Annotated in this window: 42 protein-coding genes, 1 pseudogene and 1 riboswitch; of the genes and pseudogenes, 27 read left to right on the forward strand and 16 right to left on the reverse strand. The window is 56.2% G+C overall.

Annotated elements, in window-relative coordinates; all coding sequences use genetic code 11:
- The 4 genes from WCG50_RS04835 to WCG50_RS04850 form a co-directional block, all read right to left on the reverse strand.
- The coding region (locus tag WCG50_RS04835; RefSeq protein WP_336898441.1) for a U32 family peptidase at window positions 1-808 on the reverse strand (808 nt) is incomplete at its 3' end.
- Window positions 809-871: 63 nt separating this feature from the next.
- The gene (locus WCG50_RS04840) at window positions 872-1,993 is read right to left on the reverse strand and encodes a J domain-containing protein (RefSeq protein ID WP_336898442.1); all 1,122 of its coding nucleotides are present in this window, start codon (window positions 1,991-1,993) and stop codon (window positions 872-874) included.
- Window positions 1,994-2,001: 8 nt separating this feature from the next.
- A complete protein-coding gene (aroC, locus tag WCG50_RS04845; RefSeq protein ID WP_336898443.1) occupies window positions 2,002-3,096 on the reverse strand; it encodes a chorismate synthase in 1,095 nt (364 codons plus the stop codon).
- Between the two features lie 50 nt (window positions 3,097-3,146).
- A complete protein-coding gene (locus WCG50_RS04850; protein ID WP_336898444.1) occupies window positions 3,147-3,614 on the reverse strand; it encodes a CBS domain-containing protein in 468 nt (155 codons plus the stop codon).
- A gap of 150 nt (window positions 3,615-3,764) precedes the next feature.
- Between WCG50_RS04850 and WCG50_RS04855 the strand changes: the two genes are divergently transcribed.
- From WCG50_RS04855 to WCG50_RS04865, 3 genes are all read left to right on the forward strand, one after another.
- Window positions 3,765-5,060, forward strand: coding sequence for an O-acetylhomoserine aminocarboxypropyltransferase (locus WCG50_RS04855; protein WP_336898445.1), 1,296 nt, complete (start codon window positions 3,765-3,767; stop codon window positions 5,058-5,060).
- Between the two features lie 110 nt (window positions 5,061-5,170).
- Window positions 5,171-5,977 carry an alpha/beta hydrolase gene (locus WCG50_RS04860; protein WP_336898446.1) on the forward strand — a complete coding sequence of 269 codons (807 nt, stop codon included), beginning with the start codon at window positions 5,171-5,173 and terminating at the stop codon, window positions 5,975-5,977.
- A 75-nt stretch (window positions 5,978-6,052) separates the two neighbouring features.
- Window positions 6,053-6,379 (forward strand): DUF2934 domain-containing protein, encoded by a 327-nt coding sequence (locus tag WCG50_RS04865; protein WP_336898447.1) that lies wholly within the window; start codon window positions 6,053-6,055, stop codon window positions 6,377-6,379.
- A 26-nt stretch (window positions 6,380-6,405) separates the two neighbouring features.
- Here WCG50_RS04865 and WCG50_RS04870 read toward each other — a convergent pair whose 3' ends face one another.
- Window positions 6,406-7,644 (reverse strand): YhjD/YihY/BrkB family envelope integrity protein, encoded by a 1,239-nt coding sequence (locus tag WCG50_RS04870; protein WP_336898449.1) that lies wholly within the window; start codon window positions 7,642-7,644, stop codon window positions 6,406-6,408.
- Window positions 7,645-7,665: 21 nt separating this feature from the next.
- Between WCG50_RS04870 and WCG50_RS04875 the strand changes: the two genes are divergently transcribed.
- Genes WCG50_RS04875 through WCG50_RS04900 form a run of 6 tightly spaced genes read left to right on the forward strand, consistent with a single transcriptional unit; the run spans window position 7,666 to window position 12,499 of the window.
- On the forward strand, window positions 7,666-8,061 hold the full coding sequence (locus tag WCG50_RS04875) for a DUF2069 domain-containing protein (RefSeq protein WP_336898450.1): 396 nt from the start codon (window positions 7,666-7,668) through the stop codon (window positions 8,059-8,061).
- A gap of 4 nt (window positions 8,062-8,065) precedes the next feature.
- A complete protein-coding gene (locus WCG50_RS04880) occupies window positions 8,066-9,499 on the forward strand; it encodes an FAD-binding oxidoreductase (RefSeq protein WP_336898451.1) in 1,434 nt (477 codons plus the stop codon).
- A 21-nt stretch (window positions 9,500-9,520) separates the two neighbouring features.
- Window positions 9,521-10,354, forward strand: coding sequence for a thymidylate synthase (locus tag WCG50_RS04885; RefSeq protein ID WP_336898452.1), 834 nt, complete (start codon window positions 9,521-9,523; stop codon window positions 10,352-10,354).
- The gene (locus tag WCG50_RS04890) at window positions 10,355-10,849 is read left to right on the forward strand and encodes a dihydrofolate reductase (RefSeq protein ID WP_336898453.1); all 495 of its coding nucleotides are present in this window, start codon (window positions 10,355-10,357) and stop codon (window positions 10,847-10,849) included.
- 1 nt (window position 10,850) lies between these two features.
- Window positions 10,851-11,441: a DUF4337 domain-containing protein gene (locus WCG50_RS04895; protein ID WP_336898454.1), complete on the forward strand. Its 591-nt coding sequence runs from the start codon at window positions 10,851-10,853 to the stop codon at window positions 11,439-11,441.
- Window positions 11,442-11,479: 38 nt separating this feature from the next.
- Window positions 11,480-12,499 (forward strand): NAD-binding protein, encoded by a 1,020-nt coding sequence (locus tag WCG50_RS04900; RefSeq protein ID WP_336898455.1) that lies wholly within the window; start codon window positions 11,480-11,482, stop codon window positions 12,497-12,499.
- Between the two features lie 17 nt (window positions 12,500-12,516).
- Here the strand turns inward: WCG50_RS04900 and WCG50_RS04905 are convergent, their stop codons facing one another.
- Entirely contained in the window at window positions 12,517-13,665 is a 1,149-nt protein-coding gene (locus WCG50_RS04905; RefSeq protein WP_336898456.1) for an HD domain-containing phosphohydrolase, read from the reverse strand.
- Between the two features lie 124 nt (window positions 13,666-13,789).
- On the opposite strand from WCG50_RS04905, the gene xth reads away from it, so the two are divergent.
- Window positions 13,790-14,569, forward strand: a complete 780-nt coding sequence (gene xth, locus WCG50_RS04910) for an exodeoxyribonuclease III (protein WP_336898457.1) — start codon at window positions 13,790-13,792, stop codon at window positions 14,567-14,569.
- A 51-nt stretch (window positions 14,570-14,620) separates the two neighbouring features.
- Here the strand turns inward: xth and ntrC are convergent, their stop codons facing one another.
- The 9 genes from ntrC to WCG50_RS04955 all read right to left on the reverse strand — a co-directional run bounded on the left by ntrC (window position 14,621) and on the right by WCG50_RS04955 (window position 24,131).
- Window positions 14,621-16,147 (reverse strand): nitrogen regulation protein NR(I), encoded by a 1,527-nt coding sequence (ntrC, locus tag WCG50_RS04915; RefSeq protein WP_336898458.1) that lies wholly within the window; start codon window positions 16,145-16,147, stop codon window positions 14,621-14,623.
- Window positions 16,148-16,231: 84 nt separating this feature from the next.
- The gene (glnL, locus tag WCG50_RS04920) at window positions 16,232-17,305 is read right to left on the reverse strand and encodes a nitrogen regulation protein NR(II) (RefSeq protein ID WP_336898483.1); all 1,074 of its coding nucleotides are present in this window, start codon (window positions 17,303-17,305) and stop codon (window positions 16,232-16,234) included.
- Window positions 17,306-17,343: 38 nt separating this feature from the next.
- Window positions 17,344-17,844: a hypothetical protein gene (locus WCG50_RS04925; protein WP_336898459.1), complete on the reverse strand. Its 501-nt coding sequence runs from the start codon at window positions 17,842-17,844 to the stop codon at window positions 17,344-17,346.
- Window positions 17,845-17,984: 140 nt separating this feature from the next.
- Window positions 17,985-19,400, reverse strand: coding sequence for a type I glutamate--ammonia ligase (glnA, locus tag WCG50_RS04930; protein WP_336898460.1), 1,416 nt, complete (start codon window positions 19,398-19,400; stop codon window positions 17,985-17,987).
- 208 nt (window positions 19,401-19,608) lie between these two features.
- A complete protein-coding gene (locus tag WCG50_RS04935; RefSeq protein ID WP_336898461.1) occupies window positions 19,609-20,460 on the reverse strand; it encodes a molybdopterin-binding protein in 852 nt (283 codons plus the stop codon).
- A complete protein-coding gene (locus WCG50_RS04940) occupies window positions 20,426-21,337 on the reverse strand; it encodes an EI24 domain-containing protein (RefSeq protein ID WP_336898462.1) in 912 nt (303 codons plus the stop codon). The genes WCG50_RS04935 and WCG50_RS04940 overlap by 35 nt, the downstream gene beginning before the upstream one ends.
- Window positions 21,338-21,391: 54 nt before the next feature.
- Entirely contained in the window at window positions 21,392-22,348 is a 957-nt protein-coding gene (locus WCG50_RS04945) for a sterol desaturase family protein (protein WP_336898463.1), read from the reverse strand.
- 3 nt (window positions 22,349-22,351) lie between these two features.
- Window positions 22,352-23,140 carry a polysaccharide deacetylase family protein gene (locus tag WCG50_RS04950; protein ID WP_336898464.1) on the reverse strand — a complete coding sequence of 263 codons (789 nt, stop codon included), beginning with the start codon at window positions 23,138-23,140 and terminating at the stop codon, window positions 22,352-22,354.
- A 10-nt stretch (window positions 23,141-23,150) separates the two neighbouring features.
- Window positions 23,151-24,131 carry a YncE family protein gene (locus WCG50_RS04955; RefSeq protein ID WP_336898465.1) on the reverse strand — a complete coding sequence of 327 codons (981 nt, stop codon included), beginning with the start codon at window positions 24,129-24,131 and terminating at the stop codon, window positions 23,151-23,153.
- A gap of 699 nt (window positions 24,132-24,830) precedes the next feature.
- Between WCG50_RS04955 and WCG50_RS04960 the strand changes: the two genes are divergently transcribed.
- The 3 genes from WCG50_RS04960 to nrdR all read left to right on the forward strand — a co-directional run bounded on the left by WCG50_RS04960 (window position 24,831) and on the right by nrdR (window position 27,624).
- On the forward strand, window positions 24,831-25,640 hold the full coding sequence (locus tag WCG50_RS04960) for a lytic transglycosylase domain-containing protein (RefSeq protein ID WP_336898466.1): 810 nt from the start codon (window positions 24,831-24,833) through the stop codon (window positions 25,638-25,640).
- A 52-nt stretch (window positions 25,641-25,692) separates the two neighbouring features.
- Window positions 25,693-25,822: riboswitch (ZMP/ZTP riboswitch) on the forward strand.
- A 45-nt stretch (window positions 25,823-25,867) separates the two neighbouring features.
- A complete protein-coding gene (gene glyA / locus WCG50_RS04965) occupies window positions 25,868-27,112 on the forward strand; it encodes a serine hydroxymethyltransferase (protein WP_336898467.1) in 1,245 nt (414 codons plus the stop codon).
- Window positions 27,113-27,174: 62 nt separating this feature from the next.
- Complete coding sequence (gene nrdR, locus WCG50_RS04970; RefSeq protein ID WP_336898468.1) at window positions 27,175-27,624, forward strand: transcriptional regulator NrdR; 450 nt, start codon at window positions 27,175-27,177, stop codon at window positions 27,622-27,624.
- 95 nt (window positions 27,625-27,719) lie between these two features.
- On the opposite strand, the pseudogene WCG50_RS04975 reads toward nrdR, so the two are convergent.
- A pseudogene (locus tag WCG50_RS04975) lies at window positions 27,720-28,879 on the reverse strand (IS256 family transposase).
- Window positions 28,880-29,035: 156 nt separating this feature from the next.
- Between WCG50_RS04975 and WCG50_RS04980 the strand changes: the two are divergent.
- The 14 genes from WCG50_RS04980 to WCG50_RS05045 all read left to right on the forward strand — a co-directional run.
- Window positions 29,036-29,596 (forward strand): GspH/FimT family protein, encoded by a 561-nt coding sequence (locus WCG50_RS04980; RefSeq protein ID WP_336898469.1) that lies wholly within the window; start codon window positions 29,036-29,038, stop codon window positions 29,594-29,596.
- Entirely contained in the window at window positions 29,587-30,195 is a 609-nt protein-coding gene (gene pilV / locus WCG50_RS04985) for a type IV pilus modification protein PilV (protein WP_336898470.1), read from the forward strand. Before WCG50_RS04980 ends, pilV begins: the two co-directional genes overlap by 10 nt.
- Before the next feature lie 10 nt (window positions 30,196-30,205).
- Window positions 30,206-31,210: a PilW family protein gene (locus WCG50_RS04990; RefSeq protein ID WP_336898471.1), complete on the forward strand. Its 1,005-nt coding sequence runs from the start codon at window positions 30,206-30,208 to the stop codon at window positions 31,208-31,210.
- A gap of 21 nt (window positions 31,211-31,231) precedes the next feature.
- Window positions 31,232-31,855, forward strand: coding sequence for a PilX N-terminal domain-containing pilus assembly protein (locus WCG50_RS04995; protein ID WP_336898472.1), 624 nt, complete (start codon window positions 31,232-31,234; stop codon window positions 31,853-31,855).
- Window positions 31,856-31,989: 134 nt separating this feature from the next.
- The gene (locus WCG50_RS05000; protein WP_336898473.1) at window positions 31,990-35,292 is read left to right on the forward strand and encodes a PilC/PilY family type IV pilus protein; all 3,303 of its coding nucleotides are present in this window, start codon (window positions 31,990-31,992) and stop codon (window positions 35,290-35,292) included.
- Window positions 35,293-35,323: 31 nt separating this feature from the next.
- Window positions 35,324-35,701: a hypothetical protein gene (locus tag WCG50_RS05005; RefSeq protein WP_336898474.1), complete on the forward strand. Its 378-nt coding sequence runs from the start codon at window positions 35,324-35,326 to the stop codon at window positions 35,699-35,701.
- Between the two features lie 24 nt (window positions 35,702-35,725).
- On the forward strand, window positions 35,726-36,223 hold the full coding sequence (locus WCG50_RS05010) for a type IV pilin protein (RefSeq protein ID WP_336898475.1): 498 nt from the start codon (window positions 35,726-35,728) through the stop codon (window positions 36,221-36,223).
- 203 nt (window positions 36,224-36,426) lie between these two features.
- Complete coding sequence (locus WCG50_RS05015) at window positions 36,427-38,604, forward strand: O-antigen ligase family protein (protein WP_336898476.1); 2,178 nt, start codon at window positions 36,427-36,429, stop codon at window positions 38,602-38,604.
- 71 nt (window positions 38,605-38,675) lie between these two features.
- Window positions 38,676-39,806, forward strand: a complete 1,131-nt coding sequence (gene ribD, locus WCG50_RS05020) for a bifunctional diaminohydroxyphosphoribosylaminopyrimidine deaminase/5-amino-6-(5-phosphoribosylamino)uracil reductase RibD (RefSeq protein ID WP_336898477.1) — start codon at window positions 38,676-38,678, stop codon at window positions 39,804-39,806.
- Between the two features lie 57 nt (window positions 39,807-39,863).
- Window positions 39,864-40,508 (forward strand): riboflavin synthase, encoded by a 645-nt coding sequence (locus WCG50_RS05025; RefSeq protein WP_336898478.1) that lies wholly within the window; start codon window positions 39,864-39,866, stop codon window positions 40,506-40,508.
- A gap of 54 nt (window positions 40,509-40,562) precedes the next feature.
- Complete coding sequence (gene ribBA, locus WCG50_RS05030; protein WP_336898479.1) at window positions 40,563-41,678, forward strand: bifunctional 3,4-dihydroxy-2-butanone-4-phosphate synthase/GTP cyclohydrolase II; 1,116 nt, start codon at window positions 40,563-40,565, stop codon at window positions 41,676-41,678.
- A gap of 73 nt (window positions 41,679-41,751) precedes the next feature.
- Window positions 41,752-42,225: a 6,7-dimethyl-8-ribityllumazine synthase gene (gene ribH, locus WCG50_RS05035; protein WP_336898480.1), complete on the forward strand. Its 474-nt coding sequence runs from the start codon at window positions 41,752-41,754 to the stop codon at window positions 42,223-42,225.
- Window positions 42,225-42,758 (forward strand): transcription antitermination factor NusB, encoded by a 534-nt coding sequence (nusB, locus tag WCG50_RS05040; RefSeq protein ID WP_336898481.1) that lies wholly within the window; start codon window positions 42,225-42,227, stop codon window positions 42,756-42,758. Before ribH ends, nusB begins: the two co-directional genes overlap by 1 nt.
- Window positions 42,755-43,409 (forward strand): aminotransferase class I/II-fold pyridoxal phosphate-dependent enzyme (locus tag WCG50_RS05045; RefSeq protein ID WP_336898482.1); only part of this gene is annotated, 655 nt, incomplete at its 3' end. The genes nusB and WCG50_RS05045, both read left to right, overlap by 4 nt.

Raw genomic sequence — 43,409 nt, forward strand, 5'->3', positions numbered from 1 at the left:
CGTGTTCGATGGCACGCAAGTCTTTGGAGTTCATCACATAGGTGCCGTGCTCGTCCTCTTCAATCGGCATGTAACTACCTGGGCGCTGACTTTCTTCAATCACATAGACCTCAGAGCGCGCTTGCTGCTCCCGCTGGGCGGCCTCTTGCGGCGCCAGAATGTCGCCCGAAGCATCGACCACACCCGGCAGGGTTTTGTAATCCCAGCGACACGAGTTAGTGCAACTGCCCTGGTTCGCGTCGCGGTGGTTGAAGTAGCCCGACAGCAGGCAGCGGCCCGAGTAGGCGATGCACAGCGCGCCGTGCACGAACACTTCGAGCTCGGTGTCCGGGCATTCTTGCCTGATTTGCGCGACCTGGTCGAGCGAGAGTTCGCGCGACAGGATTACGCGGGCCACACCGACGCTTTTCCAGAACTTGACGGCGGCAGAGTTGACGGTGTTGGCCTGCACCGAGAGGTGGATTTCCATCTCGGGCCAGGTCTCGCGCACCATCATGATGAGGCCGGGGTCAGACATGATCATGGCGTCGGGCTTCAAGGCAATAACCGGCGCCATGTTTTGCACGTAGCTCTTGATCTTGTTGTCGTGCGGAAAGATGTTGGACACCAGGTAAAACTTGTTGCCTAACTCGTGCGCCCGGTCCACGCCCTGCTTGAGCACGTCGATGTTGCCAAAGTCGTTGTTGCGTACCCGCAGTGAGTAGCGCGGCTGGCCGGCATAAACTGCCGTGGCACCAAAGGCCATGGCAGTTTCCAGCATGGTGAGCGAGCCGGCGGGGGCCAGCAATTCGGGGGTTTTAAAGGTCATGCCCAGTTCCAAAAAAGTAAATAAACGCACCGGCGAAGCTGCGGTGTGCCGTGAGGCGATGCGCTAGAAGTAGAAATCGTCGTCTTCATCTCTTAGCATGGCTTTGGCCTGGCGGCGGTAGGCTTTGAGCCAGACCTTCAGCGCAGGAAGCTCTTTGAACATTTTCAAATCTTGCTTGAGTCCTTGCACGTGGCGCTTGAGGTCGGCGATATCGCGGTTCAAAAGCGGCATCACACTGGCCGGGGTCAGCGTTTGAAATGTGAACTGATTGAACTGCGACCGCAGAGGCATTTCCACATACTCAATTTCCTGCTCCAACTCGGCCAGTTGCTCTTTCAGAATTTTATTGAAATGTTTGACCCGGTCTTCCGACATGCCCGCAATGCTGTGGGCATCAATGTGTTCCAACTCCAGTTGCAGTTCCAGCAACTGCAACAGGTCTTTTTTGTCGTAGGCCTGATTGACGCGCTGCATCAGTGTGGTTTTACGTTGGCGCTCTTCCAGATCAGGTTCGCGGTCAGGATGCAGCGCACTGACCAGCTTGCGGTACACCTCGCGAATCGACAAACTGGTCTGGTCGTCTTCGGCCTTTTTCTGCGCTTCACGGGCCAGTTGTTTGGCCGTCTTTTTGCGCTGCGGGCGTGCAGACTCATCCATCTCCAACGCCTCTTGCGCCATCTGCGCCTGAATTTTCGCCAGCAATTCCTCGGGAGAATTCACATCGGATGTATCGCCCAAATCAACCCCGAACATATCCCCCATGGACTGTTTCATATCCTCTAACTCGGCGGCCGCCTCGGCGTCGAAGTCGTCATCGCTGTGCTTGTTGTAAATCGCCTTGAGGGCTTCGTCCCCGGTCTCGGCCACCAGAAGCTCGACCAGGCTGCAGATAATTTCCTGAAGCGCCCGGCGCTCGACCTTGGTCAGTCCTTTTTGGTCCATGGCCTGATCCAGCCCGTGCACCATGTCTGCTTGGCATTTCTTGAAGGACTGCATGACCGGCATGTAGTCGTTGGCCACCTTTTGCTGGTAAGTCTGCATCACCGCCTGCCATTGCACCAACTGCGCGCGCCGGGCCTCGATCTTGGCGACCAGGCTATTGAACGCCTGCTGCGCTTTGGACAAGGTGGGCTTGTTACTTTGCGGCGCGATGCGCAGCGTTTGGCTGGCAGGTTTTTTGGACATTTCTTAAATCAGATCGACGCGTTGATGGGAGACAGACCCACGGTTACATCGCCGCACTGGGCGCGGTGGCGCAGGGCGTGGTCCATCACCACCAGCGCCAGCATGGCCTCGGCAATCGGGGTGGCGCGGATGCCAACGCAGGGGTCGTGCCGACCTTTGGTAATCACTTGCGTGGTCTGCCCGTTTACGTCAATCGACTCGCGAGGCGTCAGGATCGAACTGGTCGGCTTGATGGCAATCGACACCTCCAGGTCTTGCCCGGTGCTGATGCCACCCAACACGCCGCCCGAATTATTCGACTTGAAGCCTGCCGGCGACAGCGAGTCGCCATGCGTGGTACCGCGCTGCGCCACGCTGGCAAAACCGGCGCCAATCTCCACGCCCTTGACGGCGTTGATTCCCATCATGGCGTAGGCAATGTCGGCGTCCATCTTGTCAAACAGTGGCTCGCCCAAGCCCACAGGCACGTTAGTCGCAGAGACGCGAATGCGGGCACCGCACGAATCGCCGTCCTTGCGCAGGGCTTCCATGTAAGTCTCCAGCGCCGAGACATCAGCCACAGGGGCGAAAAACGGGTTGTTAGGCACCAGATCCCAGGACTCAAAACCAATCGGCAGTTCGCCAATTTGCGTCATGCAGCCGCGAAACTCGGTGCCATAGTGCTCAAAAAGCCACTTTTTGGCCACTGCACCGGCCGCCACCATCGGCGCCGTGAGGCGCGCGGATGAACGACCGCCACCCCGCGGATCGCGCAGGCCGTATTTCTGAAAATAGGTGTAATCGGCGTGGCCGGGGCGAAACGATTCAAGGATGTTGCCGTAATCTTTGCTGCGCTGGTCGGTATTTTTGATCAGCAGGCAAATCGGCGTGCCGGTGGTTTTGCCCTCGTAGACGCCCGACAAAATCTCGACCGCATCAGGCTCGTTGCGCTGGGTGACGAACTTGGAGGTGCCGGGGCGCCGACGATCCAGATCAATCTGGATGTCAGCCTCGCATAAGCTCATGCCCGGCGGGCAGCCGTCAATCACGCAGCCAATGGCTGGACCGTGGGATTCACCAAAGTTGGTGACTGCAAATAGTTTTCCGAATGTGTTTCCGCTCATGGGCAGGGATTATCCCAGAGCAACGAGAAAAGGCCCGAAGGCCTTGCAATTTAAGGTGCCAGTGCCGCAGCGGCGGCTGCGCCTTCTTCGGGCCAATCGTGGATATAAGCCTTGAGCATCTTGTTCTCGAAATTTTGCGTGTCCACCACAATTTTTGCCACGTCATAAAAGCTGATGACGCCCATCAGCATGCGGTTGTCCATCACTGGCATGTAGCGGGAGTGACTGCTGAGCATCATGCGGCGCACTTCGTCAATATCGGTCTCGTTGGTGCAGGTCATGGGTGAGTCGTCCATGGCGGTACGCACAATGGTGGTGCCCAGGGTACCGCCATTTTTGATCAACATCTGGATGACCTCCCGAAACGTCAGCATGCCTACCAGATCACCATATTCCATGATCACCAGCGAACCCAGGTCTTTTTCGGCCATCACGGCCACGGCCTGCGCCAGGGGTTCATCGGGGGTAGCGGTGTAAAGGGTGTTGCCCTTGACGCGCAATATATCGCTGACTTTCATAGACTTCCTCGTGGCTCGTAAATTTGTAGGGGATGCGCAGATAAGCTGTTTTGACCGGCTATTCCTGAAATATAGCCCAATAAGTCGATTACCCTCGTCAAATTCGCAAGCTCTGGGCAAAAGACTGCCCCACACCGACAAAGGATGACCATGCCCGGCTACTCAGACCCTGGTTTTGACACGCTGGCGCTGCATGCCGGTGCCGCGCCCGACCCCGCCACCGGTGCGCGGGCAGTGCCGATTCACCTCACCACATCCTTCGTTTTTGAGTCCAGCGACCACGCGGCGGCCTTGTTTAATCTGGAGCGCGCCGGCCACGTCTATTCGCGCATCAGCAACCCGACCAACGCGGTGCTGGAGCAACGGGTGGCGGCTTTGGAGGGCGGCATTGGCGCCATCAGCACCGCCAGCGGCCAGGCCGCGCTGCACCTGAGCATTGCCACGCTGATGGGCGCGGGCTCGCACATTGTGGCGAGCACCGCGCTGTATGGCGGCTCGCAAAACCTGCTGCACTACACGCTGCGCCGTTTTGGCATTGAGACCACGTTTGTGAAGCCGGGCGACATTGACGGCTGGCGCGCGGCGGTGCGGCCCAACACCAAATTATTCTTTGGCGAAACTGTGGGCAACCCGGGGCTGGATGTACTGGACATTGCCACCGTCTCAGCCATCGCCCACGAAGCCGGCGTGCCGCTGCTGGTGGACTCCACGTTGACCACGCCTTGGCTGATCAAGCCGTTCGAGCATGGTGCCGACCTGGTTTACCACTCGGCCACCAAATTTTTGAGCGGCCACGGTACCGTGATTGGCGGCATCGTGGTGGATGGCGGCAGTTTTGACTGGGACAAATCCGGCAAATTCCCGGTGTTGAGCGAACCCTACGAAGGTTTTCACAACATGGTGTTTACCGAAGAATCGACCGTCGGTGCTTTCCTGCTGCGCGCCCGGCGCGAAGGCTTGCGCGACTTTGGCGCCTGTCTGAGCCCGCATTCAGCGTGGCTGATTTTGCAGGGCATCGAAACCTTGTCGCTGCGCATGGAGCGCCACATGAGCAACACACAAAAAGTGGTGGCGTTTTTGGCCAGCCAACCGTTTGTGTCGCGGGTCGGCCACCCGCTGCTGGAAACGCATCCTAGCCATGCGCTGGCGCAAAAACTGTTGCCGCGCGGTGCCGGCTCAGTCTTCAGCTTCGACTTGAAAGGCAGCCGTGAGCAGGGCAAGAAGTTTGTCGAAAGCCTTAAGGTGTTCAGCCACCTGGCCAATGTGGGCGATTGCCGCAGCCTGGTGATTCACCCGGCCAGCACCACGCACTTTCGCATGAGCGACGAGGCGCTGGCGGCGGGTGGCATCACGCAAGGCACGATTCGCTTGAGCATCGGTCTGGAAGACGCCGACGACCTGATCGACGACTTGAAACGCGCCCTCAAGGCGGCTGAAAAAGCGTGAGCCGCAACTTTTCGCCATCTATAAATAGCTATTAATTAAATAGCTACTTACGAAAGCAGAACGGGGGCTAGAGCCCTATTTGACTCATATTTTTCTGGAATAGGCAAGCCATGTTTTTCACCGTTAACCAAGCCAAAACCTACTGCTACACCGGCGGCAAAGACTTTGATGTCGCCAAGCCGACGATCATCTTCATCCATGGTGTGCTGAACGACCACAGCGTCTGGATATTGCAAACCCGCTACTTGGCAAACCACGGCTGGAATGTATTGGCGATCGACCTTCCCGGCCACTGCCGCAGCGAGGGTGAGCCGCCCACTACAGTGGAAGCGGCCGCAGATTTCGTCATCGCCCTGATGGACGCGGCGGGCCTGGAAAAGGCGGTCTTGATCGGTCACAGCCTGGGCTCGCTGATCGCACTGGAGGCTGCAGCCCGTGCGCCGCACCGGGTCAGTCAACTGGTGCTGGTCGGCACCGCTTTCCCGATGAAGGTTTCCCCCGCGCTGCTGGAATCGTCGTTGCACGAACCCATGAAAGCCCTGGAAATGGTCAATGTCTTTTCGCGCTCCACGCTGGCACCGCCGCCCTCTGCCATGGGGCCGGGCACCTGGGTCTTTGGCGCGTCGATGGCACTGGGACGCCGGGTGCTGGCCAGCAACCCGCGCGTCAATGTCTTTCACACCGGGTTCAAAGCCTGCGACAGTTATTCAAATGGCGAAGTGGCAATAGTGCAAGTCACCTGCCCGGTGCTGTTTGTGCTGGGCAGTGTGGACCAGATGACACCGCCGAAAGCGGCCCAAAGCCTGATCAAAAAAGCGCAGAACGCCCAAGTCGTGACCTTGCCGGGCGGCCACCATCAGATGAACGAAACCCCTGAACCGATGCTATCGGCGCTGATGATTTTTTTGACAAATTGAGGCATGTCAATCTAACCCAGGTTATGGAGAACTAAACTTCAAAACTTTAGTCCCCACATTCATTGGAGAAAACCCATGGTCACAACCAAAAAAGTAGCATCTTCCAAGACTGAAGTAGCCCCTAAAAAAACAACGACCGCCAAGTCTGAGTTGCTTGCTGCTAAACCGCCAGCGGTCAAAAAAGCAGCCGTGGTGAAAACAAAAGTTCCCAAGGTCGCAAAGGCCAGCGTCTCCAAACCCACAGTGACTGACGAGCAGCGGGCACGCTACGTCGAGGTCGCAGCGTTCTACATTGCCGAGCGACGCGGCTTTACCGAAGGCAACCCAACCGACGACTGGCTGGCGGCTGAAGCTGAAGTGGATCGCCTCATTGGCACGGGCCAATTCCCGGCATCAGTCTGAGAAAAATAAACGGAACGCACTATTATTTATAGCGCATCACGCAGATGCATCAGGGGCCAGCGGCCGTTTTTCCATAAATTTTGGGTCGATTCATCTTGGCGCAGCAACAAGACATTGAGCAAGGGCGCAAGCAAGGTGGTATCAGGGTCGGCCAACAAAATATAGCGCGCTGATTCACCCTCCTTTTCTTCATTCAGCAAACCCAGCCAATCCAGCGCACACAAGGTTTCCAGCACCGGTTCGAGTTGCAGTGTGTCAACGCGCAGCAGCACCGAGAGCTGGGCAATCGTCAACCCCCGTACCGTCGTGCCGCGCAAGTGGTCCAACTGTTGCAAGGTTTCAAGCGCCAGTTGAAACTGCAAGCCGTGTGACCGGGTTCGTCGCTCCAACCCCAGCAGCAGGCTGGGCAGATAGGCGGTAATCACCGCCCCCAGCAACACAATGACCCACGCCACATAAATCCAGATCAAGAGAATCGGCACGGTGGCAAAGGCGCCATACACCACCGAATAGGTCGGCACCTTGCTCAGGTACACCGAAAGTATTTTCTTGGCCAGCTCGAAGCCCGCCGACACAAACAGGCCACCGGTCCAGGCATGGCCCCATTTCACTTGCGTGTTGGGCACATAGAAATACATGGCGGCCATTCCCCAGGCCATCAGGAAGAACTGCAACACATCCAGCAACAGTTGCACCCCGCCCGGAATCACGCCCACCACGCCTTTGGAGGCCGAAATAGCGTAGGACGTGATGGTCAGGCTAACGCCCAGCAACAGCGGCCCAAGGGTGATACCAGCCCAGTAAACCAGCACCCGCTGCCCCAGCGAGCGGGGCGTGCGCACGCGCCAGATGCCATTCAGCGTGCGGTCAATGGTCAAAATCAAGGCCAACGCCGTGGTAAACAAAATGGCGACACCCGCGAAGCCCAGTTTGCTGGCCTGACCGGCAAACTGGGTCAGGTAACCCAGCACCTGGCGTGCAATGTTGTCGGGAATCAGGCTCTCAATGAGCCACTTTTGCAGCACATCCTGAAACTTGGAAAACATCGGGAAAGCCGTAAAAATGGCCAGCGCAACGGTCATGAAGGGCACCAAAGCGATGGTGGTGGTAAAGGTCAGGCTGCTGGCGGTGAGGCCCAACCGGTCTTCCCGAAAACGCTCGCGCAGGGTGTGGGCAGTGCTTCTCCAGGGAAAGCGCGACAGGTTCTTGAGCAGGGCGTCAAGGCGAAGGGTCAAGGTCTGCGACCAAGGGGTGGGGGAACTCATGGCCGGTATGATGCCATCCCAATGAATACTGCAACTGTGATTGAACAAAATACGCCCCCGCCCGGGGTCTCCGCCACGCGCGCGCTGGCTGTCGGCAGCCTGCTCGGGCTGATTATTCTGGGGCTGGTCTGGGAATTATTTCTGGCGCCGCTTCGGCCCGGCGGTTCCTCGCTGGCGCTCAAGGTATTGCCTTTGTGCATTCCACTGGTGGGCTTGCTAAAAAACCGCATGTACACCTACCGCTGGGTCAGCCTGCTGGTCTGGCTTTACTTTACCGAAGGCGCCGTGCGGGCCTACAGCGACAAGGCGCCAGGCAATTACCTGGCCATGATTGAGGTTGGCCTGTGTCTGACCCTGTTTGTGGCCTGCGCCATGCACGTTCGCTTGCGGCTCAAATCGGTCGTCAAAGCGGACTGAGGTCATGCAAACCCTGCTGGATGCGCTGCGCCATATCGTCGGCAGCCCCCATGTTTTGACCGACGGCGACCTGACGACCTGGGAGCAGGACTGGCGCAAGCGCACACACGGCAAAGCCTTGGCGGTGGTGCGCCCGGCCAGCACCGACGAGGTGGCACGGGTCGTCAAAACCTGCGCCGAATTTCTCAAAAACAACCCCAGCAGCGGCCTTAGCCTGGTGCCCCAGGGTGGCAACACCGGGCTGGTGGTGGGTTCGACCCCCGACGCCTCGGGTCGGCAAATTGTGCTGAGCCTGCAACGCATGAATGCCGTGCGCGCCCTCGACGCCGACAACCTGACCCTGACCGCCGAGGCCGGCTGCATTCTGCAAAACCTGCAGGAAAGCGCCGAAGCCGCCGGTCTGTTGTTTCCCTTGCGCATGGCCTCCGAAGGTTCTTGCACGGTGGGTGGCAACCTCGGCACCAACGCGGGCGGCACCCAGGTGCTGCGTTTTGGCAACACACGCGAGTTGTGCCTGGGCCTTGAAGTGGTTAACGCGCAAGGCGAGGTCTGGCACGGTTTGTCGGGCCTGCGCAAAGACAACACCGGCTACGACCTGCGCCACCTGTTCATCGGGTCTGAAGGCACGCTGGGCGTCATCACGGCAGCCACGCTCAAGCTTTTTCCCCTGCCCGCCGCGCAACTCACCGCCTGGGTGGCGGTGGCGTCGCTGGAGCAAGCGGTTCGCTTGTTGGGTCTGGCGCACCGACATCTGGGTGCCGGGTTGACCGGGTTTGAGGTGATGGGGCAGTTTGCGCTGACGCTGGTCGCGCGGCACTTTCCCCAGTTGCGCGTGCCCTTGCCGTTGGAGGCTGCTTATTTCGTCTTGCTGGAAAACTCCAGCCACGAATCCGAAGCTCATGCCCGGGCCCAATTTGAAGGCTTGCTGGCCACGGCGCTGGCAGATGAATGCGCGCTGGATGCCGTGGTGGCCGAGAACCTGTCGCAAACCCGCCAACTCTGGCACTTGCGTGAAAGCATTCCGCTGGCGCAAGCGCTGGAAGGGCTCAACATCAAACACGATATTTCCGTTCCCATCTCCGCCATTCCTGACTTTGTGCGGGCCACCGATGCGCTGCTGCAAGCTGCGATTTCCGGCGTACGCGGCGTTAATTTTGGTCACTTGGGCGATGGCAATCTGCACTACAACGTGCAAGCGCCAGAGGGCGTGACACCAGCGGTGTTTTTGCGCGAGTTTGAGGCGCAAGTCAACACGCTGGTGTTTGACTCGGTGCTGGCGTTTGGCGGTTCGATTTCGGCCGAGCATGGTGTCGGCAGCCTGAAAGTCGCCACTCTTGAAAAATACAAATCGCCGGTTGCGCTGGGCATGATGCGGGTCATCAAACAAGCGCTTGACCCACTCAACCTGATGAACCCGGGGCGGGTCATTCGGGTTTAACTTGTACGAAAATCACGCCCTATGACCTCTTACCCCATCCGCTCCCAATACGAAGATTTCATGCGCCACGTCAGTACGAACGGCGTGTTCAAAGCCGACCGCACCGGCACCGGCACCACCAGCGTGTTTGGCTACCAGATGCGCTTCGATTTGAACGAGGGCTTTCCGCTGGTCACCACCAAAAAGGTCCACCTGCGCTCCATCATTCAGGAGTTGCTGTGGTTTCTGACTGGCTCCAGCGACAACAACTGGCTCAAAGAACGCGGCGTCAGCATCTGGGACGAATGGGCCCGCCCCGACGGCTCACTCGGCCCGGTTTATGGGGTGCAGTGGCGCAGTTGGCCGACACCCGATGGCGGCCACATCGACCAGATCGCCGAAGTCATCAAAACCCTCAAGAGCAACCCCGACTCGCGCCGCATCATTGTGAGCGCCTGGAACGTGGCCGACCTCGACAAAATGGCTTTGATGCCGTGCCATGCGTTCTTTCAGTTCTACGTGGCACCCGCCACCGAGCCCGGCGGCAAGGGCAAACTCAGTTGCCAGTTGTACCAGCGCAGCGCCGACATATTTTTGGGCGTGCCATTCAACATCGCCAGTTACGCGCTGCTTACGCACATGGTGGCGCAGCAGTGTGACCTGGACGTCGGCGACTTCATCTGGACCGGGGGCGATTGCCATATTTACAGCAACCATGCCGAACAGGTTGCGCTGCAACTCAGCCGTGCGCCACTGGCCTACCCGACCCTCCACATCAAACGTAAACCCGCTTCGATCTTTGACTATGAGTTTGAGGATTTTGAGGTGTTGGGCTACGAATGCCACCCCGCCATCAAAGCCCCGGTTGCCATTTAAATGAAGCTGAACCTGATTTTTGCCCGCGCCGCCAACGGCGTGATCGGCCATAACAACACCCTACCCTGGCACTTGCCCGAAGACATGGCGCACTTCAAACGCACCACGCTGGGCTGCCCGGTCATCATGGGGCGCAAGACCTGGGATTCGCTGCCACCCAAGTTTCGCCCGCTGCCCGGTCGCCTGAACATCGTCGTGACGCGCCAAGCCGACTGGCAAGCCGCTGGCGCTTTAACAGCCCATTCCTTGAAAGCTGCTTGCGATCTGTGCCCAGCTGACAGCAACGCCTGGGTGATTGGCGGCGCCGAAATTTACGCCCAGGCCCTGCCGCTGGCCAGCACCGCGGTGGTGACTGACATAGAAGCGTCATATGAAGGCGATGCTTTTGCGCCACAATTCGGACCGGAGTGGCGGGAGACTTCCCGCGAAAAGCAGGTATCAAGCACCGGTTTAAGTTTCAGTTTTGTCACCTATTGCAAAAATTCAGGAGTTTGAAATGTCAGGACATGGTTTTCACGTACACGGCCCCCACGACCACGAACTGGAGCACGCCCAACAAGGCGGCCACGGCGGCGGTGACCACGGCGGCATGATCAACCAGATCGCGATGTTCACCGCTATCGTGGCCACCATTGGCGCCATTTTTGGCTACATGGGCGGCGCCACACAGGCCAACGCCGGGTTGTACAAAAACAACGCGGCCATCAAGAAAACCGAAGCTTCCAACCAGTGGAATTATTTCCAGTCCAAGAGCACCAAACAGTCGCTGGCCGAGTTGGCGCGCGACCTGGCACCGGCCGACAAAAAAGACTTCTACCAAGGCAAGATTGACCGTTACGAAAAAGAAAAGAACGAGATCAAGGTCGGTGCCGACAAGCTCGAAGCCGATGCCACGCAATGGGACAAACAAAGCGATGAGCAAATGCACCAGCACCACCGCTGGGCGCAATCCACCACCGTGCTGCAGGTGTGCATCGCACTGGCGGCCATTGCCTTATTGACCAAGAAAAAGTGGCTGGAGTACGCCATGTTTGCTGCGGGCGGTATTGGCCTGGTCGTCGGCGGCTTGGCGGCGCTACATATTTAATAGCTGCTTACGCAGACAGAACGGGGGCTAGAAGCCGTTTGGATAAAATATTCAGGAGCAATCACTTCTCCGCGCTGGTTTACGGTGCGGCGCTGATGGTGTTGATTCACCTCATCGGCACCCTCGGCTACCTCTACATTGGCCAGCCGAATGCGACCTGGATTGACAGTTTTTACATGACCTTCATCACCGTCGCCACCATTGGCTACGGTGAAGTCATTGATTTAAGCCAGCACCCGATGGGGCGCCTTTTTACCGTGTTCATTGCCGTGATCGGCATTGCCACGATGAGCTTCCTGTTTTCTTCGCTGGTGGCTTTGCTGCTCGAATCAAATCTCAACACCGCCCTGAGGGCCAAGCGCATGGAAAAAGAAATTACCCGGCTCAGCGGCCACTACATCGTGTGCGGCATTGGCCGCGTGGGCACCAACGTGGCCCATGAACTGGTCAAGACCAACCGCCCCCTGGTGGTGATCGAGTCTGACCGCGAGGCGCTCGACCGCTGGCTGGAACACTATCCGCAAACGCTCTACCTGCACAGCGACGCCGCCGACGACGATGCCCTGCGTGCCGCCGGACTCATGACCGCCGCGGGCGTGTTTGCCGTGACCGGTGACGACAGCCACAACCTGATGGTGTCGTTATCCGTCAAGCTGCTCAACCCCAAGGCGCGGGTGGTGGCCCGAGTGCATGACATTCGCAACATCAACAAGGCCCGGCGCGCCGGCGCCGATGAAGTGGTGTCGCCGGACTTCACCGGCGGCATGCGCATCGCCTCAGCCATGCTGCGCCCGCACGCCGTCAACTTCATGGACCAGATGCTGCGCAGCGATGACGGACTGCGGGTCGAAGAAGTGGTGCTGCCCAGCCACTTTGCGCCCACCACGGTGGCCGAACTGGTGCCCAAATCCAAAGAATACATCCTGATGGCCACCCATGAGCATGGCAAGTGGGTGTTTAATCCCGCCGACGACCATGTGGTCAAGGCCGGCGTGGCGCTGGTGCTGATGTCCAACCCGGGCGGGCGTGACCACCTTGAAAAGAGAATCAACGCTTGAGCGTTTTCGTGTTCACTTTAATGCGGCACAGGCGCCATTGAAAAGCCGTAGAGTCGTTCAGGCGGCAAGCGCTTGAGCATGGCCTGGTCGCTGGCGGTACCGGTGATCGCAAATTCTGCTTGACCGGTATCGTGGCGCACGGTTCTTGCCACCGGGTGGCCGGTGGTGTCGGTGATGGACGCCACGATCGGGGCCCGCGCGTTGGCGGTTCGCTCCACCACAATCCCCAACTCCCCGGAGGCCAGTTTCACAAAGTCGCCCGGCGGGTAGATGCCAAACACCTTGACCACGGCGGTCGACAGTGGCCCGCCTTTGTCCTCGCGGTAGAGCTGTTTGATGGCCTCTTGGGGGGAGAGCGCGGCACGCAAGGCACGCGGGCTTATTTTGGCCATGAAGACGTCGCAGACGCGCAGGGCAATCGCCATTTCGTCAATGGCGGTGCAGCGACTGGGGTAACCCGTGCCATCCGATTGTTCATGGTGTTGCGCGACCGCTCGCAACCAGTCGTCGTCTTCAATGCCCAACTTGTTGAGCAGTGCCACCGTCTTGACGGGGTGCGCCTGAATTTCTGCCCGTTGCTGGTCTTTCACGGGCGTTTCCTGGGCCGCCATTTTGCCCTGCAACTCCAGGATCGTCAGGTTCATGGTGAGCGCCGCCTTGACCAGACTGAGCATGCGTGCTGTCGCCCAGCGCAGGTGGCGTGACAACAGCACGCACAACACGGCGGTGTGGATGGCATGCGTGTAGCCATAATAAAAATGCTGGTGATTGTCCTGGCGAACAGCGCGGTAAAGGGCGATGTCCACGTTGCTGTCGAGCAGCGCCAAAATATTGACGACAAAAGCATCCAACTGCGCGGCAAAGTCGGGCTTTTCTTCAGGGCGCGTCATCAGGATTCGCAGACCTTCGGCTGTTTTCGCCCAAAGACCAAACAGGTTGGGCGGGAGCACCACGGTTTTGACGTCAGGCGCCTGCTCACTTTGTGCAGAGGCAATCACTTCTTCAACGTCAACAAAGGCACCACGCTGCAGCAACTGGTCGAGCTGCGCTTCAGTCTGCACGACAAAGCCTTTGGACAGCAACAACGTGCCGTGCTCATCGCGTACGCTCCATGCCAAGGGCGCACCGAGATGAACTTTGGATCGGGGTAGTTTGATAACTTTCACGGGCCGCAGTTTAGGCATCTTCAGGGGCTTTGAAAAGATGCTGTTTTCACCTATTTTTTCTTTGCCAGCGAACCAATGCCGTGAAAGGCACAATCACCCCTTCATCGATTTGGGAATATTTTTTATGAGACTGGCCACCTGGAATGTGAACTCGCTGACCGTGCGCTTGCCGCAGGTGCTGGACTGGCTGGCCGCCAACCCGGTGGACGTGCTGGTGCTGCAGGAACTCAAAATGACGGACGACAAGTTTCCGGTGGAGGCGTTCAAGCAAGCCGGCTACCACGCCCAGTTTTTTGGCCAGAAGACTTACAACGGCGTGGCGCTGCTGTCACGCACGCCAGCCACCGAGGTGGTGAAAAACATCCCCGGCTTTGACGACGACATGGCGCGTGTCATCAGCGCCAACGTCGACGGTATTCGTGTCATCGGCGGCTATTTCCCCAACGGGCAAGAGCCGGGCAGCGACAAGTTTGAGTACAAGATGGCCTGGCTGAAAGGCCTGCGCGACTGGGTGCGCGCAGAGTTGGTCAAAACGCCGCAACTGGTGCTGATGGGCGACTACAACATCACCTTTGACGACGCCGATGTGTGGGACCCGGTGGGCTTGAAAGACACGATTCACTGCACCGAAGAAGAGCGCTACCATCTGCGCGCCCTGATCGCCATGGGGCTGCACGACGCCTACCGACTGTTTCCGCAGGCCGAGAAAAGCTACTCCTGGTGGGACTACCGCAACCTTGGTTTTCGCCGCAACCAGGGACTGCGCATCGACCACATTCTGGTCAGTGATGCGCTCAAACCACGGGTCAAAAGCTGCGTCATCGACAAGACCCCGCGCCAGAACGAGCGCCCGAGCGACCACGCGCCGGTGGTCGTGGAGCTGTCAGCGGCAACCCCCGAATAGCTATTAAATTTATAGCTGCTCGTGCAGATAAGACGGTGGCTAGAGGCCGATTTACTCTAAACCTAACTCCTGAATCTTGCGCGTGATGGTGTTGCGGCCGATGCCGAGTTTTTGGGCCGCTTCAATGCGTCGACCGCGCGTGGCAGCCAAAGCAGCCACGATCAGCCGGGACTCAAAGCGCCGGGTCAATTCATCCCATACGTCGGTGCGACCCGTCGCCAGCAAGGCGACCGCTGCGGCCTCAAGCCCGTGCTCCCAACCGTCAGCCTGGGCGATCAACCCCGGCGAGACAGGCTGCACTGTCATTTGAGGCAAAGGCAAAGACGAAGCCATGCCTGTAGTCTCATGCGTTGATTCAGACTCGCTGGCCAGGGCCAAGGGCGCATAGGCTGGCGTTTCCGTCGCTGCGCCGGCTGTGACCCCGACCTCGGGTGGCAAGTCTTTCGGCTCAATCACCTGCGCCGGGGCCATCACCGTGACCCAATGGCACATATTCTCCAACTGCCGCACATTGCCGGGAAAGGCAAAGTTGCCCAGCCAGACCAGGGCGGCATCAGAAATACGCTTGGGCTCGACGCCTAACTGGGCCGCACTTTGCTGCAGAAAGTGACGCGTCAGCATGGGAATGTCTTCCTTGCGTTCGCGCAGCGCCGGCAAACGAAGGCGGATGACGTTCAGGCGGTGAAACAAATCCTCCCGGAAGCCACCGTCCTTGACGCGCTGCTCCAGGTTCTGGTGGGTGGCGGCAATTACACGCACATTGGTTTTGACGGCACTGTGCCCGCCAACCCGGTAAAAATGACCATCGCTCAGTACGCGCAGCAGGCGGGTTTGCAGGTCAAACGGCATGTCGCCAATTTCGTCCAGAAACAGGGTGCCGCCATCGGCCTGCTCAAAGCGGCCCCGGCGCATGGTCTGGGCACCGGTAAAGGCGCCGCGTTCGTGGCCAAACAACTCGGACTCCAGCAGATCCTTGGGGATGGCGGCGGTATTGATCGCCACAAACGGGCCGTTGGCACGCGGCGAGTGCTTGTGCAGGGCGCGGGCCACCAGTTCCTTGCCAGAGCCCGATTCGCCGGTGATCATGACCGTGACGTTGCTCTGGCTCAAGCGGCCAATGGCGCGAAACACGTCCTGCATGGCGGGCGCCTGGCCCAGCATCTCGGGCGTATCAGCCATGAGCACTTCAGCCACATCTTCGCGCTGACTTTCTTCAAGTGCGCGGCGAATCAACTCGACCGCTTTGGGAACGTCAAACGGCTTGGGCAGGTACTCAAACGCGCCACCCTGAAAGGCCGACACCGCACTGTCCAGGTCCGAATACGCGGTCATGATGATGACCGGCAAGCCAGGGTACTTGGCCTTGACCTTTTCCAGCAAATCCAGCCCCGAGCCTCCCGGCATGCGGATGTCGCTGACCAGCACCTGCGGGCCGCTGTCGTCATCGGCACTGGCGAGCGCGTTCAGGACGTCGCGCGGATTGGTGAAACTGCGGGTTGGCAAGTTCTCGCGCAGCAGTGCTTTTTCGAGCACAAAGCGAATGGACTGGTCATCATCTACGATCCAAATTGGTTTCATTTATTTCCCTGAATTGTTACTTGACTCACCACCCCGCACGCCTGCCGCCGTGCCTTGAGGGAGCAAGATTCTGATTCCACACCCTCAAGGGAGTGGAATCAGAATCTTGAAATCGGTGTGGCCCGGCACACTATCGCACTCGATCAATCCATGGTGCTGCTGCACAAAGGTTTGCGCCAATGTCAGCCCCAAGCCCGAACCTCCATCACGCCCAGACACCAGCGGATAAAAGATACGGTCCTTGATCGAGTCTGGAACACCAGGCCCGTTGTCAATGACATGCAATTCCAGTGCCAACCGGTAGCGTTTTTTGCCAAAGGTGATCTGGCGTGCGATTCGGGTTGAAAAAGTCAAGTGGGCCGTGCCCGCCACAATCTGCTCGGCCAGCGCCTGGCAGGCATTGTGGGCAATGTTGAGCACGGTTTGAATCAGTTGCTCGCGGTCACCTCGAAACTCGGGAATAGAGGTGTCGTAGTCCCGGACCACCGTCAGCCCCTTGGGGAACTCAGCCAGAATCAGCAAACGCACCCGCTCGCAAACCTCATGAATATTCACATCGCCCACCAAATGCGGACGACGGTGCGGCGCCAGCAGACGGTCCACCAGCGTTTGCAAGCGGTCAGCTTCATGGATGATGACTTGCGTGTACTCGATGAGCTCAGGAGACGCCATCTCCATCTCCAGCAACTGCGCCGCCCCCCGAATGCCACCCAAGGGATTTTTGATCTCGTGGGCCAGATTGCGGATCAGTTCCTTGTTGGACTGCGCCTGCTCGGCCAGCCGCTCTTCACGGTCCTGGCGCGCTTGCTGCTCCAGCGGCAGCAACTCGATCACGATTTCTTCGGGATTGTCGGTCTGCGTCACGATCACATGCACCGGCAACAGGTCATGCGCCATGCGCTTCAACCAGGCGTCATAGCGCAGTGCGGCAAATTCATTGCTGCCTGCGCCCACCAAGGCATTTTTCAGGTGAACGGGTTCCGTAAAACTATCAGGGAATTGCGAACCCACGATCGTGCGACGTGAGATACCCAAGGCATCTTCGAGCGCGGCATTGGCAAACACAACATCGCCATTGCTGTGAACCACAGCGACGAGCGTTGCCAGCAGGTCAAACGATTGAAAACGCACTGCGGGTGACGCAGTGGACTGGCTCAAGGGAGCCAATGGGGGTGGTGCAGGCTTGTTCAAGCCGCCTATTTTGCCGCAGAGGCGGGCACTCGCCCGAGCTCACGACGAATTCCCGCAATATCACTTTCGTTACGCGCCAGACTGGCTTTGAGCTCAGCCACACGATCGAGGTATTTTTGGTAATTTTTGGCCTCGTCACCGCGCTTTTCGGGTTCGCCGTTGTTGTATTCCTTGAGCAACTCAGCATGGCGCGCTTCTGCCTTCTTGAGTTCGGACTCCAAGATTTGACGTGCATCCGAGTCACGTGATTTTTGTTCGCCCGCATCCACCCGCTGCCCACCTGGTGAACCGGTTGAGGCTGCTGCAGACTTGGTTGGCGCAGAAGAATTGGGCCGCGTGCCCTGCACCACCGTCACGTTGCCGCCTTGCACCAACTTGCAGCCGCGCGTCTGAGCATCAGGCACGGTATTGGTGTACTCGTTTCCGCAACGGTAAATACGCTCTTGTGAGAAGCTGTTGCCACACAAAAACACAAGACCGACAGGAATTAATAAAGCATATTTCATAGGTATTCCACGCTTGATAAAAATTGCATGGATAAGTTTGCCAGTATGCGCCAATTGCATGTCAATTGAAAAAACCTCCAGCCAGCGCCAATGAAAAAGGACGGCCTACGCCGTCCTTTTTTGCCACAAACTGTAACGAATTACAGCGAGTAGTACATGTCGAATTCAATCGGGTGAGTTGCCATGCGCAAACGCGTGACTTCAGTCATTTTGAGCTCGATGTACGCATCGATGTAGGCATCGGTGAACACGCCGCCCTTGGTCAGGAACGCGCGGTCTTCATTGAGGCAGTCCAGCGCTTGGTCCAGGCTGTGGCAGACGGTTGGGATCAACTTGTCTTCTTCTGGAGGCAAATGGTACAGATCTTTGCTGGCAGCTTCGCCCGGGTGGATCTTGTTCTCAACGCCGTCCAGACCGGCCATCAACAGGGCTGCGAAGCCGAGGTAAGGGTTCATCAGTGGATCAGGGAAACGTGCCTCAACGCGACGACCCTTGGGGTTGGCCACGAAAGGAATACGGATCGAAGCAGAACGGTTTTTGGCCGAGTAAGCCAACTTGACCGGGGCTTCGTAACCAGGCACCAGGCGCTTGTAGCTGTTGGTACCGGGGTTGGTGATGGCGTTCAGGGCACGGGCGTGCTTGATGATGCCGCCGATGTAGTACAGCGCGAAGTCTGACAAGCCTGCATAGCCGTCGCCAGCAAACAGGTTTTTGCCGTCTTTCCAGACAGACTGGTGAACGTGCATGCCGGAACCGTTGTCGCCAACGATGGGCTTGGGCATGAAGGTCGCGGTCTTGCCGTAGGCATGGGCGACGTTTTGGATCACGTATTTTTGGAGTTGAACCCAGTCAGCGCGCTCTGTGAGGGTGCTGAACCTGGTGCCCAATTCCATTTGACCGGCATTGGCCACTTCGTGGTGATGCACTTCAACCGGGATGCCGAGGGCTTCGAGCACCAGACACATCTCAGAACGCATGTCCTGGAAGCTGTCCACCGGTGGCACGGGGAAGTAGCCACCCTTGACGGTAGGACGGTGACCGGTATTGCCGTGCTCGTATTCGCGGCCGGTGTTCCAGGCAGCTTCTTCGGAGTCGATCTTGGAGAAGCAGCCCGACATGTCGTTGCCCCAACGGATGCTGTCGAACACGAAAAATTCTGGCTCTGGACCGAAGTAGGCAGTGTCACCAAAGCCGGAGGCTTTCATGTACGCTTCAGCGCGTTTGGCGAGTGAACGTGGGTCACGCTCGTAGGCCTTGCCGTCGATGGGGTCCACCACATCGCAGGTCAAAATCATGGTCGATTCTTCAAAGAATGGATCAATGTTGGCGGTGTTTGGGTCAGGCATCAACTGCATGTCAGAGGCTTCAATGCCCTTCCAACCTGCGATGGACGAACCGTCAAACGCATGGCCCGAACTGAATTTATCTTCATCAAAATGAGACACAGGCACGGTCACGTGCTGTTCTTTACCACGGGTATCGGTGAAGCGGAAGTCAACAAACTTGACTTCGTGTTCTTTCACCATGTTCATGACGTCTGCGACGGTCTTTGCCATTAAAAACTCCTGATTGGATCGTTGTTGAAAAGATTACGTTTAAGCGAATGCAGTTTTTGTGCCAACACCGGCGACTGGACAAATCCGCCAACGCTGTATTTTGCCTTGAGTTTGTGCCAGTTTTGGCGCGGCGCAAAGTTAGTCACTCGCGCAACTGCAAATACACGCACCAAGTCAGTGCAATTTCAAAGACAAGGCGCTTGACCACTTATTTTTGCACCAATTCGGGGCCTAGCTTGGCATCAAAGCGTTTCAGGCCCGCCAGCAAGGCAGGGTAGGCTTGCGCCACCACACCCGGCTCGCCTTTGACGCCCAGCTCAATATGGCGCCCAAATTCGGGGTGATCGACACTCGGCAGGCTGAAAACCTTGACGCCTGCAAACGTCTGCTCAATCTCTAGCATCAGCGGTGTCAGCGTGGCCTCCATCGCGCCCATCACGATGACCGATTGCTCAATCCAGGCAGCCGTTCGGTGCAGGTGCGGGTAATGGGTGTCAAGCACCCACTCAATCATCGGCCAAGCCATCACCGGAAATCCGGGCACGAAAAAGACGCCTCCGCCCTTTCCTGCCAAAGAGAACCCGGCAATCTTGTTGAACGGATTGGGAATAATGTCGGCGCCCGTGGGAAACATGGCCATGTTAAGGCGGTGAATGTTGTCTGGCTGATCAGGGTCAAACACCTTGCCCTGTTCTTTGGCGATGTCTTGCATGCGTTCACGGATCAGCGCGGCGGCTTGCGGTTGCAATACCAGCTCTCGGCCCAAGGCATCGGCGGCGCACTGGCGGGTATGGTCGTCGGGCGTGGCGCCAATACCGCCGGTTGAGAAGACCACATCGCCACTGGCAAAAGCGCGCTTCAAGGTAGCGGTAATGCGCTCAGGTGAGTCGCCCACGTAGTCGGCATAGTCGAGTTGCAGGCCGCGGGCCTTGAGCAACTCGATGACTTTGGGCAGGTGCTTGTCGGTCCGTTTGCCGGACATGATTTCATCGCCAATGATGATCAGGCCGAAGGCCGGCGTTGGGCTAGGACTGAGGGCGGGCGTCGGAAGTTGTGTCATCAGGCAATGGTAGCGCCTGCACGTCAATCGTTGTTTGTGACGGAGCAAGCGCTGCCGCAAGCGCGGTGGTTGCGGCCAATTCTTTCTCGGTGCGCAAGGCCTGCAAAGCGGCCAGGCAGTAATGCGCAAACCACAGGGAGGAAAGCGCGAACACCAGTGTGTAAATCCAGATCGCCAGGGGCACCAGAATCACGAAGGCCGCCGCAAACAAAGCGCCCGAGGCCCAGATCAGGCTCGGTGCGGCACCCAGATAACCGCAAAACACACCGATCCCGAGCAGCCAGCCCCGGTGTCTGCGAAAAATCTCACGACGTTCTTCTACACTGGCGTGTTCCGCCAAGGCATCAAACGCCATCACGCGGTAAGTCAGCCAACCCCAAATCAACGGCGGCAGCACCAGAATCAAAGGGGGCACCAGCCACAGCGGGACTGAAATCACGATCGCGATCAGGGCCAGGCCGGTCGAGCCCAAGGACCACATCAAACTCATCAGCATCGAGCCACCGCGTTTACGCTCCAATTGGGGGAAGCGCCGCTCTGCCACCAGCAAGGTCAAGGCCGGCGTCATCAAAATGGCGACCATCAGCAACGACAACACCACGATGACCGGTGTCACCGCAAAAATGACGATCAAGGGTGCCAGCACCATCTTGAGGCTGCCAGCCCCTGCGCTTTGCAACCAGGTCCATACGTTGTTGACCATGGACGACGACTCAAGTGCCCCGCGCACCCAGTCCAGGGCGCCTTCCCAAAAGTAGTAGCCCAGGCCGAGCGCGAGTGCCACCATCAGCACCAAGGGCAAAAATGACAAGGCAATCACGCGTGGGCGCAGGCAATACGCCACCGAACGCCAGAAGGAATCAAGGAAAAGGTTCATAAAAGAAGCATAACGAGAAATAACCCAGCCAAGCCCCGTGGCGCCAGAGTCGCCTTAAGCCCGACCGGCCAAACGCTTGAGCCCGAGCCACTGCTGGGACCAGAAACCACGCCCATAGTCGCGACCCTGCTCGACCTGATCGCGCACGCCGGTGGCGTCAAAACGAATCTCAAAATTAGCGGTGCCAAACAGCATGTCCCACCACGGCAGCAGCACGCCAAAGTTACTTCCCCCTAGCGTATGCTTGCCCGCTGTTTCGTGGCCGATGCCGATGCTGTGGTGCAAGCGGTGAAAACGTGGGCTAACCCACAAACGCTCGCCTATACGGCCGAACCACAGTCGCAGATTGGCGTGCTGAAAGCTTTCACTGAGTTGGGTGAACGCCACGATGGCCACAAACTGACCCGGTGCAATACCGATCAGTTGTGCCACCACCACCACAATCACATCTTTGATCACGTCATCCAGCAGGTGGTTGCGGTTGTCGCTCCACATCGTCATCTGGCGCTGTGCGTGGTGCAAGGCATGTAGCCGCCACCACCACTCAAACTGGTGCTGGGCCCGGTGAACCCCATAGTTCAGGGCGTCCATCACCACCAGGTACATGACGAGGCTGACCAGCGCCAAATCGGTCACACCGGGCCACAAGGCATCGAGTTGAAAAGTACTCAAGCCCGCCACCCGCAACGCACCAAACAGGTGGTCAAACAGGGTGTCGAGCGAGAAAAACAAGGCCAGCCGAAACAGGCCCAGGCGGTGAATGACGGTATACAAAATATCGGTGTTCACGGAGGCCTGGTCTGTGATCACCTCCACCGGACGCCAGCGCTGCAAGGGCCCGATCACCGCCACCAAAATCAGCAACTGAATAAAACCGACCAGCAGCCAACCGGTCGCCACATAGCCGTCCACCAGCAAATTTCCCAAGCCCACGGCGAACATCACAGGTTGCAGTACGGACTCAAACAGCCACTCCTGAGCGGTGGAGAAAGTGTTGACTAAAAACTCCATCGATCAGGAACCGTTGGCCGCCAACCAATCGCGGTAAGCGGGGTGCTCGCGCAGCGTGGCAAAGCAGAAACCCTTGTCTTTCAGTCCCATGATGAGTGGCTCCAGCACGGTCGGCGCCCAGGGGTCTTTGCGCGACCAGATGCCTAGATGGGCCATCAGAATGTCACCTTTTTTGATGTCGCGCAGCGCTTTTTTCAACAAGACCTCGTTGCTGAACTTCTCGCTCGGCAACTCATCGCCCAAAAATCCGGCGGCGGCCCAGCCCACATGTTCAAAACCGCACGATTTGGCGGCTGCCAGCAAACGGGGCGATGTTTTCCCCCCGGGCGCCCGAAACAGTGGCAAAGGTTTTTTCCCAGTGAAATCTTGCAGGCGCTCATTGGCATACGCCAGCTGCGAGCAGTATTTTTTAGTATCCCAGGTGAACTCTCGCCCTTCAAAAGCGCCCGAGGTCGGCTGCATCCGAAACTTGGGCTCAACGCCTGGCAGATCACCCCGCCAGTAAACATGGTCGTAGGTGTGAGAGGCAAACTCATGGCCTTCGGCCGCGCGCTCTTTCCACCAGCTTGACCAGTGGTTGCCCAGGCTGCCATCGCCTACTTTGGTACGCTCGTTGGCGGCAAAAAAAGTGACCTTGACGTTTTGGCGCTTCAGCACATCTGCCACCAATGGCGCAATATCCATGTGGCCGGTGTCGAACGTCAGGTAAAGCGGATTTACACAAGCTTTTTCGGCGCTAGCCCCCGTCGAATAAGCGCAAGCAGCTATAAAAATTAGAGCAACTCTTTTCATGTGAATAAACCTATTGGCGGGCTGCATGGTCCAGTGTCCAAACTCCGTGGGGCGACTTGCCCACATTCACCTGGCGCACCACCTGGCGTAACTGGGTGTCAATCACAGTCAGTTTCTTGGCCCAGCGGGAGGCCACGTAAATGAAATGACCGTCCGCTGACACATCCATGCAGTCTGGCCCACTCGGGGCAGGATACTTTTCGACCACCGTCATGGTCTGGTAATCGATTTTGCTGATGGTGTTGGCCACCCGGTTGCTGACAAACACATGGTGTTTGTCGCCCGCGCCGCGAAACGCGTGCGCGCCCTGCCCGGTTGGGATGAGTTTGACCAGCTTGGGCGCGGCACCTGTCACGTCATAAACCTCCACACCCTCGCCGCCAGTCAAGCCGATCAGTAAAAATTTATCGTCGGGCGTGCCAAACACATCCGCCGGCATGGCGCCGGTCTTGCCGCGCCATTTCAGGGTCTGCGTGGGCAGATCGATCAAGACCAGCTCGTCACTGTCCTGCATGGTGGCAAAAACTGTACTGCTTTTGCTGTCAATCCAGAGGTGACTGGGTGTTTTACCGGTCGCAATGCGCTTCGCCAGCGTCAGGTTGACGCCATCCCAATGGTATATATCAACGTGGTTGAGCCGGTTGGCCACCGTCACAAACCATTTCATGTCGGGCGAAAACCGCAACTGGTAGGGATCCAGAATGCCGGTCACCGTGCGTTGCACCTCGGCCGTTTTCGGGTCCACGAACAACAGGGAGTCACTCAGCGCATTGGCAATGATGAGCGATTTCTCATCTGGCGTGAGGTACATGTGGTGTGGCTCTTTGCCGGTAGGGATGCGCTTGATTTCTTTCCAGCTAACGGGGTCAATCACGCTGATGCTGGCCTCCAGCGAATTCAGCACAAACACCGGATTGACGCCGGCATGGGCTGCGAAAGTAAGCAACGCTGAAAACAGGGCCACAACAGCCAAAAATCGAGAGAAACACATCAAAAAAATCACTCTTTAAAGAAGGTATCGAGTGTAAACGGCACGCCTCACTTGGCGAGGGAGGTCTATTGGCCGGGCGAGAAAATGAAAGTAAATGAGCTCTTTGTCCGTACCAATTACCCACAACTTGATCTCATATCTCTACCCCATCTCCAAAAACAACTCTTCCAACATCTCGTCAACATCTCGTCAACATCATCGTTCAATACGAACCGCTGAAACCTCGTCGGAAACACGAAGTGCTACAGCAGTGCAGTCACGTTGTGACGCTGCTATATGTAAGCGTTAATCCAAAAGCTCACGCACCATGGGGAGGGAAATTCACCTGCGTGATTGAATTTCTAGAGGTAACTCACAATTATTTGACTCGACGCAAGAAAATCAGCCCACACACCAGCGACAGAGTGCTAAGAATATTTAATTAAAACCTTGGATTTAGCACTGCTAAAACGTTTTTCAGCATAACAAATCAATTTGTTATGGTTGACTTGATATATATAGTCACCATAGAATCCGCGAATCCCAGCCAAAGGCTAGGGATAACCCGCATCCGCTGCCGAACCCGGCATATTCAAATCTCTGCAGAACGCGACCGAAAGACAGCGCAGGATATTGATAGCGTACCAACCCAAACAAGGGCGACAAGTTTTGAACTGCCTGCAGTACAACTCTCGAACCCGCGCGAACGAAGGAAGAGCTATGAAAGCGTCACAAAAATTTACCAAGGGCTTGCGAACTTTCGCATCCGATATCGCCCAGGGCTTCTTTGAAATCACCCACAACAGTTTTGCCCTGATCGGGCTTGCTGTCATGTTTGCCGTCATCACCTTGACGGCCCGCCCAGAACTGCGCCAAGTCGGTGAGATCAAACTCATCAGCTGGCTGCAAAACCGCCAGGTCGAAGTGACCGGCTTTATCAGCGAAATGGACGCGATTGACCGCGCCACAGCTACCGACCCCAAAGACTTGCCCAAACAGCAGGCCGCAGTGGCCTTTTGGTTGAGCAAGAAATACAAGGTGGCGCCAGAACCTCTTAGCGCCCTGGTGGCTGAAGCCTATGACATTGGACTTCACACCAAGTTGGACCCGACTCTGATTTTGGCGGTGATGGCCGTTGAATCAGGCTTTAATCCGTTTGCGCAAAGCCCCGTGGGCGCCCAAGGTCTGATGCAAGTCATGACCCAAGTGCACAGCGACAAATACGAGAGCTTTGGCGGCAAACTCGCCGCCTTTGACCCGCTCACCAACATGCGGGTTGGCGTCAAGGTATTGCAGGAATGCATCGCCCGGGCCGGCTCCATGGAAGGTGGATTGAAGTTTTACGTGGGTGCCGCCAATATTGAAGACGACGGTGGCTACGCTGGCAAGGTCATGGCCGAACATGCCCGACTTCAGCAAGTCGTCAAAGGTCGCTCGGTGCCCACAAGTTCACCTCAAACAGTGGGAGCGCCTACCCCGACCAACACCGACAACGCTTCTGCCAAAGTGGCATCACTCGCCAACTACTGATTTTCAGGTTTTGACCGTGTCGGACAGAAACAACGGCTTGGTCAGTTAAAATTAAAAAGTACGCGACTGGCGATAGGCGATCAAACCTTTGGGTCTGACTCGCTGAAGTGGGCACACCACGGGGGAGCGTACCGCAGGGCCAGTTCGGCCATTGCGTTTAGCCGTTCGCCTGGGCAGCCCTGGTATCAAACCCCTGATTCCCAGGCCCATCGTCTTTTAGGACTGCCATGTACGACCGTAATATTCTTATCGAACAAACCGATCCCGAGCTTTTTGCCGCCATCCGCAGCGAAAACGCGCGCCAGGAACACCACATTGAGCTGATTGCCAGCGAAAACTACGCCTCGCCCGCCGTCATGGCCGCCCAAGGCACGCAACTCACTAACAAATACGCCGAAGGCTACCCCGGCAAACGCTATTACGGTGGTTGCGAATACGTTGACATCGCAGAGCAACTGGCGATTGACCGTGTCAAACAAATTTTTGGCGCCGATGCGGCCAACGTGCAACCTCATTGCGGCGCGTCTGCCAACGAAGCGGTGTTTTTGGCCTTCTTGAAGCCCGGCGACACCATCATGGGCATGAGCCTGGCCGAAGGCGGTCACTTGACCCACGGCATGCCCCTGAACATCAGCGGCAAGTGGTTTAACGTGGTCAGCTACGGCTTGAACGACAAGGAAGAAATTGACTACGACGCCATGGAGCGCAAAGCCCATGAGTCCAAACCCAAGTTGATCATTGCGGGCGCCTCAGCCTACAGCCTGCGCATCGACTTTGAGCGTTTTGCCAAAGTCGCCAAAGACGTGGGCGCCATCTTCATGGTGGATATGGCCCATTACGCTGGCCTGATTGCCGCTGGCGTCTACCCCAACCCGGTGCCGCATGCTGACGTGGTGACCTCCACCACCCACAAGAGCCTGCGCGGCCCCCGTGGCGGCATTATTCTGATGAAGGCCCAGCACGAGAAAGCCATCAACAGCGCGATCTTCCCCGGCCTGCAAGGTGGCCCGTTAATGCACGTGATTGCCGCCAAAGCCGTGGCTTTCAAAGAAGCGCTGATGCCTGAGTTCAAGATTTACCAGCAGCAGGTGCTGGTAAATGCCCGTATCGTGGCAGAAACCCTGACCGAGCGCGGCTTGCGCATTGTGAGCGGCCGCACCGAGAGCCACGTGATGCTGGTCGATTTGCGCGCCAAGGGCATCACTGGCAAGGAAGCCGAGGCCGTGCTGGGCGCTGCCCACATGACCATCAACAAAAATGCCATCCCGAACGACCCCGAAAAACCAATGGTCACCAGCGGTGTTCGCATCGGCACTCCAGCGCTGACGACCCGTGGTTTCAAGGACGAAGAAGCCCGCATCACGGCTAATTTGATTGCTGACGTGCTGGACAACCCACGCGACCCAGCCAACAGCGATGCCGTACGCGCCAAGGTCAACGCCCTGACCGCACGTTTCCCGGTATATGGTTAATTGCGGGACAGACCGCCGTTACACGAAGTGAACCAGCTCTGTCCTCAACTGATTGAGAAACGATGAAGTGCCCCTTCTGCAGTCATTCCGAAACCCAAGTGGTGGAAACCCGGATTTCTGAAGACGGGGATTCAATCCGTCGCAGGCGCCAGTGCGGCTCCTGCGAAAAGCGCTTTACCACCTACGAGCGCCCGGATGTCACCTTTCCAGCGATCGTCAAAAAAGATGGCCGCCGCATTGAGTACGAACGCGCCAAACTGCTCGCCTCGATGAAACTGGCCCTGCGCAAGCGCCCGGTGAGCATCGAGCAAATCGACAACGCGGTTGAGCGTATGGAAGAGAAACTACTCAGCCTGGGTGCGCGAGAAATGCCTTCTGCGCAGCTAGGTGAGCTAGTGATGCGCGAACTCAAAAAACTCGACAAAGTCGCCTATGTGCGCTTTGCCAGTGTTTACCGCAGCTTCGAAGATATAGATGAATTCAAGACGCTGGTGGATGAGGTGGGGCGGTAAAGAAGGATGTCCCGAATTTTATGTAAACGGCGGGATGTATTTTAGAACTTTGGCATTCTCTCCTCAAACCGAATGGTGAATCGGTTCAGTGCTGCCTACCATTCCCTGATAGGCATCGTCCATTTCTTGCTGATGTTGTCCAGTGCCAACTAGAACAATTTCAGCAGTGCATCGTCACAGGGAACCGATCCCCGGTTATATGCAAATTAACGAAACTAATGTTGACCGACTCAATGGCGTTGGTGGAGTAAATAACCCGCCGTATCTCCGCCGGGTACTCAAAAAACGGCGAGATGTGTGTCCAGCTTGATCGGAGTGACTTGACGATGCTAAGGTAGTCTGCACCCCATTTATTCTCGAATTCCTGCAGCATCATCAGCGCCACGTCTTCAGTGGCCGAGGTTTAGATGCTGCGCAGGTCAGTCGCCACCACTAGCGCAGCTTCCAACTCACGTAGTTCAAGCTATTGCGCACCATGTGCACGATGCACAACTACTCGGCCGTCTTGGAGTATGCCACCTCTATATTCTCGGGATACCCCTTCAAGCCATCCACGCAGGCAATGAAGATATCTTAAACCCCACGATTCTTGAGCTCGGTCACCACCTGGAGCCAGAACTTGGCCCCCTCATTCTGGGAAATCCATAGGCCCAAAATCTCTTTCTCACCAGCCATATTGATACCCAGCGCCAGGTAAACGGCCTTGGCTCGAACCAAACCGCCATCGTGTATTTAGATGTGAATGCAGTCCATGTAGACGATGGGATACAACGCGCATCTAGAGGTCGGTTCTGCCTGGCCTTGGTATCCTCCATGACTGCCTCAGTGACAGAGGAAATCAAGGTGGGCGAGACCTCGGTGTCGTACATCTCTTGCAAGCGACCCTGGATCTCGCGCACGTTCATTCCACGGGCGCACAACGACAGGATCTTTTCATCAAAACTATCCAGCGGGTTTGATGTTTGGGGATGATCTGGGGCTCAAAACTGCCGTGTCGGTCGCGCGGTATTTCTATCGGAAGCTCACCAAACTCACCTTTGAGGGTTTTCTTGCTTTTGCTGTTGCGGGTGTGGCCATTGGCGTTGGCCACGCTATCGTTTTTGGCATGGCCAAGGTACTCGGCCAACTATGCTTGCAAGGCGCGCTCTACAAATCATTTGGTGAGTTGCTTGAGTAACCCATTCTCGCCAATGAGGTCTTCAGGTTTTTTGCAGTCAGCCGGCAGGCTGTCGATTAGTTCGTTGCTTACGGTCATTTCGCTTCTTTCTGAAAAAACGGCAGTTTCCTGCCAAAAGACTGTTTACACAAAAAAATCTTACACCCGCGTAAAGATGTACCACTGGCCAACCTATTCCGACCGCTTGTCTGTTGCCACAACTGAAAAATCTTCTAACCAACAATACTACGACTCATGAGGAAGCAACATGGATTTACGCTGATTGAGCTTTTGGTCGTGATTGCCATCATTGCCATTTTGGCTGCACTTGCAGCACCATCTTTCAAGACAATGATCCAGTCAAATACTATTTCCAATAACGTCAACAGCTTCTTGGCCGATATGCGTTTTGCCCGTAGTGAATCAATTCGAAAGGGAGGAAATGTTGTTTTGTGCCGAAGCGATTCTCCCGAGTTGGCAGACCCCAATTGCGGCAGCGGATCGGGAACAGGTGGACGCGGCTGGGTTACCGGGTGGTTTATTTTCCACGATTTAAACGGGGATGGGGATAAAGACGCGAACGAGCCAGTGCTACGTGTACAGGGGCCAATAGCATCCATTGACACGGCCTTGGAAACTGGCGGAGGAGGTGGATCATCAACAAAATTCGTCTTCAGAGCTACAGGAAGACTGAAATCTTCAGGCATGACGCAGATTCAATTTGGTGGTGCTAATTTTGACAGTAGCAACCGCCGCGTACTGTGTATCAGTATTGGTGGCCGGGCGCGCATTTCTGGAGACGGATCTTGCACCTAAAAAATATGAAAGAACATTACGACCTACAGAAAGGTGTATCACTGATTGAGGTGCTGGTCGCAATTCTGTTGCTGTCGTTTGGCATGCTGGCGCTCGGTGCCATGTTGTCTTTTGCGGTGCAGGCACCCAAACTTTCTGCCTACCGCGCAACCGCATCTAATTTAGCAGCGAGCCATGTTGAACGTTTGCGCGCCAACCCTGAAGGTTTTGCCAACAACCGATATACCTCAACGTTGCATGGCTCGAGTTGGACTACGGACGTGATTAGTCCCACATCGGCTGACTGTGCCTACCCCGACTGCACCGAAACCACGCTAGCAGCAATGGATATCCAAGCTACCCGCGGAGCCGTTCGCCGCGAACTCCCCGCCGGTGACATTGAAATGTGGTGCAGCGCAGCATCGGCGCCTACTACGGCCACGGCGTGTACCCAGACTTCACAAGGAAATCTTTGGGTTATCTGGCAAGAGCCCAGCACCAACTCATTGCTGGGCGCATCGTCAGACCAATGCCCTCCAGACGTGACATCAACTTACACCGGCTATCCGACTACGCCAACACCGGCACGTTGTCTGTACCTCCGATTCAAAATTGAATGAAATGCAAGCCATGTCCAGCCCTCGCCGCCCACTTGCTTCAAGCCCATCAATGGGATTTTCATTGATCGAACTGATGGTCTCTCTTGCCATTGGATTGATCATCGTCGTCGCCGCTATGTCGGCCTACTTGGGTGCTGCTAGCTCCAGCAGAATGTCCGACGCGCAAAGCCGCATGAACGAAGATGCGCAAGCTGCTCTCAACGTCTTGGTACAACAGATCCGAATGGCTGGAACCAACCCTGTGCAAGCCAATCGGTCAGATGTCTATGGACACAACCCGGTCTATAACCCGACCTACGTTGGCGGCTCTGTCACGGCTTATGCCAACGGTACAACAACGTATTCGGTATCGTCAGGGCCTTCCGCTTTTTCCATTCGTGGCTGTGACGGCACCTTCAGCAACATTACCAATACCTTTACGGTGCCCAATCTGAATTCCTTTACCAACTGCGGTACTAGCACACTGCCAGATTCGATTGCCATCAGCTACGAGGCTGACAGGTACAACACGGCACCTTCAGGCAATAATCCAACAGACTGCGTCGGCAGCTCATTACCCACAATCACAGCAACTTTCCCCGTCGGCGCAGCCAGTTTTTCGGTGGCAGACAACCGGTTTTACATTGCAAACTCGTCTAACATCCCCAGTCTCATGTGCAAAGGCATTAGCAGTGGAACTCAGCCACTGGTAGAAAACGTTGAAGACATGCAGTTAGCCTATGGCACGGTCAGCACTACAGAAGTATCAAACACGGCCACCGTTGCCGGCTATTTGACAGCCTCAGAAGTTATTGCATTGGCACCTACTGCAGATACTTCTGGGTACTCCACAGCCTGGGGAAAGGTCTTGTCAGTACGAATTTGTATTGTCGTGCGCAGCGACAGACCAGTCGTCTCTAACGCGGTATCCGGAGGATATTACAAATGCGACGGTACCTTGGACACAAGTAAAACTGACCTGCGACTGCGCCGAGCCTATTTCACTACGGTGGTGCTACGCAACCGGCGGCTTTGAACTTTTTTAGAAAAATTCGCTATGAAAATGCTCATCCCTATCGTCAGATATTTCAACCCAACTTCACAACGCAATGTGCAGGTTAATGACACAGGTTCACGGCGGCAAAGTGGTGTGGTACTGATCATTGCGTTGATTCTACTAGTGGTGATCTCGTTGTTGGCGGTAACAAGTTTGCGCAACGCAGGCTCTTCGGAGAGCATCGCCGGCAATGTCCGTACCACAGAGTTGGCAAACCAAGCGGCCGAAATTGCCTTGCGGCATTGTGAATCTTCGACCATTCAGTTAGCGACAAATATTGCATCCACTGACCCGGCTTTCTATACAACAGATCTCGCCATTGCAATAATTTCATCGATCAATTCCGTCCTGTGGCAAAGCACCTCGACCTGGGATAGCGGTACGTCAACCGCAACATACATACTCCCGACATCAACTTTTCCCGTTGGCAGCACTACCACTTACAAACGGTCACCAGAATGCATGGTTGAGCTAGTCAGTGGCACCATGCCTACCGGCACTGCTAGCGTGACCCCATCTGCCTTTGTCATCACCGCCCGTGGTTTTGGGCCTGAGGTAGCTGCGGGCACAGGTCGCCCACAGGGCAGTGTGGTCTGGCTGCAATCCACCATTGAGATTCAATAAAGGAGTTTTCCATGTTCACACTGTCACCACCTCAAGTGAATTCGGAACGTTTTCTTTCTCAAACCAATCAGTGCAAACGCAGACCAAACCACCTCCTTGATAAAAAATCCCTTGCATTTGTTAGTCTATTGGTCATGCTGGGGCAATTAGCGCATGCGGGCTCCACAGACATTGCCAATGTGCCCATGGCGGTGTCGAACATGGTCACACCCAATGTACTGGTGATTTACGACAACTCGCAGTCGATGGATGCCTACATGAACGGCACCTTGGTGTCTGGCAATAACCCCAACACTCGAGGCAACATTGGCCGAGAAGTCATGCGCGCAGCCATTGACAAGTACCGCACCACCTTCAATTGGGGACTGATGACTTATGAAACGTCTGACCTAACGCTCCGCAACACCCATGCCTATTTTATGGGCGACAACGCGGGAATGAATTTCACTAACGATTGCAAAGACACTGGCGGCGTCTCCATTTCTACTGTCTTTGTTGTCCCGCCTCTCATCGGCCGATCGGCTTCTAATGGCAATCGCCGATGTATTCCCAACCCACAACCGGCGTTCGGTGCGAACTACATCACCTACGATGTATCCGGCGATGACCCTAATATCTTGGATGTTCTGTACTCGACACAGAGCCTAAATACGAACATATGGGCGTTAACGTCTGCTGCCAATTCGTCGAACTACAACCTTTGGTTCAATCGTATTGGGGGGGGGTGGACAGCTGGAGACTTTAACTCCTTTTGGTTCAATGGTAGCTTTACCCCGACGGATGCTGGCTATTTACCTTACTCCCCCACAGTCACCAGACAGGTCTACATCCCCCGAGGCTGGGGCTACACCGCCAATATTTCGGGAAAAGGAAGTCTTAACGAAAGCGTGACGCCCGACTCAACGACGCACTACACCACACTCCAAAACTTACTCGGAAGCGAAACCAACGGTACTACCAGTGAAGTGAAGAATGGCGCGCTTTTCACGCCACTTAACGGCACCTTGCAATCGGCCAAGTCCTATTTTTCAAGCGCTTATGCCAGCAAGACCAGCCCGGTGCTCTACTCTTGCCAACAAAATTTTGTCATGCTCGTGACCGATGGATTGCCCACCGGCAACACCAGTGGCAACCTTTACTCTGATGCCGCACGCACGAACAGCTGTGCATGGAGTACCAGCAGCAATAGCTGCACCAGCGGGTCATTTGGCACAGCTGCCACCGATGCCATCGCAGCCTCTAAGGCACTGCGCACCGCCAGTGTGACTGGCAAAACATCTACCAACAAAGATGGCACGGGCGCAGTCACGGGCAAGTACGACGTACAAACCTATGTGGTGGCCTTGGGTGAAACCGTGGCCAATGCGAATGCCTTGTCAGTCATGAATGCCATGGCCTACAACGGGGGGACTGACAGCGCTATTCCCGCCAACGATGCTGATTCGTTTAAGAACGCGATCAATGCTATTTCCGACAGCATCACTGCCAAAGTTGGATCGGCCGCAGCCGTTGCCGTTGCCAACGCCCACGTTACCTCGTCTGACAATGCGTCTTTCGCGTCAAGCTACAACTCAGGCACCTGGGCGGGAGACCTCAACTCCAATGCCATTAACGTAACAACCGGCATTGTGTCAACCACTTCCCTTTGGACAGCTGGCTCGGCAGCCACGCAACTTGACTTGCGCACGCCCGCCAGCCGCTTGATTGCCACATCAACCGACGTGGCTGGAGCCACCGGGGGTTTGCAGTTCCAGCCGACTACGGCGACAAGCGCCACCAAGCTCAGTACGGCTCAGCAAACCTTACTCAATACGTCAGGGAAAACAGACGGTGCTGCGGTGTTGGCTTATTTGCGAGGGGATCGGACTTGTGAAACCGCCGGCGCTTGCACAGTCACTTACCGTGCCCGTGCGCATTTGCTGGGCGACATGATCAATGGTGAGCCGGTTGTGGTGGGTGTTCCGAACGCGAGCTATTCTGATGCTGGCTACACCACCTTTAAATCAGACAACGCCAGTCGTACTCGCATGCTTTACCAAGGTGCCAATGACGGCATGTTGCACGCCTTTGTCGCTAGCAGTGGGGCTGAATCCTGGGCTTACGTTCCCAACCTCGTGATAGCCAACCTGAATAAGTTAATTCTCAAGTCCGGCTTCAGCCATATCTACTATGTGGATAGCACACCAGCCTTCGGTGATGTCGATTTCAATAATATTGACAGTATCAGCAGCAGCGGTGACTGGCGCACCATTCTCGTCGGTGGGTTGGGCAAGGGGGGCAACGGTTATTACGCACTTGATGTCACCAGCGGCACAGCCGCCAGCGAAGTCGATGTCAAGAACAAGGTTTTATGGGAATTCCCCAACAGCATCACCAGCACGCTAATCCGTGCTGGCGTAGTACAGAACATGGGCTATGCTTACAGCCAACCAATCATCGTGAAGACCAGCGCCAAAGGCTGGGTCGTGCTCGTCACTTCGGGCTATAACAATGGCACCAACAGCGGCGACAGTGGGGGTGACGGTCTAGGACACTTGTTTGTACTGAACCCCAAGACCGGTAACTTGATCGCAGATATCACCACACCTGGTTGCACCACGTCACCGGCGTCCAACCCATGTGGGTTGGCGCAAGTCAGCGCATCGATTTCCAGCAACGGCACAGTGGATTACATCTATGGTGGCGACCTTTACGGAAATCTATGGCGCTTTGATTTGACCAACAGCAGCGTGATGTCGTGGTCAGCGACGATCTTTGCCACCCTGAAAGACAGTCTAGGCGCGACGCAGCCCATCACAGCAGCGCCAACCCTTTCCGTGGTCGACAGCAAACGCATGGTTCAAATCGGTACGGGCAAGTACTTTGGTAATACTGACGTGACCGGCACAACCGGTGCCAACGCGGCAGCAAGCCAAACCCAAACCATTTACGGCCTTCGGGACGCACTGGTGGCCTTGCCAACGACTCCATCGTTGCGGGCCAATTTGCAGCAACAAACTTACACCAACACTTCAACCACGAGAACCATGTCCAGCAATGCCGTTGACTACACCACCAAAAAGGGCTGGTACATTGACCTGGGTGCCGGTGAGCGCGTCAACACGCAATGCGGCACGTCTTACGACAATCTAGTTTGCACCACCAATATTCCCAACGCAATCAAGTGCGAACCTGGAGGCAGTAGTTGGGAATTTATCCTAAGCAGCAAGACCGGCAGCTTGGCAAACCGCTCAATAGAAACCACTTCGGCAGTATTTTTGGGTAATGTATTGGCAAGTCGACCCGTCACCATTCAGAATGAATCAGGTCAAGATTTTTCACTGGTACGTTTGTCTGATGCAACTACTAAAACAATTATCCTGCCACCACCACCACCACCACCACCGAGTTCAACAACCACCATCAAGCGCACTTGGCGTCAGCTGTTTCTTTATTAATGTTTCATCCAGTTTTTAACGGATATCCACCATGAATCTTATTCGTCAATTTGTTATTGCATGTGCCACATTTTCAATGATTGGCCAACCAGCACTTGCCGTGAAGGTAGTTAATGAACCCCCGCAAAATTCGGTATATGTCAGCAGCACCGGTCTCGTGGAGCGTGGCGGTACGGTCGATGCCGTGGACTTTGGCAAGAAAACCATCGTTGTCAATAAAGTCAAATACGTTCTAGCAACAACGCCCATCAAAGTACATGCACCGACGAGAAAAAGCGATGACAAGGCTTTTCAGCTAAAGGCAGGAATGCAAATTCGCTTCAATACATCAAAGGCGAATTACGCAATGCAGGAGCAGGTGCTAGAAATTTGGGTGACAGGCCTGGGCAGCAAACCTGTCAAGAAATAGAAGTAAGCAACGAGAATTTGATTCATGTATACAACAGCACACACTTTTCGCCGGCCGACCGCCGGCTTCACCTTGATCGAAGTCATGATCACTGTGGCCATCGTCGGTATTCTTGCCGCAGTCGCCCTGCCGTCTTACACCAGCTATATTGCTAGGGCAAAGCGAGCAGATGCCAGAACGCAATTATTGCAAGCGGCGCAGTTCATGCAACGCTTTTATGCTGCCAACGATGCCTACGACTCAGATCGTGGCAGCAACAGCGTACTGGGTTCGGGAGTCGGGATGCCTGACGGCTTGAGAAAGTCCCCTGCTGACGGCACTGCGCTTTATCAGCTCAATACAGCCATCACCACCGCCGGGAGTTACACCGCAACGGTATCGGTCAGCGCATACACGCTAACCATGGCACCTATTTCTGGCGGAGCTGCCGCCAACGATGCCTGTGGCATGTTCACCATCACGTCCACTGGCGTGCGGGGCGTGGCTAGCGCCACGAAAACGCGAGATGAATGCTGGAAATAGGCACAGCACCAACCACATCAGGTATCGAACAATTTCATCGCTATCATCTGCTATTTTAAAATAGCTACTTACGCTTGCTGCATAGGCGCTGGACCCTGAAATCACTTATATCGCATAACTACTTTGCTTCAGATGAAGCTACCCAGTTTTCAGAAAAACACTGCCATCATTCCGGCCAAAGCGGCAACGCTGCATGCACTGTAATGGGTAATTCATTCATAACCTCGCGCAGTCAAAACCTGACGGCGCTACTGTTGTCCCTGATGATGGTTTTGGTGCCCGCCTTGGGGGTTCCGCATGAGATGTTGCTGCAAGACACGCTGAAGTCGATGTTGGTGGCATTCTTTGCGCTCACTGCCAGCTTTGCCTTTTTTTGGCAAAAGCACAAGCAGAGAAGTGCGGTCAACTGGCATGGTGTGATGGCTTTGCCGCTAACCCTCATGGCCTACGCCCTGGGCAGCATGGCCTGGTCGCACGCTTATCTGGGCGGGGTTGAAGCGGTTCGCTGGTTTTTATTCAGTCTGATACTATTTTTGGGCATGAACACCTTCACGCTGAACCGTGTTACACAGTTGGCCTGGGGCATTCACTTTGGCGCGGTCATTGCGTCCTTGTGGGCGGCGTTGCAATTCTGGGTTGACTTCAAATTCTTTGCTCAGGGGCCAAACCCGGCATCCACCTTTGTTAACCGGAACTTTTTTGGTGAATTTCTGGTTTGTACCCTGCCTTTTTCGGTGCTGCTGCTCAGCCGGTTGAAAGATAAGATAAGTGTTTTTTTGCAAACGTTTTCACTCGGTTTCAACATCGTAGCCCTGATGATGACTGGCACCCGTTCTGCACTGGCGGGGCTGCTGATTCTGGTCGTTCTGCTACCGATTGCCTTGATGCTTTATAGCAAACAGTTTGTATCAACCGGTTGGAGCACCAAACATTGGCTTTCCCTGGCGGCCTTGCTGATGACCACGGTTATGGTCATCGGCTCCATCAATACGGAAAACCCGAGCCTGATTACCGACACAGGCCAAGGCAATGCGATTGACAGGGCTTTCAAACGCACGCTTTCGATGACAAAGGGCAGCGAATACAGTCAGGGTTCTTTCTCGATTCGCGCACTGATGTGGCAATCCACAGCACGCATGATTGCGGCCAACCCAGTAACCGGCGTAGGTGCAGGCGCCTGGGAGGTTCAGGCCCCGCTTTACCAAGAGACAGGGAGCCTGCTTGAGACAGACTATTACGCGCACAACGAAATACTGCAACTGCTGGCCGAATATGGTCTGCTAGGTTGGCTATTTTTCTTATGCCTGCTGGCCTATCTTTTGTCGGCTGCGCACAGAACCTTGACAGACCGCTGCCCACAAGTTGAGGGTGAATCCTTATTGCGTGCTTTGACATTGAGCAGTCTGCTGGTTTTTTTGCTGGTCAGCAACGCCGGTTTTCCTTGGCGCATGGCGACCACTGGCGCCTTGTTTGCGCTGAGTCTGTCTATTCTTGCGGCCTCTGATATGCGCCTTGGTGTGAGATGGGCATTTTTGGCAACGTCAGTCAGCTTGAATGCACGCCTATCTGTGGTGGCTTTATGCATCACCGCTGCTTGCACCGGCATTGCCCTGTATCTAAGCCAGCAGGCGATTCTGTGCGAAAGTAAAATTATTCGTGCGGTCAAGATCGCGCTGACTATTTCGCGGTCAAGCCAGCCCAACGACCCGGGCTGGGAACAAGCCAAGCTGGAGATGCTGGCACTGATCAATGAAGGCATCGCCATCAACCCGCACTACAGAAAAATAACACCCATCGTGGCTGATTCTCTGGCCGCTTGGGGTGACTGGAAAAATGCGACCTGGATTTGGGAAACGGTGCTTGAATCCCGGCCAAAAGTGGTCGCCATGCTAGCCAATGTGGTGCGTGGTCATATCAAGGCCAAAGATTTTTCAAAGGCCCAGAACTATCTGGACAGTGCCACGAAAATTCAATCCACAGCACCAGCCTTGGCTACTCTTCAAGTCTTTTTGTGGAGTCAAACCGGGAAAAACCAGGAAGCTGCTGCCCTTGCGCGGGAGCTACTGATGGCCGGTGTGATTGAGCCTGACCTGGTTCGCACAGCATACTTCCTAGGCACGCGCTATCGAGACCCGGCGCTGGCTATTCTGGCGCTCGAACTCCGCATCAAGACCTGGCCAAATCAGGCTGTAGACGGGTGGTTGAAGCTGGGCGATATTTTCAACGCGCCAGATGCGAAGGACGATGTCAAGGCTTTGTACGCCTATCAGGCAGCAATGGTGGCAACACTTCCGGCCCATAAAAATGCGATTTTGGCCATGATTCCGCCAGCCTACCGAGTCAGAATCGAGCAGGCGATCGAGATTGGGCGGATTCGTTGAGATCGTCATGGCGTTCAGAAAAACCGTCACCATAAAATATCAAAATCACCTGAAAGCTACTTTAATCTCTCATGCCTGAGTCCACTTTCTTCATTAAGCAGTCCTTGTCCATAGCCGCAAAGTGTTTGCAACTTTCCGCTCCGAACCCTCATGTGGGTTGTGTCATCACAAGCCAAAATGGTCAATTGCTAGGCCAAGGCCACACCCAACGCACCGGCGGCCCCCACGCCGAAATCATGGCAGTGCGCGACGCTGCAGCCAACGGCCATAGCGCTGAAGGCGCCACCGCTTATGTCACCTTGGAGCCATGCTCACACCAAGGCCGAACCGGCCCATGTTGCGACGCGCTGATTGCGGCGGGCATCAAAAAGGTGGTCGCCACCAACACCGACCCCAACCCTTTGGTTGCAGGCCAGGGTTTTGCACGTTTGCGTGCAGCCGGTGTCGAAGTGCAGGTGCTGGCGCCCGACCACCCGCAAGCGATCGAATCCCGTGAGCTCAACATTGGGTTTTTCAGCCGCATGATCCGAAAGACACCGTGGGTCCGCATGAAAATTGCCGCTTCGCTGGACGGCAAAACCGCCCTGAACAATGGCGCGAGCCAATGGATTACATCTTCAGAGGCGCGAACCGACGGCCATGCCTGGCGGGCTCGCGCCTGCGCGGTGCTCACCGGCATTGGCACCGTGCTGGCAGACAACCCAAAACTAGACGTTCGCTTGGTTGACACGCGGCGTCAGCCCCATTTGGTTGTGGTGGACAGTCGCCTTGAAACACCGCTGGACGCTCATTTATTCATAGCTGGCCGCGCACTTTTCATCTACGCTGCCGTGCAAAATGATGCTAAAAAATCGGCTTTGGAAGCGCTGGGCGCCACCGTCATCTACCTGCCAGGCGTGCAAGCAGGTACTGAAAGCAAGGTTGACCTGGCCGCCATGTTGCGCGACTTGGCTTCACGCGAAATTAACGAGCTTCATGTTGAAGCCGGTCAAAAGCTCAATGGTTCGCTGATTCGCGAAGGGCTGGTAGACGAGTTTGTGGTCTACCTCGCCCCCAAACTGATCGGTCAAGGCTGCGACATGGCCAGTTTCGGGCCTTTGTCTGAACTTTCGCAAGCGGTCCCGTTGGCCTTCAAATCCACCGACATGCTGGGGCCAGACCTGCGCATCGTGGCCCGAATCCCCGGACGAGACCAGTTTTAAACGACAAGTTTTAAGCGACGGTCAACCGAGCAGCGCTTTCCCTGCGAAAATGCGCGGATGTTTACAGGAATCATCACCAGCGTGGGGCGCATCGTCGCCGTTCATGCCTTAGGCAGCTCTTCAACCCACGGCAAGCGCCTCACCATTGAGTGTGCGCCTAGTTATCTTGACGACGTGGGTCTGGGCGACAGCATTGCGCTCAACGGCGCGTGCATGACCGTGACCACCCTCGACCCCGCGCAATGCCAGTTCACAGTGGACATATCCGCTGAATCGCTGGACAAAACGGCCGGGCTTTCTCAAACTGGCGCCATCAATCTGGAAAAAGCCTTGCGCGCCAATGACCGCCTGGGCGGCCACATGGTGTCAGGTCATGTCGATGGCATCGGCGGTGTCACGCATTTCGCGCAGATCAGTGAAAGCTGGGAGTTGCGTGTCTTGGCCCCCAAAGTTTTGGCCAAATACCTGGCTTACAAAGGTTCCATCACCGTCAACGGCGTCAGCCTAACGGTGAACCGCATCCTTGACTTGGACGATGGCTGCGAGATGAGCATCAATCTGATTCCCCACACGGTTGAAAACACGGCACTAAAAACGCTTTATCCGGGGTCCCGCGTCAATTTGGAAATTGACCTCATCGCGCGGTACGTCGAACGCATGCTCAATCTTGACCCGCAGCAAAACATTCCAGCGGCGCGCTGATGCGTCCACCGCATCGCTTCGCTCTTTTCCTTTATTTCCTGAAAGACTCTCTGCATGACCACCCTTTCTCCCGTGGCTATTTCCCCTGTTGAAGACATCGTGGCTGACATGCGTGCTGGGCGCATGGTCATTTTGGTGGACGAAGAAGACCGTGAAAACGAAGGCGACCTGGTACTGGCCGCCGACCACGTCACCGCGGACGCCATCAACTTCATGGCGCGTTTTGGGCGGGGCCTGATTTGCCTCACCCTCACCCGTGAACGTTGTGAACTGCTTCAATTGCCGCCTATGACGGTGCGCAATGGCGACAAAAAAGGCACCGCGTTTACCGTGTCAATTGAAGCCGCTGAGGGCGTCACCACCGGCATTTCAGCCGCTGACCGCGCCCGCACGATTGAAGCGGCCGTGGCCAAAAACGCCAAAGCGGACGACCTGGTGCAACCCGGCCACATCTTCCCGTTACAAGCGGTAGAGGGCGGCGTGCTGATGCGGGCGGGTCACACCGAAGCAGGCTGTGACTTGGCCGCGATGGCCGGCTGTTCGCCAGCCTCTGTCATCTGCGAGATCATGAAAGACGACGGCACCATGGCGCGTCTGCCTGACCTGCAACTGTTTGCCGCCGAACACGGCCTCAAAATCGGCACGATTGCCGACTTGATCGCCTACCGCAGCCGGGTTGAGTCGCTGGTTGAAAAAGTCGGAACCAAAACGCTAAACACCGCGTTTGGGGAATTTACCGCCCACGCCTTCAAAGACAAAACCGCCCAAGGTGTTCATCTGGCGCTGGTCAAAGGCCAGTGGCACCCCAGTGAGGTGGTGGCGGCCCGCGTCCACGAGCCCTTATCGGTATTTGACGCCCTCGAAGTCGGCCGCACCATGCACTCCTGGAGTCTGGATGCCGCCTTGGCGCGCGTTGCCGCCGAAGGCAAAGGCGTTGTCGTATTTTTAAATTGCGGTGAAAGCCCAGAGCAATTACTGGCGCAATTTGACGGCACCGCCCGCTCCAGCCACGGGCCAGAGCGCGGTCGCATGGATTTGCGAACCTACGGCATTGGTGCACAAATTTTGCGGGAATGCGGCGTCCACAAAATGAACCTCATGGGCAACCCACGCCGCATGCCCAGCATGACCGGCTACGGCCTGGAGATTGCAGGCTACATCACCAAATAACGACCTTGCGGGACTGTCCGCAGTTTTACGCAGTGAACAAGCGCTGTCTTCCCTATTTCAAGAAAGAAAAATCATGCTTGGTGCAGACAAAGGAACGCTGGATTCCACCGATAGCCGCCTGAATGGCAAAAAATTGAGCATTGGTATTGTTCAGGCCCGTTTTAACGCGCCCATTACCGATGCCTTGGCCCAAGCCTGCAAAGACGAACTGATCGCCTTGGGTGTGGCCGAGAAAAACATCGATTTGGTGATGGTGCCAGGCGCGCTGGAAGTGCCAGTTGCATTGCTGGCCATGGCTGAAAAACTAAAATACAACGCACTGGTGGCGATTGGCTGCATTATTCGGGGTGAAACCTACCACTTTGAATTGGTGGCCAACGAATCAGGTGCTGGCGTAAGCCGGGTTGCGCTTGATTTCCAGTTACCCATCGCCAACGCGATTCTCACCACCGAAAATATGGATCAAGCGGTGGCCAGAAAAACCGAAAAAGGGCGTGATGCCGCCCGTGTCGCCGTCGAAATGGCCAACCTGCTGGAAGAAATCTGATGAACGACCTGAAACCAAAACCCATGGGCATCCGCCCTCCCCGCCAACCCCGCACCGGGGTCACCAGCACGGGGGCCCGCAAAGCGGGCAGCAAGTCCGAGCGTTCACGCGCCCGCGAATTTGCGTTGCAGGCGCTGTACCAAACCCTGGTAGCCAAAAACTCGGTGGAAGACATCGATTTATTCACCCGCGATCTGGCTGGTTTTTCCAAAGCTGACTCGGTTCACTTTGATGCATTGCTGCATGGTTGCACTGAGCAAGCAGACGCGCTGGACGCCCTGTTTCAGCCCCTGCTGGACCGCCCGATGAGCGAGATCTCGCCCGTGGAGCACGCCATTTTGTGGATTGGCGCTTACGAACTCCGGTTCTGTCTTGATGTGCCGTGGCGCGTGGTGCTCAATGAATGCGTCGAGCTGGCCAAAGAGTTTGGCGGCACCGATGGCCACAAGTATGTGAATGGCGTGCTCAATGGACTGGCCCCGGTCCTGCGCGAAGCCGAAACCAATGCGGACCGAGGTAAACCTCGCGCATGAAAATTTCCCGTCGTGCGCTTCGCATTGAACCCTTCTATGTGATGGAGGTCGCCAAGGCAGCATCTGCTTTGGCCGCCAAGGTGGCGCACACCGACTCGCCGATGATCTTTTTGAACATTGGCGAGCCTGACTTTACCGCCCCGCCCCTGGTGCAGGAAGCCGCCGCCCAATGCGTGCGCGATGGCTTGACGCACTACACCCAAGCCACCGGGATGCTGGCCTTGCGCGAACGCATCAGCGACTGGTATTGGCAGCGGTTCAACACCGTCGTCCCCGCCAACCGCATTGTGGTGACGGCCGGTGCTTCGGCCGCCCTGCAACTGGCTTGTCTGGCCCTGATTGAGCCCGGTGACGAAATCCTGATGCCCGACCCCAGCTACCCGTGCAACCGCCACTTTGTGAGTGCGGCCGATGGTACGGCGGTACTGATCCCCACCACGGCGGCTGAGCGTTACCAACTCAGCGCCGACAAAGTACAGGCTGCCTGGGGTGCTAAAACCCGGGGTGTTCTGCTCGCCTCGCCCTCCAACCCCACGGGTAGCTCGATTCACCCGGATGAGTTGCGCCGCATCCACGAGGTGGTCAGCGCCAAGGGTGGCATCACCCTGGTCGATGAAATTTACCTGGGCCTGAGCTATGACGCGCAATACG

Origin of the sequence: Rhodoferax sp. (genome assembly GCF_037143375.1) — a bacterium.
In the GTDB taxonomy this organism is placed as follows: domain Bacteria; phylum Pseudomonadota; class Gammaproteobacteria; order Burkholderiales; family Burkholderiaceae_C; genus Rhodoferax.

Bases quoted from the DNA above. Each gene is read 5' to 3' on its own strand.
- WCG50_RS04895 (WP_336898454.1), top strand. From the start codon at position 10,851: ATGTCAGGACATGGTTTTCACGTACACGGCCCCCACGACCACGAACTG.
- WCG50_RS04960 (WP_336898466.1), top strand. From the start codon at position 24,831: ATGAAAGCGTCACAAAAATTTACCAAGGGCTTGCGAACTTTCGCATCC.
- WCG50_RS04950 (WP_336898464.1), bottom strand. From the start codon at position 23,140: ATGAAAAGAGTTGCTCTAATTTTTATAGCTGCTTGCGCTTATTCGACG.
- WCG50_RS04860 (WP_336898446.1), top strand. From the start codon at position 5,171: ATGTTTTTCACCGTTAACCAAGCCAAAACCTACTGCTACACCGGCGGC.
- xth (WP_336898457.1), top strand. From the start codon at position 13,790: ATGAGACTGGCCACCTGGAATGTGAACTCGCTGACCGTGCGCTTGCCG.
- ribH (WP_336898480.1), top strand. From the start codon at position 41,752: ATGCTTGGTGCAGACAAAGGAACGCTGGATTCCACCGATAGCCGCCTG.
- WCG50_RS04880 (WP_336898451.1), top strand. From the start codon at position 8,066: ATGCAAACCCTGCTGGATGCGCTGCGCCATATCGTCGGCAGCCCCCAT.
- WCG50_RS04865 (WP_336898447.1), top strand. From the start codon at position 6,053: ATGGTCACAACCAAAAAAGTAGCATCTTCCAAGACTGAAGTAGCCCCT.
- WCG50_RS04955 (WP_336898465.1), bottom strand. From the start codon at position 24,131: ATGTGTTTCTCTCGATTTTTGGCTGTTGTGGCCCTGTTTTCAGCGTTG.
- WCG50_RS04870 (WP_336898449.1), bottom strand. From the start codon at position 7,644: ATGAGTTCCCCCACCCCTTGGTCGCAGACCTTGACCCTTCGCCTTGAC.
- WCG50_RS04945 (WP_336898463.1), bottom strand. From the start codon at position 22,348: ATGGAGTTTTTAGTCAACACTTTCTCCACCGCTCAGGAGTGGCTGTTT.
- WCG50_RS04935 (WP_336898461.1), bottom strand. From the start codon at position 20,460: ATGACACAACTTCCGACGCCCGCCCTCAGTCCTAGCCCAACGCCGGCC.
- WCG50_RS05005 (WP_336898474.1), top strand. From the start codon at position 35,324: ATGAATCTTATTCGTCAATTTGTTATTGCATGTGCCACATTTTCAATG.
- WCG50_RS04990 (WP_336898471.1), top strand. From the start codon at position 30,206: ATGTCCAGCCCTCGCCGCCCACTTGCTTCAAGCCCATCAATGGGATTT.
- aroC (WP_336898443.1), bottom strand. From the start codon at position 3,096: ATGAGCGGAAACACATTCGGAAAACTATTTGCAGTCACCAACTTTGGT.
- WCG50_RS05000 (WP_336898473.1), top strand. From the start codon at position 31,990: ATGCTGGGGCAATTAGCGCATGCGGGCTCCACAGACATTGCCAATGTG.
- WCG50_RS04850 (WP_336898444.1), bottom strand. From the start codon at position 3,614: ATGAAAGTCAGCGATATATTGCGCGTCAAGGGCAACACCCTTTACACC.
- WCG50_RS04840 (WP_336898442.1), bottom strand. From the start codon at position 1,993: ATGTCCAAAAAACCTGCCAGCCAAACGCTGCGCATCGCGCCGCAAAGT.
- WCG50_RS04885 (WP_336898452.1), top strand. From the start codon at position 9,521: ATGACCTCTTACCCCATCCGCTCCCAATACGAAGATTTCATGCGCCAC.
- ntrC (WP_336898458.1), bottom strand. From the start codon at position 16,147: ATGAAACCAATTTGGATCGTAGATGATGACCAGTCCATTCGCTTTGTG.
- WCG50_RS05010 (WP_336898475.1), top strand. From the start codon at position 35,726: ATGTATACAACAGCACACACTTTTCGCCGGCCGACCGCCGGCTTCACC.
- WCG50_RS04980 (WP_336898469.1), top strand. From the start codon at position 29,036: ATGAGGAAGCAACATGGATTTACGCTGATTGAGCTTTTGGTCGTGATT.
- WCG50_RS04995 (WP_336898472.1), top strand. From the start codon at position 31,232: ATGAAAATGCTCATCCCTATCGTCAGATATTTCAACCCAACTTCACAA.
- WCG50_RS04875 (WP_336898450.1), top strand. From the start codon at position 7,666: ATGAATACTGCAACTGTGATTGAACAAAATACGCCCCCGCCCGGGGTC.
- ribD (WP_336898477.1), top strand. From the start codon at position 38,676: ATGCCTGAGTCCACTTTCTTCATTAAGCAGTCCTTGTCCATAGCCGCA.
- WCG50_RS04940 (WP_336898462.1), bottom strand. From the start codon at position 21,337: ATGAACCTTTTCCTTGATTCCTTCTGGCGTTCGGTGGCGTATTGCCTG.
- ribBA (WP_336898479.1), top strand. From the start codon at position 40,563: ATGACCACCCTTTCTCCCGTGGCTATTTCCCCTGTTGAAGACATCGTG.
- glyA (WP_336898467.1), top strand. From the start codon at position 25,868: ATGTACGACCGTAATATTCTTATCGAACAAACCGATCCCGAGCTTTTT.
- WCG50_RS04855 (WP_336898445.1), top strand. From the start codon at position 3,765: ATGCCCGGCTACTCAGACCCTGGTTTTGACACGCTGGCGCTGCATGCC.
- WCG50_RS05025 (WP_336898478.1), top strand. From the start codon at position 39,864: ATGTTTACAGGAATCATCACCAGCGTGGGGCGCATCGTCGCCGTTCAT.
- glnA (WP_336898460.1), bottom strand. From the start codon at position 19,400: ATGGCAAAGACCGTCGCAGACGTCATGAACATGGTGAAAGAACACGAA.
- WCG50_RS05015 (WP_336898476.1), top strand. From the start codon at position 36,427: ATGGGTAATTCATTCATAACCTCGCGCAGTCAAAACCTGACGGCGCTA.
- nrdR (WP_336898468.1), top strand. From the start codon at position 27,175: ATGAAGTGCCCCTTCTGCAGTCATTCCGAAACCCAAGTGGTGGAAACC.
- WCG50_RS04925 (WP_336898459.1), bottom strand. From the start codon at position 17,844: ATGAAATATGCTTTATTAATTCCTGTCGGTCTTGTGTTTTTGTGTGGC.
- nusB (WP_336898481.1), top strand. From the start codon at position 42,225: ATGAACGACCTGAAACCAAAACCCATGGGCATCCGCCCTCCCCGCCAA.
- WCG50_RS04890 (WP_336898453.1), top strand. From the start codon at position 10,355: ATGAAGCTGAACCTGATTTTTGCCCGCGCCGCCAACGGCGTGATCGGC.